A 57,671-nucleotide genomic window follows, 5' to 3' on the forward strand; every position below is an offset into this window, starting at 1 on the left:
TCGCGCCGTTTTCAGCTCCAGCCGAACCCGGATTCCCTTGCGCCCGCAAATCCTTTACCCGCTCTTTGCGTCGGTTACCAGCCTGCCCGGTATCGGGCCAAGGCTCGGGAAGCTGTTCGAAAAGCTGACCGGGCCAAGCGTCGTCGGTCTGCTCTGGCACCTGCCGACGGGCCTGGTGGAGCGCCAGCAGGAACCCGATATTCCAGACGTCGCCGACGGTGCCACGGTAACGCTGAAGGTACAGGTGACGGTGCATCTGGTGCCGCAGCGACCGCGTCAACCCTACCGCGTGTCTTGCGTGAACGATACCGGCGCTGTCGATTTGGTCTTCTTCAACCCGCGGGTCGATTACCTGAAGAACCTGCTGCCGCCAGGTGAGTGGCGCCTGGTTTCAGGACGGGTGGAGCGCTACGCCGGCGCGCTCAACATGGTTCATCCGGACTACATCCTGCCGCTTGAGCGCGCGGCTGAGATCAAGAAGATCGAGCCCACATACGGCCTCACGGCCGGTCTTACCCCCCGCTTGGTGCTGAAGGCCGTGGCCGCCGCCATCGAACGCGCGCCGGAGCCGCCGGAATGGATCGACGCCCACGTGATGAAGCGTCACCAATGGCCAAAATGGAAACCGGCTATCGAAACGATCCACCACCCAGCAAGCGGCGCGGATCTGGGGCCCGATACGCTGGCACGACAGCGTCTCGCCTATGACGAAGTCTTGGCAAGCCAAGTTGCTCTCGCGTTGGTACGCCAACACAACCGGCGCCTGGCCGGGCGGCCCTGCGTTGCGACAGGCGCCCTCACCTCAAGGGTCAAGGCCAAGCTCCCTTATGACCTCACCGCGTCGCAGCGACAAGCGATCGAGGAGATAGCGGCCGATATGGCGTCGCCGCAACGGATGCTCCGGCTGCTGCAGGGCGACGTCGGCAGCGGCAAGACCGTGGTGGCACTCTTTGCCATGCTGATCGCAGCGGAAGCCGGCGGACAAGCCGCCCTCCTCGCCCCGACGGACATTCTGGCGCGGCAGCATTTTGCCACTCTTGAGCCGATGTTGCGCGCGGCTGGCCTGCGCCTGGAGCTCTTGACGGGGCGCGACAAGGGCAAGGCACGCGAACGTATTGTCGAGGGTTTGGCCTCCGGCGAGATTCCGTTCGTGGTCGGCACACATGCGTTGGTGCAGGAGAGCGTCTCTTTCCATGACCTGCGCCTGGCGGTGGTTGATGAGCAGCATCGTTTCGGGGTGCAACAGCGCGTCGCCTTGTCGGACAAAGGCAAGGGCGTCGATTTGCTGGTCATGACGGCAACGCCGATCCCGCGGACGCTGATGCTGACCGCTTATGGCGACATCGATGTCTCCCGCCTCACGGAAAAACCGCCGGGGCGCCAGCCGATCGACACCCGCACCATCCCAATCGACCGTCTGGATGAAGTGGCTGGCGGTCTTCGCCGCGCGATCGCGCATGGCTCGCGCATTTATTGGGTCTGTCCGCTGGTCGATGAGTCCGAAGTCATCGATCTGGCCGCCGCCAGCGAACGTTATGAGATGTTGAAGAACATCTTCGGCCTGCGCGCGGGCCTGGTCCATGGTCAAATGAAGGCGGCCGACCGCGACAAGGCGATGGCGCAGTTCCAGGCGGGCGAGATCGATATCCTGGTCGCCACGACGGTCATTGAGGTTGGCGTCAATGTGCCGGAAGCGACCGTCATGGTGATCGAGCATGCCGAACGCTTCGGCCTGGCGCAGTTGCACCAGTTGCGCGGCCGTGTCGGTCGCGGTACAGGCAAATCGAGTTGCATTCTCCTCTATCAGACACCGTTGAGCGAGACGGCGAAATCGCGCCTCGCCATCATGCGCGATACCGAAGACGGCTTCCGCATTGCCGAGGAGGATCTGAAGTTGCGCGGCGCAGGTGAACTCCTCGGCACGCGCCAGAGCGGCCTGCAGGAGTTCCACATCGCCGATCTCGCCGCCCATGCCGATCTGATCCAGATTGCGCGCGACGATGCGCGCTTGGTACTCGAGATGGATCCCGAACTGGTCAGTGAACGCGGACTGGCCTTGCGCGTGTTGCTCTATCTGTTTGAAAAGGACGCGGTGGTGAAGACCATTCGCTCAGGGTGAGTTTCTCTTTTTCGGCAGGGCCTTGCCGGGTGCGACGATACCGCCCGAAACAACCAGTTTGATTCCGTCCTCGACCGACATGTCGAGATACTTCACATCCCTTTTCGGCACAAAGATGAGATAGCCGGAGGTCGGGTTCGGCGTGGTGGGCACAAAGACCGTAAGGGGCTCGTCGCCCACGGCAGCCTGCACCTCGGCCGGGGTGGTGCCCGTCACGAAGCCCAGGGTCCAGGCGCCGGGACGCGGAAATTCCACCAGGACGCAATCGCGAAAAGCTGCCGATTGGTTGGCCAACACCGTCTCGACGATCTGCTTTATGGCGCTGTAGATCGACCGAATGATGGGGAGGCGGTTGAGGATTGTTTCGATCAACTGGCGGGTCAGTCGCCCGAAGAGACCGGCGGTGATGGCACCGATGAGGGTCAGGACGATCAAGACGATGATCAAGCCGATCCCCGGGATCGAGAACGGCAGGTAGTTTTCCGGGTTGTATTCCGGGGGCACCAGCGGCAGGACGGTCTCGTCGACCCAATTGATGAACAGCCAGGCAATGTAGATTGTCAGGCTGACAGGCGCCGTGATCAGGATCCCGGCCAGGAAATAGTTGCGCAGCCGCGTCCCAAATCCCACGCCGTGTTTTTTGGGCAGCAGGTGTTCCGGCCCCTCCGGCGCGATGTTCGGGGGGGATTGAGTGTCGCTCATGATGTCCGGATACCTTCCTATGATGCTGGACTCTATCAAATAGAACTGGCCGGGTTCACGCAACTGGGGCAGAATCTGCGACAATTAATGGATGAACGACAGCACCATATGGCCGAACCGGATTGGATCGAGGGGCTGATCTGCTTCTGTGCGCGGGAGCAAATCGTCTCCCAGGTGATAGATGGCACGGAAGCGGCCTGGTCCAAACTGTGTCGCGGTCGTCCGTTCCCGGCTCGTGCCGACATCGACCCCTTGGACTTTCGCCAAGTGCTGCCCTACCTCTCGATCGTCGAATTGCACGAGCATCCGTTCCGCATCCGCTATCGGGTTCTCGGCACGGAGGTCGCGCGTTTTGCCGGCGAGGATTTCTCGGGAAAATGGCTCTCAGAAACCGGCTGGAGTCCGCTGCACCAGAAACTCAACCACATGATTTACGCACGGGCGCATGAAACGCGGAGGCCGGTCTTTGGCCTGTCGCAGGTCGATTGGCTTGATCGGAAAGACCACTTCTTTCCTTGGGGGCTCTTTCCCTTGGGTGAAGACGGCCGCGCGACGCATTGCTTGAGCGTCGACGATTTTACCAACATCGCAAGGCCCAGCGGTCTATTGCGTGAAAGCTCGCCAAAGGACGTACCCGAATGACGATGAGACTGCGTGGGCTCCTTGCAGTTGCCCTTCCGCTTATGCTGACGGCCGTCCAACCCGGTTGGGCGCAAAGCGCGGTTGATCCAGGATCGGCCGCGTTCATGCATGGCGATTATGCGACCGCGATGCAGGAATGGTGGAAAAAGGCCAAGACGGGCGATGCCGAGGCGATCAACAATATCGGCGTACTTTATAATAAAGGGCTGGGCGTCGATCGCGACCCGGCCAAGGCCGCCGAGTGGTACCAGCGCGCGGCGGATTTCGGCTATCCCAATGCGCAGTTCAATCTGGCCAACCTCTTTTATGCCGGCGAAGGCGTTGCCAAGGACGCCAAGCAGGCAGCCTATTGGTACCAGCAGGCCGCCGAGCGCGGCCATCTCGGCGCCCAATACTACCTTGGCCTCATGTACGAAGATGGCGAAGGTGTGCCGCAAGACCAGATGATGGCCCTCAAATGGATCGTCAAAGCCGCGGATGCCGGCAATGCCGCAGCACAATATGAGGTCGGCCGCATGCTGGTCACTGGCGATGGGTTGCAGCCGGATGCCAGGAAGGGCGCCGAATACGCACTAAAATCGGCCCAGGCGGGTAATTCCAAGGCAGCATTGCTGATGGCGCAGATCTACGAAGCCGGCAATGGCGCGGACAAGAACGATATCGAAGCGTATGTCTGGGCTCGCATTGCGCTCGAGCGGCTGAAGCCCGGCCAGGATTCGAAGAAAGCATCTGCGTTGGTTGACGATCTCGAGGGGCGCATGGAGCCAGGCGCCATCAAGGCGGCTGAGCGTGTCATCGCGATCCGCAATCCCAAGCCGGACGGTACCGCCCCGGCACAGTCCCCGGCCCCGCAATAGGCGTCAGGGATAAGTCGCGTTGGCGTAGATCTTTTCCAACTTGGCGATGGTCTCCGCCGTGCCCAGAGACTGGTCGCCGGCGACTGGTTTGGCGACCAGATCCACAGTCAGGACCGAAACGGCCCTGCCGGACGCCCAGCGCCGCTCGGAGCAGGGATAGCCGGCGTAAGGCCAGCCATACCCACCGTATCCATATCCATATGCATGGCGATGGCCATAGTAACCCAAGCCCGGTCCCCAGAATGGCGCCGCCATGCAATGGGGGTACGATTTGACGTCGATGTCGCTGTCGGTCTTCTCCGCAACCACGCGGAAAGCCGGCGCACCGCGCTCTGCGGCAATGCGGGCGGCGCGCAACAGGGCCAGATCGTGCACCTTGTCCTTTTCGGAAGAAATCCGCGCATCGCCCCGCGGATTGCTGCCGGACAGTTTCACCTCCGCCCCGCGATAGGTGATTTCAACCGTGTCGCCATCGACATCGCGATCGCTAAAACCGAAATTGCCGGCAACCGACAGAGGCTGCATGGCCGGGCGCGGTGGTGCAGGTGTGGTGCAGGCCGCCAGCAGCGCCAGACAAACGGTGGCAGACAAGGGGAGGATGCGATTGATCATCATGGCCGCAGTTTAACATCCTTGCCGATGGCCGGGTCCCTGCCGTCGCCAGTGTCAAAAAAATGTGATCAATCCATCAACGCCATTCGGCGTCAGGATTGGACAAAACAGCCGGGCTGAGCGCCAGGCAATACCCCTTTTCAGCCCAGACCTGCCTGCAAGCCTTACCGGCATCGGCCTGATCCAAACCAACCAACAGGGCGGAATATCGGGTGATGCCTTCCCAGGTGCGTTGGATGATCGCCGGGCGCCCTTTTTTGATGGTGCCTTTAAGTTTCGTTTTCATCGCGGCGACAGTGTTTTCGGCCATTGATTTCTTCGGAAAGGCACCGAATACGACCCCCCAGCCGGAAATGCGCGCCGTGCTGGTGATCGTCGAATTGCCTTCTTCAGCGACACGCTGGTCGCAATCCCCGCCTTTGAGGATGGTCGGCGGGGCTCCTTGCTCGTCGACCGATACTTTGATCGCCATGTCGCTCAATTTGGGTTGCCCCGTGCTCTCGGCCTTGAAGCCGGCATTGAGCAACTGCGTCATCAGCGCCGCGCGCTCGCCACGGCTGCCGGCACCCAGCACCACGCCGACGATCCGCCGGCCGTCACGCTTTGCCGACGCAACAAGGTTGTAACCCGAGCCGCAGGTGAACCCCGTCTTCATCCCGTCGGCACCCTGATAGGACGACAAAATGCCGTTCACCGTTGGCTTTGTACGGCCGGCGATGGTCACACTGCGATTGCCGAAGAAATGGTAATGCTCCGGATAGTTTTTCAGAATGTGCATCGCGAGTTCCGCCAAATCGCGGGCGGTGGTGACTTGGCCCGCATTCGGCAGGCCCGAGGCGTTCTTGAACTCGCTGCGGGTCATCCCGATGCGGTGCGCGGTATGGGTCATCATGCGGGCAAAATTCTCTTCGCTGCCGCCGATGGCTTCGGCAAGCGCCACCGCCGCATCATTCCCCGAAACGACGATCATCGCCGTAACAGCTTGTTCTACAGTAATCTTTTGTCCGACCTTGAGCCCAAACTTGGTCGGCGACTGCCCTGCGGCATTGGCGGAAACCGTGATCTTGTCGCTAAAATGGATTTGCCCTGCCTTGGCCGCCTCGAAGACCATGAAGGCTGTCATCATCTTGGTCAGCGAAGCCGGATACCACAGCGCATTGGCGCCATCGGCGCGCAGGACGGCGCCCGTGGTTACGTCGACCAGCACATTGACACTGCGTGCGGCGGCGGACCCCGCCGCAAAACCCATATTCAGAGCCAAAAAAATGGCCAGAATTGGCCAGGACAACGGCTTCAACGCCTTGCGCAACATACTTCCCTCGGCTCCGAAAATCGGGTTGGATGTTAAGACATGAGTCTGCGACGGGTGACAAGCCGTTTTAAGGATTGTCCGCTCATGCCGCGGCGCTATGGTGAGGAAATTCGAAGGCTTTTGGGGGTATCAGTGATCCGAATCACGCGCAATCTCATGGTCGGCGGCTGTTTGCGCCTTGCCATATCGGTCGGAGCGGTCGCCATGGCCGCCCTGCCCGCCTGGGCCGACTATCAGAGTGGGGTCGATGCCTATTACAAGGGCGATTTCCGGGCAGCCTACGACGCTTGGCTGCCCTTGGCCGAAGCCGGCGATGCTGTCGCCCAGAACAGCCTGGGCGCCCTCTATGACCACGGGCTCGGCGTCTCCGAGGACAATGCGGAAGCCGCGCGGTGGTACGAGATGGCGGCCCAACAGGGGCTGCCACTGGCCATGCGCAACCTTGGCAATCAGTATGCGACCGGTCATGGCGTGACCTATGACATCAACCTTGCGCAGCAGTGGTATGAAAAGGCGGCGGCACTGGGCGACCAGCAATCCGCCGCTCTGCTTGCGCATTTGCGACCGGCAACAACGCCGCCTGTGGATACCACCGCGACGGCGGCATTGCCCGCGTTCAGCGCGCCGACGACCACGGGCAATTTGGCCGAACCGATAGAGGGCAGTACAGCGGCAACGCAATCGGCCGACGCTCCCGATGCCGGCGATAGCACGCTGGTCATTCCCGATGCACCAGCTGCGGCCCCTGTCCCCGTTGCGCCGAGCAGCGATGCCCCCATCGCTCTGGACCTGGGCGGCAACACCTTGACCATGCCGGCGACATCGGAACCCGCAACACCAGCGCCAGCGCCAGCGGCGCCGGCAACCGTGGCGCAGGCAGCGCCGGCCCCGGTCCAGCAGGCATCCGTGACACCGATCCAGCCGACGGTGCCCCGTGCCGATGGCAATTGGCTGATCGGTCAATGGCAAGGTCCGTCCCTCGGCTGCCCGAAAGGCGGGGGCATCGAATTCACCGATGGTGAAACACTATCCTGGTTTGACGGGCAGGTTGCGGTGCGCCTTGCCGCCACCTACCAAGTGTCCGGCGACAACATCGTCGTCAACGCGACTGGCAGCGACGGTACGCCGCAACAATACACGTACCAGCGCAGCGGTCCCGACAAGATGATCATTGTCAACATTCCGCAATCCATGCCGAAATCGCTTCTTGGCATCGCCTATCGCCGTTGCGGCTCGGCGCCGAGTGTGACGCAGTCGGCGGCCGCCGCGCCAGCACCGGCCACGCCAGCGACGATGCCGATCATCGGCGGTGGCACTGGCGAAGCGCCGGTTCTGCCCGCCAGCACGCAGCCGGCAACACCGGCGGTACCGGATGTGGCCGCAACGACCGCCGTTCCAGCGCCTGCAGCTCCCGCCACAACTCCTGCTCCAGCGCCCGCCGCGAATGCAACGGGCACCGCCTCGCAATACTCGCTGAACGAACAGGCGAATTTGGGCAAGGGTGCCGCCGCCAGCGACGAGAAAGTGGCGTCGGGTTGGGCCGCTTTTGAACAGGGCAATTATCAGGAAGCCTTGACGATCTTCAAATCACAGGCGGAAGCTGGCAATACCAACATGCAGGTGCTGGTCGGCAACATGTATGATTACGGCCAGGGCGTTCCCCAGGACGACGTGCAGGCACTGCAATGGTATTTGATGGCTGCTTCGAAAGGCGACATCAAAGGCCAGTACCAGGCGGCGAACCTCTATTTTAGCAGCCCGACGGTGCCAAAGAACAATATCGAGGCCTATCGCTGGGCAAGCCTCGCGGCCAAGGGACCTGCCGGCGACCGCACAGCCATCTGGTCGCAGCAGATGCTCTCGGTCCTCACCGCCAACATGACCGAGGACGAGATTGACGAGGCGAAGTCTCTTGCAAAGAAGCCTTTGCAGACCAACTGACGTTCATCCCGGAGCCATTCCATGCTGCCCAATGTCGCTTTTGATGCGGCCGATCTGGCCGCCAAGGATCGCGCGCACCTCATTCACCCCTGGGTCGATCTGGGGCTGACCAAGGACGCCGATCCGCTGATCGTCTCGGCGGCGGAAGGCGCCTATGTCTACAACGTTCATGGGCAGAAGATGCTGGACGGCATCGGCGGCATGTGGTGCGTCAATGCCGGCTATGGCCGCGGCGAGATCGCGGATGCGATGGCCGAGCAAGCACGCCGCATGGCGTATTTCTCACCCTTCGGCATGATCGGCAACCCGCCCGCGATCGAATTTGCGGCGCGCCTCACGCAATACACGCCCGGTGATCTGAAGCACGTCTTCTTCACCACCGGCGGTTCGACGGCCGTCGATTCAGCTTTGCGCTTCGTGCATTTCTTCAACAACTTCCATGGCCGGAAGCAGAAGAAGCACATCATCACCCGCGAATACGCCTATCACGGCTCGACCTATCTGACGGCCTCCGTTTCAGGGAAGCCGGCCGACCGCGGCAACATGGATCTCGAGACCGGCTTCATCCATCACATCGCGCCCCCCAATCCCTATCGCCGCCCCGAGGGCATGTCTATCGAGGCCTTCTGCGATGCCAAGGTGAAGGATTTGGAGGACAAGATACTCGAACTCGGCCCGGACAAGGTTGCGGCCTTTATCGCCGAGCCCCTCCTCGCCTCAGGTGGCGTCATCGTGCCGCCGCCCGGCTACCAGCGCCGCACATGGGAAATTTGTCGCAAGTATGACGTGCTCTATATTTCCGACGAGGTCGTCACCGGTTTCGGCCGCCTCGGGCACATCTTCGCATCGAAGGAAGTCTTCGACATCGAGCCTGACATCATCACCAGCGCCAAGGGCCTGACCTCGGGCTACATTCCGTTGGGCGCCATGATCGTCTCCGATCGGCTTTATTCGACCCTGACCGACAAGGCCGGGCGCGGCCAGGTCTTCGCCAATGGCTATACCTATTCCGCGCATCCGGTTTCCTGCGCTGCCGGCATGGCCAATCTCGATATCTTCGAGCGCGAAGACATCTGCGGCCATGTCCGCAAGACCGGTCCCTACTTCCATCAGCGCCTTACAGAGCTTGCCGATATCGACATGGTCGGCGATGTGCGCGGCAGCCATTTCATGGTCTGCGTCGAATGCACCTCGGACAAGAAGAACAAGACCGTTCCGCCCGCCGAATGGAACGTCGGCAAGCGCATATTCGAGAAGTGCCAGGAGAAAGGCCTGCTGGCCCGACCGATGGGCCATCTGGTCGTCATGTCCCCGCCGCTCATCATCAATCGTGCCCAGATCGACACATCGGTCGATATCCTGCGCCAAGGCATTATCGAAGTGATGGACGATTTGAAGCGCGAAGGCCTCTGGAAGTAGCTATTTCAACCAGACTTCGGCACTGACGGATTTGCCGCCGGCGTCGATCACTGTGACGCGCTGCGCCCCCTTCCCGTCCGGATCCCATTGCGCCTGCCGCAGATAGGGCGGCGAGGTCACCGGCTTTCCGTTCACCAGCCAACGCAGCGGCAGGTTGCCGCCTTCCGCCTTCAGCACCAGTGGGACCGGTGTCTCGCTCTCGGGCAAGGGCACGGTCGACCCGTCCAACGGAAAAGCGATGCGCAGCCGATTCAGCGGCCGCTCGGCTGAACTGAGTGCCGGGCCGATATCATATCGCTTTAGATTGGCGGGGAGGCTTGTGTTGCCAACCAGCAAGGCGCCCTCGGGTGGCACCTGCGGCAACGCGCTGTCACTCGGCGGCAATTGGTCGAAGGCTTCGAACAGCAGGGGTGCCGCCGCATCGCGCCCCATGCGCCCGCCGGAGAATGAGCCATCCGGGCGACCCACCCAAATGCCGATGGTGTAATCGCGTGTGTAGCCGATTGCCCAAGCATCGCGATAGCCATAGGAGGTGCCGGTCTTGTAGGCGATGCGGCTGGCCTGGCGGCGGTTGGCACTGGCGAGCCAGCTTGCCGGTGGTGGCGTGTCTTCCAGAATGCGCGTGACGTAATAGCTGCCAAGCGGCCCGATGAGTGCTTTTGCCGCCGCTGCCGGCTGATCCCTGATGTAGCGCAACGCGCGCACCGTGCCCTGCTCGGAGAAGCCGGCATAGAGCGACACCATCTCTTCCAGCGAGACGCCGACGCCACCCAGCGCGATCGGCAGGCCCGGTCGCCCCGCCTCCTTAGGGAGGTGCAAAGGAAAGCCGGCATCCGCGAGCTTTTGGGCGAAGGGCGGCGCGCCGATAGCATCCATCAAGGTCACTGCCGGTAGATTGAGCGACAGCTGCAGCGCTTCGCGCGCCGATATCTCGCCGCGGAAAAGGTGGTCAAAGTTCTCCGGCGCCCATTCGCCGAACCGCATCGGCTGGTCGACCATGATGGTCTCTGGATGCACCACCAGTTCATCGAACGCCATGCCATAAATGAATGGCTTCAGCGCCGAGCCGGGAGAGCGGATGGCGCTGACCATGTCGATGGGCCCGAACTGGCGCCGGTCGAAATAGTTGGCCGAGCCGAGATAGGCCAGTACTCGGCGATCCTTGTTGCCGACAACCAGACCGGCGATGGTCGCCCCCGCCTCGAGCCCGACGGAGCGCCGGACCAGAAGGCGCTGTAAATTGCGCTGTAAATCGTGATCGATGGTGGTGTGGATGACGGCTTCACGCGGCATTTCCTGGCGCAGGCGCTCGGCAAGGTGCGGTGCATCGCTCAAGGCCGGCAGGCGGCGCGACGGAACCGCCTCGGCCACGGCCGCCTTGTAGCTCTGCGCGTCGATATCACCTTCGGCCAACAGGCGGGCCAGGACTTTGTCGCGCGCCCGTTTCGCCGCCTGCGGGAAGCGATCCGGGCGCAGTCTTTCCGGACTCTGCGGCAGCACGACAAGAAGGGCTGCCTCGGCCTCCGTCAGATGGCGCGGTTCCTTGCCAAAATAGCCGAGGCTCGCCGCGCGTATGCCTTCGAGATTGCCGCCATAGGGGGCAAGCGTCAGATAGATCTTGAGAACCCCCTCGCCGCCCAGCCGCCAGGTAAGCTGCAAGGCGCGCAGGGCCTCGATCGCCTTGGCCTGCACGCCGCGCGGCCGCGGCTCCAGCAGGCGCGCGGTCTGCATGGTCAGGGTCGACGCACCGGAAACGACCTCGCCAGCCACCAGGGCTTGGTAGCCCGCCCGCAGGACGGCCAGCGGATCGACACCCGGATGCCAGCCAAAGCGGCCGTCCTCGAACGTTTTCAAATAGCGCAAGAACTTTGGATCAATTTCGTCCGCCTGGGCCGGAAAGCGCCAGGCGCCATCGGCCGTTGCGAAGGCGCGCAAGACGCTGTCATCCGAGGCCAGGACCAATGTCGAATGATCCCGCAATCGCCCCATGAAGGGCGGATAGAGTGCGTCGGCCAGCAGTCCGCCCATCAACGCCAGCAGGGCAAGCCCGCCGGCGATGTGGGTGAGGATTTTCAGCCGACGGCGCCAGGGCGACATCGCTTTGCAATCAGTACGGCGCCACGGTCAGGGCGTCGCGACCGCCGCGCGCCCGGACTTCCGGTGCATACATGTCTTCGACCTGAACTGCCGGGACGGTGTAGGTGCCGGGCGTTACCGCGCGCACCATATAGGCAATGTTGAAATTGCCGCTGTCGTTGCCGACATAGACGTCCAAGGCGCCGATATACCGGTCATCCAGGAACTCGCTGTAGTTCAACGACGTCAGAGTCGGCAACCAGGAGAGATCGCCGGTTCGCCGTGTGTCGGTCAGCCGCTCGTTTTCGATCTCGAACCCCGCTGGCAGCAAATCGACCACCATGGCGCGGCGCTGCTCGTCGGCCTTGATCCTGCCGCTGATCACCGCGACCAGAACGTCGTTCTGGCGGACGTTCTTCAAATCCACCGGTTCGCCGGTCAGGGTATAGAAGACACGGTTGATCTCAAACCCGCTTTGCTCGGGCGGCAAATCGGCAATCGGCACGCCGGCCACCGTCGCCTTGGCATAGACCGGCTCCTTGCCCGTGTTGGTGAACACCGAACCCGCGCCAAGTTCTTGCGATGCCAGGTGCAGATAATAGGGCTTCGTCTGCTTGACCGCTGCCTGGGCATCGCGATCAATGCTGACTTCCGGCTGTGCTGTTGAGGTGGTCGCCTTCGCCGCCATCAGGATCCAAACCTCCTCCTGGGTGCTCAGATAGCCACGGCCGGCTTGCAGTGCCGCCAATGTATCCAGGTAGGTCGTGGGGTCGCGCCCCGGCAGCTTGGCTTCGGAAAGCAACGTGACGATGGCTGCGATATCGCGCAGGTCGGAACCGTAATCCATCAGATGCCGTCGCGCCCGATTGGCGGCAAGGAGAGCTGCGTCGAAGGCGGCATTGGCCCGGGCGACATCACCGTTCAGGGCCAGTGCCGCACCCAACTGGGCCAAGGCGAGACCGCTTGGCAACCGGTCGAGGTAATTGTCAGCAAGGTAGCGAAGGTCGCTAAGCTTTGCCTCCTTGGCCTTCGCCAGCACATAGACGGCATAGGCACGCGCAGCGAGGTTGTCTGCACTGTCGTTATTGAAGTCGGTCGCCACATAGCGCAGCCCGTCGAGGCCGTGACGGTAGGCAATATCCGAGACCTCATAGCCACGCGCCCGCGCCTGGGTCAGAAAGTCCATGGCGAAAGCAGATAACCAGTTTTCGGGCGGGCTGAAGCTGGTCCACAGGCCGAACAGGCCGTCGGGGCGCTGGCGTTCCAGGATACGGCCGATGGCGCCCTGCACTTCCTTGGGGTCGCTCTTGGCGTATTTGTTCTCCAGGCTCCAGATATCCGCCACCTCATTGGTGAACAGCAACGGGAAGGCGACGCTCGTGGTCTGCTCAAGGCAGCCATAGGGGTAGTGATAGAGATTAGCCAGCACGCTCTGCACATCGAGATTGGGATGCGGGCTGAAAGAGAGTCTCAAGTCCGACGTCTCGGGCAGGAAATCGGCCATTGCATTGGCCGAGATCTTGAGCGGGGCACCCGGCATCAGTCGCTGCGTCAGCGTCTGGCTGATCGCCGCCTGGCCAGGCCGGACCGGCAGGTTGATCTCGCGGGTGAGCGCGAAGCCGTCCGGCCCCTTCATGGTCATGGTCACATGCCCCTCGCCGACGGCGAGGCCCTGGATGCCTGTGCGCCAATCGTGGCTGGCGCCCTTGGCCAGCTCGATCTCCAAATGGGTTTCCCCAATGAGGCGCAGATTGTCGGTCGCCGTCAGGTCGACCTGATAGATGCCCGCAGCCCCCTCGACGTTCTGGATGGAGAGCGACACATTGCTGCTGTCGCCCGGGGCGAGAAAACGCGCCGCGGAGGCAAGCGCCACCACGGGATCACGCACGATCAGCGGGGCCTCGGCAGCACCCGTGTTCTGGTCGTCCCATGCGACCGCCATCAAACGCAGGCGGCCGTTGTAATCGGGGACTTCGAACTTGATCGTGGCCTTGCCTTCGGCATCAAGCTGGACGATTCCTGAGAACAGGGCGACCAGTTTGATCTCCTTCGGCGCGCCGCGCTTGGCAAGGCCTTCGCCATCACCACCACTGCGGATAGTGCCGCGCTTGCCTTCCTTGCCGTCGATCAGCTGACCGTAAAGATCGCGAATTTCGACGCCGAGGCGCCGCTTGCCGAAATAGTGGTCGATCGGATCGGGTGTCGCAAAATCAGTGAGCTGAAGGATGCCTTCATCCACCGCAGCCAGCGTGACATAGGCCGCCTTGCCAGCAAGATTGGCGACGGCGACCGGTATCTCGACCGATTGGCGCGGCTTCATCGTGTCTGGCACCGTCATCGATACCTGCAGCGTCCGCGGCTTCGGATCAATGGCGAGCCAGGTCAGGCCAATCGCACGGCCGGGACCATGCTCGTTCCCCTTGCCGGCACGATAGGCATTGACCAGCACATAGGCGCCGGCACCCCATTTCTTGTCGACGGGAATGCTGATCGTCTTGCCGTCCTTGGGCACGGAGACACTGAAGCTGTCGATGACGTGGTCGGTCGCAATCGTCACCTGCGCCTCGCCGGCAAAGGGCGCGCTGAGGCGCAGTTCCGCCTTGTCGCCAGCCTGGTAAAGGTCCTGGTCTGCAACGACCTGCATCTTGTCGGGCGTGCCGCCGGTACCGGGCGCGGACCACCAGCCGGCGTAGAAGCGAACCGAACTGGCAGTACCCGTTGCTGGATCGAACACTTCAAGGCGATAGCGGCCCCAATCCACCTGCAGACTGAGCTTGGCCGGCTGGTCAGCCGCCACGCTCACAGTCCCGGTTGAGGATTCCGCATCGCGGACGATGTAGTCATAGTCCCAGCGATTTTCGCGGTAGTACCAAACGTAATCCCAGTCCTCGCGCACCAGGCGATAGGAAAGATTCGACTGCGCCCTGGTCTTGCCGTCACGACCCACGGCAAGTACCTCGAACTCCGCTTGCGATCCCTGCTGGGTCTGGTCGTCGGCAAACAGCGGCTTGATGCCGAGATAAAGTTCTTTGTCGCGGATCGACTTGGTCAACGTCTCAATGACCGGACGACCGCCGAATTCATAGACCTCGACCCGCAAGGTCGCCGCCAGCGGCACTTGCGCGTCCGGTACCGTGTCGAAAGACATATCCAGTTCGAGATGGCCCTGATCATCGGTGGCGGTGTCGTCATAGGTGAGGCGCTCGGCCTCGACCTTTTCGTCTGCCAGGCCGAAGCGGTAACCCGGCTGGTCCGGGAACGGATTGGGGTCGGCCGCGATCACCACTTCGCTCTTCACCGGCAAGTTAGCGGCCGGCGCACCATAGAGATACTTGGCGTCAATCTGCACCGGCAGCGGCGCCGGCGGCGTCAACACGTCGGCAGCCGCCGTCAGCTTGGCTTCAATGCGCGCCGGCACGACGTCCTCGACCAGGAACTGGGTGCTGGCGAGTGCGTCCCCTTCGGGATCGAGATAGGCCTCAAGCGTCCAGGGACCGGTGCGAGCCGAACTCGGCAGGTCGACATCGACGCTGTAGCCACCGCCTGTATCCGCCACATCGACATAGCGCTTGGCTTCGATACCGTCTGGCCGCAGGAGCCGGAAGGTGAGCTTCTGGTCCTTCAGCGCAACAGCGGCCGGATCACGCGATAGTGCCATCACATGCGCCGTTTCGCCAGGTCGGTAAACACCCCGGTCGGTATAGAAAAAGATGTCGATGTCCTGCGGCATGGTGCGACCGCCGACGCCGCGGTCGGAAAGGTCAAAGGCCGGGCCGCTGATATCGAGAAAGCTGAAATCGCCGTCGCGGCGGAAGGCCATCACCGCCGTGGCCGTGCGGCCACCGGCACCCCGCAAAAGGCCCGGATCGAAATGCGCCATGCCGGCGGTATCGGTGAGGACCTTCCCCAACACCTCGTTGTTGCGGGCGATGAGGCGCAGTTCCAGCCGATGCATCGGTCGGCCGGTTTCGAGCGACCGCGCCTGAACATCAAGACCATCTGTCCCGCTGAAGGCGGTGAGGCCGACATCGGACACGACCAGCCATTGCGTCGCCTGCGGTTGCCAGCGCCATGAATAATCGTCCTGACTGTCCTCATCGGCCGCATTGTGGGCCATCAGGATGTAGATGCCTGGCTTGGTATCCGGTACGACCTCATCGATCGGAAACGCCGTGACAACCCGCTTGTTGCGGTCGTTGGCAATATCCATTTCGCCGATCCAAATCTCTTCACCGGATTTGTCGGCGATGCTTTCGCGGTCATATTCCTCGAGGTTGTTGAGGAAGCGGCCGTCATAGAGTTCGTTGACAAGGTTGCGATCGTTGATGCGCATCAGCCGTAACTTGGCCTTGTCGACATTGACCGTGATCAGGGGCACGCCCGTGCTGCCGATCTTGGGCAGCACATAAGCCTGATTGCGGAAGCCGACACTCGGCGCACGGTCGCCGACCGCAAACGCCCATTCTTCATTCTCGCTGAGCTTCTGCTCGTCAAGTGCCGGCAGGCCCTTCAGTACCGTAATCTTGTACGACTGGCCGAAGGCGAGATTGCCGACGCAGAGCTGTGAGCCGGCAACGCGATAGGTTGCCTTCACTTCCGGTTCGACGCGGACATAGTCCTCGTATTTGACAACGTCCGGCGTCGCCAGATCGCCGCGGAACTCAAGGCAGGCCTCGGGCGTCTCGCCGTCGGTATTGAGCTTGGTCGTGGTCAGCGAAAAGGCGAGCATCTGCCGGATCTGCTCCGCGCGGTTGGCTGCCTGCTCGTCATAATAATACCGCTGCGCCTGTTCGTAGGCCGCAAGCGCCAGGCGCTTTTCATCGAGATTGTCGAATTGCTTGGCCACCATGTTCATGGAGGAAGCCTGCAACTCATACTGATCGGTCTCGACAAAGGCCCGGTAGGCCGCGAGTGCCGACTTGCGCTTTTCGCCTGCACCATCCAGCAGGTTGGCCAGCGTGAACCAGCTGTCGTAGCTTTCATCGCCAAGCCCGATCGCCCGCGCCCGCAGGGCGGCAGCCTCCTTGAAACGGCGCGCATCCGCCTCGGATTTCGATTGCTGAATCAAGACGTCGATGCGGCGCGGATCCTCGCCCTTCGCTGCCGCGATGATCTCGGCGCGATAGGTCGCGGCCTCTTTCGCGATGTCGGTGAGATCGAGGGCCTTGGCGGATTGTGGGACGAGGAATTGAAGGACGAGGAAAAGAAGGAAACCGAGCCGGGTGATGGGCGCGCGCATGTCAATGTTCCCGCATGAACGAGTTTGGCTGTTGACCCTAGTCGACGTCAGATGGTCGAAGCCCCGATCCGATTTGCCCGTCCCGCAAATCCATAGCGATCAATTATAGCGTCGACGAAGCGATTTGATACATGATGATTGCGACAGGATTTGGGCGTCGGCACGCGTTTGGGCAGAATTTTCGCCGCCTTGGCGCTGTTCGATTCGATTGCTAAGGTCCGGCCGCCATGAACGATCAAACCAACCTTCCGCCGCCACGCACCTGGCTCATCCTGGGTGAACGGGCGGGCGACAATGCCCAGGTCCTTGCCCTGGGGCGCGCGCTCGGCTGGCCGACCGAAATCAAGCAGATCCGCTACGACGAGAACTGCCCGGTCGACTTCAAGGACCGCGGCGCCACGCTGACCGGCGTCGACCTGCAGCAGAGCGATGCGCTGTCGGCGCCTTGGCCTGAGGCCATTATTGCCATCGGCCGGCGGTCCGTGCCGGTCACGCGCTGGATCCGGGCCCAGGCCGGAAACCGCATTCTTCATGTTCATCTCGGGCGCCCACGGGTTGATCTCAGTCTGTTCGACCTAGTCGTCACAACCCCTCAGTACAGTTTGCCAGAGGCGGCGAATGTGATTGAAATCACCCTGCCCCTTGTTTCCGTCGATGCCGAGGCTCTCGGCCGAGCGGCGGCTGCCTGGCATGGCCGCTTTGCCACCCTGCCGCGGCCGTGGACGGCGGTCATGGTGGGCGGACCGACGCCGCAGCTGGCCTTTGGCAAGGGCGATGCCGATCGCATGATTCGCGAGCTTTCGGCCCATGTCGGAGATGGTGGCGGCGTCATTGTCACCAGTTCCCCCCGCACGCCAGACGATGTCACCGACGCGCTGAGATCCGGGCTGCCGAAGGCGCTGCCAGGCCGGCATCTTTTTCTGCCATATGAACGCCAGGGCGAGAATCCGTACCCTGCCATGCTGGCATTGGCTGACGCTTTTGTGGTTTCCGTGGATAGCGCGTCCATGGTCGCCGAAGCGGCCACCCGGCAAAAGCCGCTCTATCTCTTTCACCTTGCGAAGGTCCCTGCCAAGATCAAGCCGGGGCTGAAATCGGCCGTCTCGCGCAATTGGCGTCTGCGCCGGAAAGCCCGCCAGGATGCAGATCTGCCGGCCGATCCCTTGGACAAGCTCTATGATTTCTGGACGCGGCGCGGGAAAGCGCGGCCACGCCGGGACATCGATCAGGTCGAAACCCGCCTCCTCGATCTCGGCATTGCGTTGCCACTTGGACAGACCGCTGCGGCGGCACCCGACCATTTCACGGCGGCCTTCGATAAATTGCGCGCCGAACGCGAGGCGGCACTTGCCCGGATTCATGCTCTGTGGCGCGACTTGGCTCGTGCGAAGCAGGATTAATTACCCATCGCTTGGTGACCGGGCGCTTGAGGCGGATGCAAGCACCGTGATATGACGCCCGCATGAAATTTCCCTGGGAATCCCGATAAATGCTGGTTTGGATCGATGCCGTTCAATGTGGGCGGGTGCCGAAAATCTTTGGGCTGACACTGGTCGAGCGCCATTTGCAGGCGCTCAAGCGCTCCCTGCCACGGCCTGCCCGGATCGTGGTGGATCTTGGGGCCGACGGCCAGAAACCTCGGATCGACAGCAGCCTGGATGAAGCCTTTGCGATCGAGTGGCGACAAGTGCCGGGCGATTTCTCGGCGAGGCTGCAGCGTTTTCTGGCCGAAACCCAGGGCGAAGCGGTCTTGTTGCTGGACGGCGCCACGTTGCCGGATGCGCGCCTCCATGCCTCGCTGACGGCGCTTGCTGCTTCGGTCGCCGTCCTCGCCCCCAAGGAAGACGAGCGTGCCGCGATGATCCGTCTGGACGCCGATCGGCTGCCGGGCCTCACGATCGACGCCGCCGACCTGCCATCCTTGGCCACAAAGCTGCAGGCGGCCGGGGTTGTCCGACCCTACCAGCAGGAAGAATTCAACGGCTTCATTCGCAAACTGCGGCGCACGATCCCCTATTACATGTTTCGGGTGGAGACGGCCGACAAAGCCGCCAAGGTCGAAAAATTCATGTTCTGGTCGAACTATAAGGGGTCGACCGACTTCTTCACCCGCTACGTCTATCCGCCCTTCGTCTGGATTTCAGTGGGGCCTCTGGCGCGTGCCCGTGTGCACCCCAATGCGGTGACCATTTTCAGCATCATCCTGGCGCTGGGCGCCATCCCCATCTGGGCGGTCGGCGAAACTTGGTCCTTCTGGACGGGCTTCGCCATGGCCTATGGCATGAGCGTGCTCGATTCCGTCGATGGCAAGCTGGCGCGCCTGACGTTTACCGACTCACGCCTCGGCAACTTCCTGGATCATGGCCTCGATATGGTCCACCCGCCCTTCTGGTACCTGTCCTGGGCCTATGGCCTGGGGCTCGCCACGTTGGGTTGGGGATCGACGCTGGGCCTCGCCACGATCCTGGTCATGGCCTTCTATGTCATCGATCGCCTGATCCTGAAGGTCTATCCGAGCTTCTTCCAACGCGCCTTTCATACGCATTCGAAACTCGACGGCCGCATGCGGACCTTCATCGCGCGGCGCAATATCACACTGCCGATGTTCATCGCCGGTTATGTGTTGGGCTATGCCGTCGAAGCCTTCTACCTCATCGTTGCCTGGCAAATTTTGACAGCCGCCTATCATGGCGTGCGCACGTTCTGGATCCTCGTCATCGATCGCGCGCATCTCAAGAACCGGCGCCCGACCGACGTTGCCGCAGCCCTCAAGCAGGTCGACTGAAAACAAAAAAGCGCCGCCCGAAAGGGCGGCGCTGTCATTCAGTCCGGGTGTTGGCTGGTCAGTACTTGTCGTCCTGAACGGCGGCACTGATTTCCTTGGAATACCACATCTGTTGCAGGCGGTTGAGCTGCTTGGGCTCGAACGCCTTGAACGGCAGCTCGGCGATGAAGTTGATGTAGCGGCGCGGAATGTCGGTGATACCGCGCGGGCTGACCCCATGGATCGCCAAGGGCGAGTTGACGAAGCAGGCATAGGAATTGGGCGCATAGGTGAGCGTCTTTACCAGCTCTACATCGCGATCCAGCGAGCGGTGCTTGATAAAACGCGGTTCGCGTCGCCAGCGATAGATGTCGAAATCGCCGCCGCTGACCTGGTCGCGCGAGTCGCGAAAATAGAACAGCGCCGAGAAGATCTTGTCGCAGAGATCGACATGGGGTGTCTTGACGCTCGTGACCTGGCGCACAGGCGTGTTCATGACGAACTGGCAATCGAGCCGGATGTCCGCCTCGCCGGCAAATCCGCGCGGCACCACACGCCAATCTTCGAAACGCCGGCCGATCTTTTCCTCGAGATCGGGAAACTCCGAGCGTAGGTGATTGCCGAACAGACGCGTCACGTGGCGCCAATAGTCACCCGATGTGTGGTACTCGAAGAACTCCCGCCACAGGGGTGAAAAGCGACGATCGCCCAGCACCTGCTTGACCGTGAGCCGAACCGCGACGTTGCTGCCCGCCTCGGCACGGCCGTTGAGGATCGTGTCGAGACCAGGGAACTCGGCCTCCAGCTGCTGATAGACATCGCTGGGCACGGCATTCTGACGCGCGTAATGCGCATAAGGCTGCGTTACGACTTCTTCAGGTCGCACGCTTTCCAGCATGTGCGGCGCGCGTTGTTCGACCGTGGCTGCCAACATCGACTTTATCTCCACTCCTGCCCTCAAAGCGGCGCTGTGCACGCTTGGGGAAATTTCATCGGAACGGTTGCAGTGTCACCCGATTTGCAATTTCCGACAATTCGACAACCCGCCGCAGCGACGTTACGTCGCCTCAGGCCGCCAGCTTGCGGCACAGGTCGAGCGCATCGTGGCGCACGTGATTGAGTGCCATCTCCCGCTCCACCATCGCCACGTCGACAATGCCCTTGTCGAGCATCTCGTTCAGCAAGCCGAAGAACAGCCGTTCCTGATTCGGATCTGGGTGGGGCTGGTAGAACCCATCTTTGACCGCCCGCGGTCGTGAAGCGCCGATCCCCCGCTTGATCGCCTTGACGATGTTGCCGGCAAACGACTTCTTCGGTTTTTCCCGGATCGAGAAGTCGATCGGCAAGCCGGTCTTCCAGGGCTGCGTCCGCCGATAGGTCGTGTGCAGGATCTTGGTGGCTGGGGTCAGATGGTCGAAGTCATTCCACTCCGGCTCAAGGATACCGACTGTCGAATCCGCCTCGTATTCCAGCTTGATCCATTTCAGGTAATCCTTCTTGAACTCGAAGAGTTCGCCAAAGGTCCGCTCGGCGTCCCAATGCGTCAGCTTGGCATTTTCGAGCAGCATGACGCTGGAAGCGCGATAGGGCGGCATCTCCTTCAACGCCGGCCGCATGCAGCACATCAGGGCCGCGCCCTTCATGTCTCGCGTAAAGAGTTCCATGATGTCGCCGACCGCAAAGCAGTCCGGATCGATAACGATCGCCCGCCCCTGATATCCCATGTCCTTGGGCGGGGTGAAACGCACCGGGGTGAAGGATTGCAGATCCGCATCCGTCCAGACTCGGTGCTCCAGGCCCCGCAAAAATTTCTGGCCGATCCGGTTATGGAGCCAGGGATAGTCCTTGAAATGCATGACCTGGACGTCAAACGCGTCCGGCTGCCTGCTATTGCGCTTGGCGGCATAGCCGGCGACCAAGGCCCCCAGGTATTGTTCGTCGTTGGACTGGATAAAGAGCTTGTATTGCACCAGACACTCCCAGTTGGCGGCCTAAAGGGGCCTGTCCTGCCATGGCGCGGATGATAGTCGGCGCCCCAGCCATCGGCAACCGAACCACTTGATAATGCGCCGATTTGCCGCAAAGTCTGCAGGGTTATTCACATTGGCCGCACCCCCATGGAATTGACACCTCCAGACGGATGTATCACAACCGGTATACCCGCCGTAATGGTCGGTAAGTCATTCTAAAGGCACAGCCATTGCCAGCTCCAGAGCATCGCGACCTCAGTCATACCCTAGAGGCAAAGCAGACGCCCTCCGCTTTGACCAATGCGTTCCGGGTGATCCGGAAGCATGGATTGTGGCGCCAGGTCCCCGTGATGATCGGGGTCATGGCGGCAAGCGTCCTCGAGGGGCTGTCGGTCGCCAGCCTCTTCCCGATTCTCGCCATCGTCTCGGGAGACCCGACCGAAAAGCCCAACAAGGCCGAGCGCTTCATTCTGAGCGCGCTTGATCTGCTTCATATCCCGGCGACGCTGGGGGCGCTTGTATTGCTGCTGGGGGCCATCGCTGTCCTCAAGGCCATCATTTCGCTCAATGTCAGCCGGTACGTCGGGTTCCTGGTCGCCGAGATCGCCACCGAGATGCGCTCGCGCATGATCGACGCGATGCTGGCCGCAAGATGGTCGTATTATACGGTCAATCCGATTGGCCGCTTCGCCAGCGCCATCACCAACGAGGCAAACTGGGGCTCAGCCATCTATCGGACCTCGTTGAACCTGATCATTGCGACGATCCAGGCCACGATCTTTGCCGTCATCGTGTTCCTGGTCGACTGGAAGATCGCCATTGTCGGATCGCTGATGGCAGTGGTCGTCGGGATTACAATGCGCCTGCTCATCCGCCGCTCCCGCGCATTCGCCCGGCGCATGCTGATAACGAGCCGTACCATTGTTTCTGATCTCAACGATGTTGTTGTCAGTTTCAAACCGATGAAGGCGATGCACCGCCACGAAGCCCTCATCCAGGAGCTTCGGAACGAGACGAAGTCGTTGCGCGAGTCGCTGCGTGAGTTGGTCCTGCTGGAGCAGCTTGCCGGCCAGCTGCCGGATCTGTTGATCATCATGATGCTCGCCGGGGTCGCCTATGTCGCCGTCGGGCTGCTGCACCTCGACCTCGCCAGCATCCTCGTCTCCGGCTTGCTCATCCTGGGCCTGACGCGCTCGGTCGCCAAAGTGCACCGCTCTGCCCGTGAATCCGCCCATGCCGAAGTCGGCTATTGGTCTTTCATGGATACGCTTCGCGAGACAGAAGCGGCCGCCGAAGCCTTCAAGGGCCGCGGCACACCGAGCCTCAAGAGCGTCTGCCGCCTAGAGAACGTGACCTTCTCCTATGGCCGGGCGCCCGTGCTGCGCAATGTCTCGATCGAGCTTGCCGCCGGCACGATCACGACCTTGGTCGGTGAGTCAGGATCCGGCAAAACGACCATCGCCGATTTGATCCTGGGGCTGTTCGAGCCGGAACAGGGCCGCGTGACGCTCGACGGCGTGCCGTTGAAGGAAATCGATATCGGCCGCTGGCGCAGCCAGGTCGGCTATGTGCCGCAGGAGATCCTGCTGTTCAACGACACGATCCTGGGCAACGTCACCCTGGGCGACCCGACCATCACCGAGGCCGATGCGATCCGTGCCCTAGAAACGGCGGGCGCCATGCGTTTCGTTGCCGAACTGCCCCATGGCCTGTTCACGACAGTGGGAGATCGCGGCGTGCTGCTTTCCGGCGGGCAACGGCAACGCATCGCCTTGGCGCGCGCCTTGGTGACAGAGCCGGCGCTCCTCATTCTTGACGAAGCGACCAGCGCCCTCGACCCGGAAACCGAAGCTGAAATCTGCGCCGCGGTTGGTCGTCAGCGCGGCCGACTGACCGTTCTTGCCATCACGCATCAGCCGGCCTGGGTCGAGCTGGCAGACCGCGTCTATCGCATCGACCAGGGCAACGTTATGCAAGACAGTGGCGGTGACGTGACGAACGCACCGGCACAATCGCCTCAGTTAACGCCGGCTGGGGCCGTCGTCACTTTTCCATCCCGGATTTCATAGACGCGGTCAGCCGCGCGGACCCAAAGTGCCTGGTGCGTGATCGCAAGGATCGTCCGGCTGCCGGTCAATGCGCGGGCAGCACGGCTGATTTCCTTGGCCGTCTTCTTGTCGAGCGCGCTGGTCGCCTCATCAAGAATGAGCAGCTTCGGATCGCCGATCAACGCGCGCGCAATCGCCAAACGCTGCCGCTGTCCACCCGATAGCAGACTGCCGCGGACACCAATGGTGAAGTCCATCTCGCCCGGCAGTTTCGAGACAAAGCCCCAGGCATCTGCGGCCTTCAATGCCGCTTCGACCTGCCCACGAGATACGGTCGGATCGCCCAGGGTGATGTTGTTGATGATGGTGTCGTTGAAAAGGATGCTGTCCTGCGGAATGTAGCCGAGCTGACGACGCCACCCGGCCATATCGATTTCCTGCAGCGGCAGCCCATTGATCTTTACCGTGCCATCCGTCGCCTGGTGCAAACCGGCGACGAGATCAGCGATCGTCGTTTTCCCGGCACCGGACGGCCCGATGATCGTGGTCAACTCTCCTGCGGCCAAGGTCACATTGGCCCCACGCATAACCTGCTTGCCAGGATATGCAAAACCGACATCGCTGAACTCGATCGTCGCCGGCAGTGACGGCATTTTGCCGGAAGACAGATGCTCGCGATTGGCCCGCACCTCCTGCAGCAGATGCTGCAGGTGCCAGAATGACGGTCGCTCCAGAACGACCCGCTGATAATTGGAGCGGACGGTGCCGATGGAATCGGCAACGCGCTTGAGCAGAAGGGTCGAGCCCAGCATGACACGCAGATCCATGCCCAGCACTGAGTGGCCGATAAACAGGCCACCGAGGATGAGAATGGTGAACAGCGGCTCCTGCACCGCACGAACGGCACTGGTGCTGTATGTCTCAGCTTGGGTTGCCCTGCGAAGGCGTTCGACATGGACTGCAAAGGTGTGGCCAATGAAGCTGTGCCGGTTCATCGCCTTGAGCGCCTTCACATTCGTCAGCGCATCAGTGACGGCGTGCAGCAGCGCGAGATTGTGTTTGGACTTTCCCCGTCCGGCCTTCTTCGCCATCCGCATATAGCGACCAACGCCCAACCACAGCACCGCGACAACGGCAACGGCGCCCAAAAAGAATGGCCATGACACAAACAGCGCCATGCCCATGAGCACGAGCGTTTGAATGAGCCCCGACAGGCACAGGGCCGAGGCCTTGAAAGCCACGGAGGCGCGATCAGCGTCGGAATTCACCGCGGCGGTATAGCGCGCCACTGGCTGCGCAACGAAGTAGCTCCACTTGGCATGAACCATCGCGTCGATCAGCTGCAGGCGCACGCTGGTACCGAAATTCGCCACGCTACGGCCGACAAAGACCGAGCCAGCCGTGCCAAAGACGAACGACAATGTTGCTGCGCCGACAATAATCAGCAGCAGAACTTCGATCGTCAGCGGCAAATTGAGTTCTGCCAGCCCCCAACGCACATACTCATCGATCGCATGGGACTTCATATGGGTTTCGCCGCCGAGGAGGCCGACGATCGGCCACAGCGTCGCAATGCCGACGATTTCAACCAGGCCAGAGACCATCAGCGCAAAGACGATCAGCAACTGTTGGCGCCAGCCGGTGTGGAAGAAAATCTTGAATACGTCGCGCACGGATTAGCTCGTTGCTGCCTTGATTGCTTCGCCCAGGATATCGCGGCCATTACTGCGCCCGTTCTTCACGAAGCGCCTCGCCCAGGCTTTGTCGACATGCGTAATCCTTGCCGAAACGCTTGGCAACTCAAGTATTTGCGCCGCCGCCATGCGATGGGTTCCGCGCCTGACATGGACCACTTCGCCGTCAGCGGCGATACCGAGGCAGATGTCATCATCGCCGCTGTAGCGATAGCCATCCCGCTTCATCGACGTATAGAGATCCAGATAATCGCGGCAGTAAGCCACAATTTCCGCCTCGGAGTTGAACACGCGGCCGCGCCCTTCGACCGGCCGTCCAGCCACCCAGCTCGCCTTAAGCCACTGGTAAAGCCTCGTTTTTGTGAACTCGTCACCGAAACGGGCAATGTCGGACATGTCCATGTAGGTGTAGAGGTCATTGATGGGATCGGACGGCAGGGTGCCAAGGCCATCGATCAGAAACCGGTCCTTGATCGGCCTGACCGCCTTGGCACTCAGCTTGCGCCTGATCTTCATGGCCGGAACCTGCACATGGAGTTCGCCCCCCAGGGCCGCTTCAGCGACCCTCGCCTTTTCCCATGCCGGGTTGTCGATCGACGGCCAGATGTGCAGGGAAAGGGACGCGAGGCCCCGACTGATCTCCCCTCCCCATTTTCCCATGCCGGTTCAGTACCCCCACAGATGCTGCAGGCCAACGGCCCCATTCGGGGAAAGACCGAGGACATGCGCTGTGAGATCCGCGTCAGCCGACTTCACCTGAAGGGCTGCGATCCCGCCTGCGCCAACATGCTGGCGCAGGGTCGGCAATACATCGTCCATCCAGACGATCTCCGAACCGAAGGCCGGCAGCGTCAAGAAGTAGCTCAGCCGCTCACCAGCATGGTTGATCGCCGCCAACTCCACTTTGGCCGGCATGTCGTAATTGAGATTGCCGCTGGCATTGGCCACATAGACGCCCGTCCGGAATCCGTCCCTGGTCCGGACACGGCCGATCAAGTTCGTCCGCCCCATGATGCCGATCGACGGGTGCAGCCAATGCGGCAAGGTTGGAATATCCGCGCCGACATTGCGCCAGGATGACTGGAACTCGGTGAAATCCTGGTCGCCGGTCAGGCGATGGCGCACCGCCATGTCCGAGGTCGTGACCAGCCGTTGCGGCGCCAGACCGATCTTGAGATGGTCGGGGCAGACCAGTGCCGTCACCGCCTCAGATTTGCGCGGATGCGCCCAATTGGCCATGACGTCGTCTAGATAGGCCGGACCGACAAAGTCCTTGTGATAGCGCATATCTCCGATATAGCCGCCGGTGCGATCATAGAAACGCAGCCAGTAGTCGTCGAACGGCGGGTTCGACGCATCGAAGTTGAACCCGAAGGCCAGCGCGTCGTTGACGGACGTGACCGGCAGGCAGCACGGATGGATCATGAAGCCCGCATTGATTGCCGTTTCGACAATGCGCTTTTCTTCCGGCGTGAAAAGGATGTCATCGCGGTTGTCGACGCCGACGCGGCAAAGATGGTTGGCAGCGATTGAACCGATCTTGCCCGGCTGCTGGGAGAAACCCTGATCCAGCGCGTACCAAAACGACGTCCCGTAACCGGCATAGGAGGCGGCAAAATAACTGCGTTCCTTGGACGTGCCTGCGGGTCGCTTGAAATGCACTTCTTCAACCGGTCGCGTGCGCGATCGCTTCAGCGCCGATTTGTTGGCACCGACGCCGATTTTCACTTCGTCATCAGCACCCATGTCGAGATCGTAGTTCGGCACGGTCATGACCACTTCGCCGCTGCGCACCACGGAATCGATCAGGCGGAATGGCTGCACCTTGTTCGGGTTCTTGAAGAACTGGTGGGAGCCGTGGATGATCGTGAAACTGTCTTTCCAGAACACATCACCACAGATGCGGAAGCGATAGTGGCGCCCGCGCGTCAGGAACGGGTGCGCCACGAAAACCTTCATGCAAACCGCTCCCTTGCGGTTCGGCATCAGCGCCTTGAGATTGAGGTTGACGGACTCGCTTGGTCCGAGAACGAGGTAGCTGCGCCGCGTTTCACCCTCGGCAATGATCTCGAAGCGAAATTGCAGCGGATCCTTGATGCCGAAGAATTCTTCGAAATGATTGAATGCCAGGGCATCGACGTCTTCGATTTCCAAGGGAACCGCAGCCGTCCCGGCGCAGAATTCCCAGTTCTGCCCGACCCAATGCACCGGCGTCTTCGGCGCGTGCGCATGAGCAAGGCGCAGGCTGTAACGAAACTTGGTACCGACGTCGGCGCCACCCGTCACGACGGCATCACATGCCTTGATTGTCGCTGCATTGACGGGCTTGGCGCCCTTGGGCTGATCGCCAACGATGTCGGTCGAGATCCAGAACGCCTCGATCCCAGCTGCCGCGGCCTTGAATGCCTCGTAGAAGGCGTGGTCACCGTGAACCGCCACGCGCCGAGCGCCATCGGCCCGCAACAGGTTCAGGACATCGGCAACGGACTGGCTCACCTTAGTCTTGGTGTCCGGCGCCGCAACCGGGGCGGTACCTGCCTTGAATTTTTTCTTCTTTCCCTTCGGCTTGGGAAGCAGCCAATCAAACAGCGCGGTAGCGCCCGATTTCTGCTCTTTGCCGGCCGAACCTTGCGTCGCCGACAACTCAATATCCGAGGTCTTCATTAGGTAACTTCCCTAAAACTGACGCGCTCAATCCATGGTCTACATCGCGCGCCCAATGCGCAATGCCTTGTCCGAGGTCCGGACTTTTGCTATGGACCGCGAAATCCTAGTGGTCGCAACCCGTTCGCGCAATTCGCTGATCTGCGACCTAAGGTCCCACGAAACTTAGATTTATTCCAAGTCCGAGCCAGAAAAAAACAGCCCAGACCAGATGACCTTGCAAGCGACACCGACCACGAATTCCAGTCTGAAGCATCGCCGCAGCAGTTTCGACACGCTGTGGGAAGCCTTGGATTATGCCGCTGGCGGCGCCACGGGGTTGAATTTCTACACGGCCAAGGGCGACCTTGCCACTGTGCTGAGCTATGCCGAACTGCGCGACCGGGCGCGGGACATGGCGCAGCGACTCGCCGGCCTGGGCTTGGAGCGCGGCTCACGCATTGTGCTCATCGCGGACACCGATCCCGATTTCGTGGTTGCCTTCTTCGCCACGCAATATGCGGGATTGTTGCCCGTACCCGTTGCCATTCCGACCAGCCTCGGCGGCCGCGAGGCCTATGTCGCCCAATTGCGCCAGCAATTGTCGGGCTGCGATGCGAGCGTGGCACTGGGTCCGCCCTCATTGATGGGCTTTCTCACCGAGGCTGCCGAAGGCCTGCCGCATCTGCGCCTGGTCGGGACATTGGCTGATCTTGCAGCTATGCCGGCCAACACAGGCACACCGCGCCCGTTTGCTGCCGATGAGCCGAGCTATCTGCAGTTTTCTTCCGGATCGACGCGCTTCCCGAAGGGGATCGAGATTCATCAGCGGGTTTTGATGGCCAATGCCTATGCCATCACCCACCATGGCCTCAACATCGTCGAAAGTGATCGCTGCACATCCTGGCTGCCCTTTTATCACGACATGGGCCTGGTGGGGTTCCTGCTGGTGCCGGCGACGGGCCAGGTTTCCGTCGATTACGTCGCCACGCGCGACTTTGCGCGCCGCCCGCTGACGTGGCTGAAGCTCATTTCAGAGAACCACAGCACGCTTTCCTATTCACCGACCTTCGGTTACGAGCTCTGCGTCAAGCGCATGCGCGGCGAGAGTGACTTTGCCGGTAACCTCTCGTCTTGGCGTGGCGCCGGCATCGGCGGCGACATGGTGCAGGACGGCATCCTCCGCCGCTTCAGCGAGACCTTCTCGCCATTCGGCTTCCAGCATAAGGCGTTCGTGCCGAGCTACGGCATGGCAGAAACGACGCTGGCCATGAGCTTTGCGCCGCTCGACCGTGAATACCGCGTCGACCATATCGATCGCGCCGGCCTGGAAAATCAGGAAGCCAACCCCGTGGCCCCGGGCAAGTCCGCCCGCAGCCTGGTCGCCTGCGGGCCGGCCTTGGCACAGCATCGCTTCGAGGTGCGTGACGAGACGGGCAGCGCCTTGCCCGAACGCCGCATCGGCCGCATCTTCTTCCAGGGTCCCAGTGTCATGGCGGGCTATTTCCGCCAGCCGGAACTGACGGCCGAGGCGTTGAGCGCCGATGGCTGGCTGGATACCGGCGATCTTGGCTATCTCATCGACGGCGAGATCGTCATTACGGGCCGCGCCAAGGATCTCATCATCATCAACGGCCGCAACATCTGGCCGCAGGATCTCGAATGGACGGCGGAATCTCTGCCGGATCTGCGCCGGGGCGATGCCGCCGCCTTCTCCGTGCTGGGCGAGAACGATGAAGAGCAGGTCGTTGTCCTGATCCAGTGCCGCATCAGCGACCTTGCCGCCCGCACCAAGCTGAAACAGGACATTGCCGGCCTGCTGCAGCGCTCGATGGGTGTGGAGGCGCGCGTTGAATTGGTGCCGCCCAAAGGCCTGCCGCAGACTTCGTCCGGAAAACTCTCGCGCGCCAAGGCCAAGGCCAATTACCTCCAAGGTCTCTACGCGGACGCCGACCTTGGCATCAGCGCCTAATTCGCTGGCGATGGCGCGCTGATGGCAGGGTTGGTTGTCGTCACCGGCGCCACCGGCTTCGTCGGCGCGGCGATCCTACGCCACCTGGCGCATCAGGGCTGGCGCATCCGCATCCTGACCCGGCGCATGCCGCAGGACGCGCTGATGCCGGACCATCCGATCGAGGTCGTCCTCGGCGACATGGGCGACCGCGCCAGCCTGGAACAATTGGTCCGTGGTGCCGATGCCATCGTGCATTGTGCCGGCCTGACCAAGGCGCTGACACCCATCGAATTCTTCGACGTCAACGAGGGCGGCACGGTCCGGCTGCTGGAAGCGGCCCAAAAGGCAGCGCCCCAGGCGCGCCTAGTCCATATCTCGTCATTGGCAGCGCGCGAGCCTGGGCTTTCGCCCTATGCCGCCAGCAAACGGGCGGGCGAAGACAAGCTGCCGGCGCTCGCTGGCGCCCGCGACTGGGTCGCGTTGCGACCGCCCGCAGTCTATGGCCCCGGCGATGTGGCGCTCCTGCCGCTCTTCAAGGCCGCGAAACTTGGCCTCCTCGCCTACCCAGCCAGCCCTGGCAGCCGTGCCTCGACACTGCACGTGGCCGACCTGGCTTCGGCGGTCGCCACGCTACTCTCGACCGAGGTCTGGTCCGAGCGCGTGATCGAACTCGATGACGAGCACCCCAACGGCCACGACTGGGCTGAAATTAACCATGCTCTTGGCGAATGCTTCGGAAATCGCCTCTGGGCCGTGCGCCTCCCCCGTCCCTGGATGACCGGCATCGCCGGTGCGGTGACCGTCGTATCGCGGTTGAGCGGAACCCCTCAAATCCTGTCTCTCGACAAGATTTCAGAGCTTTACCACCCCGATTGGGCCTCCTCCGGCGTGAGACTGAGCACACTCCTTCCTTGGCGGCCCACCTTTGCCTTGCGCGAGGGTTTCGCGGACACGCTCAAATGGTACCGCGCCGAGGCTCTTCTTTAAGACGAGATTCGTGGCCTAATCAGCTGGAATCGCTGACTTGTTACATTCGGTAACAATTCGTCATTTAACTTTAGCCGCGAAATTTACGACAACCTCATCAGGCACACCGGCGTGAGTCGGTTTCCTGCCTAAACGGTTCCCAACGTTAACAGATTCGACAACAAGAACAGATTGGTCCGGCATCGTGACGGCGAGTGCAGCGCAGCTTTCAAATTTTACTCTCGAGGTTGTCGTGGCGGATATCGCCACCGCGCTGGTGCCGTTCAAGAAGTCCGATATCGAGATCACCGCGGCGACGGATATCGCCCGTGACCTCAACATGGATTCGCTGGCGGTCATGGATTTGCTGATGGAACTCGAAGACAAATTCGACGTCTCCATCCCGCTCAACATGGTGCCAGAGATTGCCACGGTCGGGCAGCTTGCCCAGACCGTGATTGATTCGAAGAAGGGGGCGTAAGATGGGGTTGATGGATCGTTTCAAGGCGCAGCGCGAGTTGCATGCCGCCGTCAAGACCTGCGGTGCCGATCCGTTCGGCGTGAAGATGGACAAGATCGTCTCCTCGACCGAGGCGATGATCGAAGGCCGCCGCACAATCCTCTGCGGTTCCAACAACTATCTCGGCTTCACCTTCGACGCCGACTGCATCGAGGCCGCCAAGAAGGCGCTTGAGACGAGTGGTACGGGTACCACCGGCTCGCGCATTGCCAACGGTTCGTACAACGACCATAAGGCGCTTGAGGCCGATCTCGCCGACTTCTACGGCAAGAAGCATTGCATGGTTTTCACCACCGGCTATCAGGCCAATCTCGGCGCCATCTCGACGCTCGCCGGTCCGGATGATTTTCTGATCATCGACGCCGACAGCCATGCCAGCATCTATGACGCCTGCAAGCTGGGTTCGGCGACCGTGATCCGCTTCAAGCACAACGACCCGACCGATCTCGACAAGCGCCTCGCGCGCCTCGCCGATCAGCCCGGCAACAAGATCGTCGTTGTTGAAGGCATCTATTCGATGCTGGGCGACCACGCGCCGCTGAAGGAATTCGTCGCCGTCACCAAGAAGCACAATGCCTATATCCTGGTCGATGAGGCTCATTCGATGGGCGTCCTCGGCAAGACCGGCCAAGGCTTGGTCGAGCATGACGATGTGCTGGAAGAAGTCGACTTCATCACCGGTACCTTCTCGAAGAGCATGGGCGCTGTGGGTGGCTTCCTGGTTTCGAACATGGACGATTTCGACGTCCTGCGCGTTGCCTGCCGCCCCTACATGTTCACGGCTTCGCTGCCGCCCGCCACGATCGCCTCGGTGCGGACGTCGCTGGCAAAGCTTCGCGCCAACCCGGGTCTGATGGAAAAGCTGTGGCAGAACGTCGACACGCTTTATCACGGCGCTCAGAATGCCGGCTTCACCGTCGGCAAGCAGAAGGGGCCGGTGGTCGCCATTCACCTCACCGATCCGGCTCTCGCCGCCCGCGCCTGGCGCGCGCTCCTGCTGAATGGTGTCTACGTCAATTTGGCTTTGCCGCCGGCGACACCGTCGGGCACTGCCCTGCTCCGCTGCTCGGTTTCCGCCGCGCACAGCACCGAGCAGCTTGAGCGTGTCGTGTCGATCCTGGCCAATGTCGGCCGCGATCTGGGCCTGCTGAAGTCGCCCGCCCACGCGGTGGCCGCTGAATAAGTTTCTCGAGTAGGTAACCTAAGACCTGTCTCATAGGGCCGATGCGAAAGCATCGGCCCTTTTCTCGTCAGCGGCCATCTAGGCCGCGCCACACATCTTCCTCTGTCCAGCCGAGTGCCACCATATCGTCAGCGCGGAACTTGGCATCGCCTGCACAAAAGAATTCGTCCAGCTGCGGCGGCTTCACCGGGCTGCCGGCCAGCATCGCGTGGATCTGGCCGCGATGATGGATCTGGTGTTCGAAGAGATGCAGCAGAACCCGATCGGCACGGTCGAACTGTACATGTGATGCGCGGTGCATCCGAATCTCTGCGGCGAGCTTTTCGTCGTCGAGCCCGCTGCACAGCGCGATCAGCCGGCGATCGACGCCCCGTTGCGCAGCATCAAAGTCCCCGAAGTTAGGAAACGGTATCTCATTCTCCCACGCCTTCGGTCCCAGCGTGCCGCCTTCCAAGGCATCGACATAAAACCAGTCGACGACAAGGATATGGTTATAGGTGGCAACGATCGACGGGAAGAAACTGGTACGCTCGGCGGTGAACTCGGCTGCCGAAAGCCCTTTGCACGCCTGCAGGAGGCGATGATTGGCCCAGGCATTGTTCCGCGCCATGGCCAAAAAATAGAGAGCTGCCCCAGTCGCCATGCCTTCCTCCAATCCCGCTTGCACTATCGAAACGCGCCCCGGCGATAAAGCTTCCACGCCAGGGCCGGTGCCGCCAGCAAGGGATGGCGCCGCTGCCAATCGCTGACCGGCACGACGACGCCGGAATGACGCCGCACTTTCCACAACACATAGTCGACGGCACCGTCGAAGGTGAAGGCAGCCTTGATCAGGCGCAAGTAATTGAGCGTCTTTCCCAACAAACGACGCCCCTGCCAATTTGCCATCGCCGCTTCGCGCGAGATGCCGTTTGCCGCCCCTTCCGCCAACAGGAGGTTACCGATCGCGCGATACCGCTCTTCGTCGGCAGCAACGATCGCCAGCGCGCGGTCACTCTTCTCAGAGCGCAGCTCGGCCGCATAGGTGGCCTTGAAGCCCTCGCGCCAGACCGTCAACGGCTCCCCCGCCGCAGATCCTTCAAGAAGCGGCGCTGCATTCCGGAACATCGTGCGGCATGCTTGCATCAAGGCGGTCGTCAGTGCCGCATCCGTGCCCGCATCGCGACACCAGATGAGGCGCGTGGGCTGGCAGAATCGCGCCCAGATCGAGACATTCTGCGCGGTCGGGGCACAAGCATCGGCAAATTGCCGCAATGATATGACGGCGTATTTCGCTCTCAGTTGCAGACCTTGCCACGGCAATTCGACGTAGAAGACATTTGGCGGCAGAAGGTCGTTGGCAAGAGCCAGCAGCCGCTTGTCATATGCCGCCCGGTAATCGTCGACGATGACGTAGAAGTCGAGCAGCGCATCACCCAGCAACTGGTCTGGCTGCCGCAGGCACGAACCATAGAACAGGACCGCAATCGCCGCCGTGCCGTGCCGCGCCCGGCAATGCTCCGCCATGGCGCGCGCAGCCGCGGCAACCGGTGTGTGCAATTCGGCGCCGATCAGCGCAGCGAGTGCAGTCGGTGCCATGTGGCGCGCAGCCCCTTCTAGCTCAGAACCGGTGGAAACGCATGACCGGCCCGGCCGAGATCACGATGTGGCCGTCCGCCGGTGGTTGGAAACATTCGCCATCAATCATCAGCGGGCTCTTGATATCAAGCTCCAGCTTTTCCATGCGCCGGCTAAGATAGCCGGCCTCCGTCATCCAGGCCTTCGGCTTGCCGCGCAGGACCGAAAGTGCCGCGGCGGCAAAGCGACGTGGCGGCGAGTCAATCGTCGTCAACTGCAGGCGTCCCGGCCCCTCGCCCCAGAAAGGAGCCACACCCGGCAGGACCGAATTGAGCGTCGAACCGAGGAACATGAAGCAATCGCGACGCTCAGGTTTTCCGTCGATGGTGAGGCCCAGGCTCTCGCCGTGAAAGCCGGAGCGCGGACCGGGTCCGAACATCAGAATTTTCAAAATCGACCAGGCGATTCCAAGCTTGGCAGCAAAGACTTGTTTTGCGCCCAGCGAATGAATATCGCGGCGTACAAGCTGGGTGCCCTGATAGAAACCGACCCCACCGACCAGGAAACCACGTTCAATGACCCGCCCGTCGCCGAAATCGACCGACAGCACGGGGCGTTCCAGAACGTCACCCTCGCGGCCCGCCTCGACCTGCGCGACCAGTCGCTGAAGCCCCTCGGCAGGCAAACCTGGTTGCCCGACTTCATGGGCGATCACATTGGTCATCCCGGCCGAAAGCAGGCTGAGGCACGGTTGCTTGGCAAATGGGCTGTTGTTGAGCAGCGCGGATACGGTTGCAAGAACCGTCCCGTCGCCGCCGCTGATGACCAGATGGGTGACCCCAGCCGCCGCCATCTCAGCAAGGCAACCCGGCAATTCGTTGATGTGGTGGAATGAGTGGTGCTTGACCTGCGGGTGCTCCGCCAGCAACTGGTGGATTTCACGCATCGACACCTTGTTGCGCTTGCTGTGGGCGTTGCTGATGACACCAATTCGTACCATCTCGTCACACGGCCTCGGTCAGCCACGACTGCAGCCTCTGGCCGCGCGCCCTGGCAACGAAGGCCTGGCAAATGCGCAGGCAATGGAAGACAAACGAAAGAATGGTCCACCAGGCGACGACCTCGAATCCCAATGCCGGCGCCCCCAGGATGACCGCGATGCTCAAAATGATGAGGTTTGGGTTACGTCGCGCTGTTATCTGGCGAAAGGCGGAATCAAGCGGCCGCCAGATGTGCATCTCAATGCCGAACTGCCAGATGAAAAGCCCCTCCTGGCCGCGTCCCAGAATATAGCCGGCGATGATGACCCAGAAAGTCCAGGGAGCAACGGCCGCCGCCCCACCCAGGCCTTCATACCAGGCCCAATACCAGAAAGGCGGATGGACCAGATCGGTACCGTGGTCGAACACGTTGCCCCATTTGCTTGAGGTCAACGTGACGCGCGCCAGCTTGCCATCGACCGTGTCGAGAAAGCACATCGCCCAGGCCGCAATGAGTCCTGTGCCAAACGCACCGATCCAAAAGGCCCAGGTGGCCAACAGCACGCAGATGAAACTCACCAGCGTGACCATATTGGGCGAAATGCCATAGCGTGCGCAGAAACGCGTCACATAAAGCGCAGGCACCGGCCAGACATGCTTGGTCACGACGTCGGTGACACCCTTGTACGATTCGAGATACATGCGGCGTTCGATATCGCGCGCGGTCATCTCATCGAGGGCAAAGATATAGGGCGCCCCTTTGCGGCGGAGCGCCTTGTTGTAGTTGCTGGCCAGTCCCGCAGCGTCGAGACACGGCAAACCGGCAGGAAGATCCTGGCGGCGACCGCTTTCAACAGCTGTCCTTGCCTGACCGAGTTGGGCACTGTCGGCGCAATGCACGGCCACGGGCCGACCGCGACCGTCAATCAATGCCCGACCCGGCTGCTGGACAAGGGCCTTCACCAGGGCCTCGTCCAGAATGACGTCGGACCGAAAAACCAGCGGAGTTGAGTAGCCCCCCACCCGCGCCAGGGCGCGCTCCAGACGCGCTTTCGGCGTCAGCCCCCAGACGATCTCATTCGACTCGTGGACGAAGATTGGTAGCAATCCTCTATCCGATTGAACTATCATGATATTTTATCGTCTTTAGCGCCTGTGAGAGGCTTTGTTAGCGCCGATTGGGTAACGCCGTCTAGCCAAATCCGACGCTTCGACACATTGCTGTTAGAAGCTTGACCAGACGAGATAATCGGCCCAGATAAGGCACCCGGAAAGGGCGGCCGGCCGACCAGCATATCCTGCAAGGAATACCCTGTGACTGCCTATACCTTGGCACATTTCAGCGACCCCCATTTGGGTCCCCTGCCCGCCGCCGGGTGGCGTGAGTTGGCCAACAAGCGGCTTTCAGGATTCTTTTCCTGGACCCGCAACCGCGTGGATATCCACAAGCCGGAAGTCTTGAGACTGCTGGTCGAGGATTTGAAGCGTCACGCGCCCGACCATATCGCGATCACTGGGGATCTGGTGAACATCTCGCTTCCGGCGGAATTCCGTGCCGCAGCGCGTTGGCTGCAAAGCGTCGGGACCGCGGACAAGGTCACGGTCATCCCCGGCAATCACGATGCCTACATCGATATGCCCTGGTCGGAATCACTGGCCCAATGGGCGCCCTACATGGCTGGCGAACGTGACGGCGTCGACCATGCATCCGAGCCTCAATCCAGCAGCGATTTCCCCTTCGTCCGACACCTTGGCGAAATCGCCCTGATCGGGACATCGACGGCGGTGCCGATGCCACCCTTCATTGCCGCAGGCCGCCTGGGATCAGCGCAATTGGATCGCCTGCGCCGGCAATTGCTGGCCCTTGGACAGCGCGGCCTCTTTCGCGTTGTTCTCATCCATCATCCGCCCTTTGGCGGCGGCGCCTATAAGCGCAAATCGTTGTTGGACGCCAAGGATTTTCAGGCGGTCATCGCAGAAGCCGGTGCAGAACTGGTGCTGCATGGCCACACCCACGTTTCCGGACTAGGCAGGATCCACACGGCGAAGGGACCAATTCCTGTCATCGGCGTGCCGTCCGCCTCGGCCGTCGCCGCAGGCCACAAAGACGCCTCTCGCTATCACCTCTACCGAGTCAGCAGGCAGGCCGATTCCTGGCGGCTCGACGTCGACATCCGTGGCCTCAACGCGGCCCAGAATGCCTTCGCGGCGCAAGGCAGTATGTCAATGGCGATTCCCTTGTTAGTATCGCCCAATGTCCCGGTAGCCGGAGCGGCCGCCTGATGTATACCCGCGCCGCGATTTGGCTTGAGGCAGCAGCGTTTTCATGAAGTTTCTGCGCATCGACATTTATATTTTGAAACGGGTCGCATTGCCCCTGCTGGCGACCGTTGGGATCGCCATGGCGGCCCTGCTCCTCGAGCGCCTGATCCGCTTGCTCGACCTTTTCGCCAACCGCGGCGGACCGCTCAACATCGTTCTCAAGATGCTGGCCAATCTGGTACCGCATTATCTCGGCATAGCCGTTCCAGCAGCCCTTTTTGTTGGCGTGCTCTATGCCAGCATGCGCCTCTCCTCGGACAGCGAACTCGACGCCATGCGCGCGAGCGGCCTCTCGCTTCGGCGCTTGCTGATGCCGATTCTGGCCCTTTCAGTCGTGCTGGCGATCGTCAGTGCCTATCTCATCGGCTTTCTGCAGCCCTATACCCGGTTTGCCTATCGCGCTCTGGTTCACCTGGTCGTCGAAACGGCTTGGGACTCAGCCATCGAGCGCGGTGCCTTTTTCAGCGGGTTTGGTGGCAAGACGATCCTGATCGGCGACATTTCCGAAGGCGGCAGCAAGCTCTCGCAGATATTCGTCAAGGAAGTGGACGAGAACGGCCAGGATCTGGTTACCACGGCAGAAAGCGGTCAGCTGGAGCGCAATGCAGACCTCTCTCTCGTCCTCACCTTGCACAATGGCGTCCGCACCGAAACCACGCCAGGTACGAATCAATCCAAGGCCGTGGTCTTTACCGAACTCGAACTGCCGATGGACACCGTGGCCCCCGAGCCTTTTAGAAATCGCGGCGAGCGGGAAAGCGAGCTCGATTTCTTCGAGCTCATTCACGCCTATTTCAATACCCCGACCGGCCTTCACATCGAAGACATCAAGGGCGAATTGAACAGCCGGCTGGTGAGAACATTATCGATCATCTTCCTGCCGCTGCTGGCTATGCCAATCGGTGTTTCTTCCCGCCGCACCTCCAAGGGCGTCCGCATGCTGGTCGGTATCCTGTTCCTGGTCGCATATTTCCAGATTCTGCAGTTCGGCCGGGATGCCGTCGGCAGCGGCATAACCGGGTCTGCCATTGCGTTGTGGCTGCCATTCGTGGTCTTCGGCTGTGTCAGCACGTGGCTGTTCTATCTCGCCAATTCCCGCCCAGGCGCCGATCCCCTGGCGCATGTCTTTGAATCGATTTCCGACGGCTCCGGCTGGATCTGGAATCGCGTGCAAAGGATCATGCCGCGTCGTTCGCAAGGGGCGGCGGAATGAACACGTTTGCCCGCTACGTCCTCAAGAGCTTTCTGTGGCAGTTTCTCCTGCTTCTGACGGGCTTCACAGCTTTGCTGCAGCTGTTTGATCTACTCAACAACAGCGCCGACATCCTTGAAGACCATATGGGCCAGATGAGTGCCGTGTTCGAATATGCGGCGCTGCGCTTGCCGGAGATCATGTCGTTCCTCGTTCCCTTTGCCGTCCTCATGGCCGCCCTCGTGACCCTCGGCAAGATGGAGCGGGACAACGAGATCATGGCCTACAAGGCTGCGGGCGCGCCCTATTTCACGGTGCTATGGGCCTTCCTGCCAGCCGTTGGAATCGTGGCGATCCTCCATTTCTTCCTGGCGGATCGCATTGTGCCGCTGTCGATTCAAGCGCTGATACAACAGGACCTGTCGGTCGAACGCACCAAGTCGAAGAACGAGGCGAAGGACGAGCCCCTCTTCGTGCAGGAAGGTAAGTCGGTCGTGGAGGCTGGCGCCGTCGGCCAGGACGGTACCGTGCTCAGTCACCTGCGCATTTACGAGCGCGCCGACAGTGGCAAGATCATTCGGCAGGTCTTCGCCAACGATGCCCGCTATGACGCCGCCGCCGGTCTGTGGCATCTAAGTGATGTCTGGACGACAGTGGTTCCCGAAGGTGACGCGGCGCAAACCAAGCACACCCAGAACTGGGATTGGCAGACGCAGCTGACACCGGCCGAATTTTCGGACCTGGTCGAAAAGCCTCAGGCGATGACCCTGGGGAAGATCTGGGGTTTCATCTCGTCCACACAAGTCGGGGTGCGGCCGACTTATTTCTACGAAACCTGGCTGCAAAAACGCATCGCGCTGCCGGTCAGTTCGATCCTGATGATCCTCCTCGCCGCACCTGTCGCCCATTCCCTGCATCGGCGCGAACGCGGCCTCGCCATGGGCATGACGGTCGGTTTCGGTCTGGGTTTCCTCTATTTCCTCACCGACGGCCTCGTCCTGTCGCTGGGTGAATCTGGTGCCGTTCCGCCGTTCCTGGCGGCATGGCTGCCGATCCTTTTGTTCGCCGCCATTGGCGGCGCCTGGCTCATCAAGCAAGAAGGCTATTGAGCCATGAAATTGTGGATCGACGCCGGGCGCAGCAGCGCCGAGCGCGTCTTTGGCATGGACCTGATCGAGCGCCATCTCAAAGCTGTGCGGCATCAAAAGATCGACCTCAGCGAAGTCATCATCGATGTGGGCGCCGGACCAGTTCCGGACTGGGTCGCCGAGCCACGCCTGGCATGCCCCGTGCGCGTTGTTACTGGCGAGGGTACCTGCGGTGACCGCCTGCGCGCCGCGTTGGCGGCAAACGAACCGCTGCTGGCAACCGACGCCGCGAGCCTCGCGGATGGCCGGCTCTACCGCTATCTGGCCGACCGGTCTGGCAGTTGCGCCGTACGCGCCAACAAAGCGACCATCGCGCGGATCGAACCGGTGGACGCATCGCGCATCCTCGTGGCGCCGACCCTTGATGCGGTCACAGCCCCCCTCACCGAAATCCGGCAAGACGACTTCCCCGCCTTCGTTGCCAAGTTGCGCCGCTCTCTGCCCTTTTACTTGTTCTCGGTGACCAATGCCGCCGAGCGGAACAGCGTCGAGAGGTTCCTATTCTGGTCGAACTACAAGGGCTCGACCGATTTCTTCACGAAGTACGTTTATCCGCCGCTGGTCTGGGCCATGGTGCCACCCTTGGCGCGGGCGCGTATCCATCCCAACACGGTTACCATCGTCAGCATCATCCTCACCGTCCTCGCCGTACCGCTCTTTGCGACCGGCCATTTCTGGTGGGGGTTTGCCTGCGCCTATGGCATGAGCGTACTGGATTCAGTCGACGGCAAGCTGGCGCGGCTGACCTTCACGGATTCGGCCATCGGCAACGTTCTCGACCATGGCCTCGATATCGTTCATCCGCCGTTCTGGTATTTCGGCTGGGCCATCGGGCTGCTGGGCGGGTGGGCCGCCGCCGATTTGAGCCAGCCACTTTGGCAGGCAGCCTGGGTCATGCTCGCGCTCTACATCCTCGACCGGCTCATTCTCGCGGTCTACCGCGCCAAGTTTAAGCGCGGCCTGCACACCCACGCCGCCATGGACGCCATTGTCCGGACCTTCATTTCCCGCCGAAACATCAATTTGCCGCTTTTTACTGTGGCTTATGCGGTGGGATGGGGGCTCGAGGCGTTCTATTTCATCGTTCTGTGGCAGGCGCTTACCTGCCTTTACCATGGCGGCAGAACGATCTGGATCCTCGCAACCTTCCACCCGGCACCGGCCGAACCGGTTTGATGCCGCGGCCAAGGCGCGCACGGCCATCGTTTGCTTGCCCTAAAACCTTGATCCAACTAGATTACCGCCCAGCTACACCCCAGCCAAAATTGATGAGCGAGTCGACCGCCATGCTTCGTTTCGGCTTCTGGAAGAACCGGACCCATAATCTTGATCGCATGAATCTCGCGGACCTCGTGCGCGCTTTTGCAACCTATCCCTCCGTCCATGCCTATCTCGGCGTGGCTGCAGTGAGCTTCTATTTCGTGTGGCACTGGTACGAAAGCCCGCTGCCGTTGTTGGCCGCCATCGGCCTCACAATTCTGATCTATCCGCTGGTCTGGTACGTGCTTCACCGCTGGGTGCTCCACAGCCAGTTTCTCTACAAATCGCCGCTGACCGCCAAGGTGTGGAAGCGGATCCATTTCGACCATCACCAGGATCCGCATAACCTCGTTGTATTGTTCGGCGCGCTCTACACGACGCTGCCGACAATCGCCCTCGTTACCATGCCGATCGGCTACGCCGTCGGCGGCCTTGCCGGTGCCGCAATGGCTTTTGCCAGTGGCTTGCTCACCACCTGCTTCTACGAGTTCTGCCACTGCGTGCAGCATCTCAACACAACGCCAAAGAATCCCTTCTTGAAGCGCATCAAGCAGCAGCATTTGTGGCACCACTTCCACAATGAGCAGGGCAATTACGGCATTACCAATTTCTTTTGGGACAAACTCGGCAAGACCTACTACGCCAAGGCGAGCGCGATGCCGCGGAGCCCAACAGTCCACAACATCGGCTACACCGCCGAAATGGCAGAGCGCTATCCCTGGGTGGCGCAGTTATCGAACGACACCCGCGGCGACAACAATCCGCGCCGCTTCCGCAGCGGGTCGACGAACAACCCGGCGGAATAACGCGTTCCAGAATCATAGATGAAAGCGACAGACCATGGCTGCGATCGAGGTCGTTCCGGTCACCGATAAGGCTGGGCTGAAGGCGTTCATCGCACTGCCAAAACGGCTCTATTCCGGCAGCAAAGGCTATGTCGCGCCGCTCGACATGGAGCGGGCTGAGGTCCTTTCGCCGACCAAGAACCCCTATTTCACCCATGCCAAGGCGCAGCTGTTTATCGCCAAGCGCGACGGCAAGGTTGTCGGCCGCGTGTCGGCGCAAATCTGCCAATTGGAACAGAAGCTGCGCCCCGGTACCGGCCATTTCGGCTGGATCGATGCCGAGGATGACCCGGCGATCTACCAGGCACTCGTCGACGCTGCAGCGGCCTGGCTGCGCCAACAGGGTTCGACCCGCATGGTCGGTCCCTTGAGCTTCTGCACCAATGAAGAGACCGGCCTATTGGTGGACGGTTTCGACAGCCTGCCCATGTTGATGATGCCCTATCACGCACCTTACGCAGGGCGGCATGTTGAGGCCGCTGGTTTTGCCAAGCTCAAGGACGTCGTCGCCTACGATCTCGACAAGACCGCCTACAAGCCGGTCGGCTCGTCGCGGATGCTGGAAAAGCTGCAGGCGGACGGCACTATCCGCATGCGTGGCCTCGATATGAAGAACTACACCCGCGATCTCGGCATTATCCTCGACATCTTCAACGATGCCTGGGCCGATAATTGGGGCATGATCCCCTTCACGGCGGACGAGATCGCTGCAGCGGCCAAATCGATGAAGCCGCTCATCGACCCCAATCTGGTCGTCATCGCCGAAGTTAAAGGCGAAGCCGCCGGCATGTTGGTTTGTCTCCCCAACCTCATGGAGGCGATCCGCGATTTCGACGGCAGCCTGTTGCCGTTCAATGTCCTCAAACTGCTGTGGCGCCTGAAGGCTAACAAGCTGAAGACCAGCCGCATTCCCTTGATGGGCATTCGCCGCAAGCACCACGGCTCCGTGCTGGGAGCCACTTTGCTGCCGCTGATGTTCGATCGCCTGAAAGCGCCGTTCCTGAAGCGTGGCCTTGAACGCGTCGAAATGTCCTGGATTCTCGAAGACAATATGCCGATGCGCCGCGTCATCGAAGGTGTCGGTGGCAAGGTCTACAAGACCTACCGCATCTACGAGAAATCATTGGCCTGAACGGCCATGTCGCCAGCGCCCTTCAACGCCCTGATCCTGGCCGGCAATCGTCGCGAAGGCGACAGCGTCGCCGTGCTGGCTGGCGTCACCCACAAGGCGTTGGCACCGATCAACGGCGTGCCGATGCTGCTGCGCCTCTATCGCACCTTGCGTTCCGTCGAGGGCGTCGCCGACATCCATGTCTGCATCGATGACGGCGCCCTGCTGGATACGGTGCCGGAACTGGCGGCCGCGCGCGCCAGCGGCGCCATTAAGGTGGTGGCACCCGAAGCCAGCCCCGCAGCCAGCCTCGGTGCCGCACTCGACATCATTGGCTTGCAGCATCCGCTCCTCACAACCACTGCCGACCATCCGCTTTTGACGGCGGCCATGGTCTCCCACATGCTGAAAAATGCGCCGGCCGATGCGGAACTGGCGGTCGGTCTCGCCGAGGCGGAGACGGTGACGGCGGTCTATCCCGAAGCCATTCGGACATTCTATCGCTTCAAAGGCCGACGCTTCAGCGGCTGCAACCTGTTTCTCGCGCGCGACAGCAATGCCCGCAAGGTCGCCAGCTATTGGCAGCGCATGGAGCGGCATCGGAAGAAACCCTGGCGGCTGGTCCTGGAAGTGGGGCCATTGGCGCTGCTGCGGATGGCCGTTGGTCGGCTCAGCCTAGACGATGCCTTTCAGCATGTCTCGCGCTTGACTGGCGCCCGCATTCGTCCGGTCCTGATGCCCTTCGCCGAGGCGCCGATCGATGTCGACAAGCCCGCCGATTTCGAACTGGTCACCGAAATTCTCCGCCGCCGCGAAGGCGCCGCCTAACCCTGGCATCCGCCGTCACTGGCACAGGGAATTCGCCCTGCCTGCCCCCTTGGCTTCCGCCGCGCCGGCAGACTAGGATTGTCGCAAATGGACCTGTGAAATCAGGCCTGCCGAATCGATGGAGAGGCGACATGCAGTACACCGCAAATACGCTCGAAAACCACTGGATGCCCTTCACGTCGAACCGCGACTTCAAGGCCGAGCCGCGCCTGATGGTCAAGGCCCAGGGCATGCATTACTGGAACCACAAGGGCGAGAAGCTGATCGACGCTTCGTCGGGCCTGTTCTGCTGCGCTGCCGGCCATGGCCGCACGGAGATCATCGACGCCGTCCATGCCTCGATGAAGGAGATCGACTACACGCCGCATTTCCAGGTCGGGCATCCCTCCTCCTTCGAACTGGCGCAGAAAGTCGCCAAGATTACCCCGGGTGACCTAGACTACGTCTTCTTTTGCAATTCCGGCTCAGAAGCGGTCGAAACGGCGATCAAGATCGCGCTCGCCTATCACGTCGCCAAAGGTGAAGGGCAGCGCACCCGGTTTGTCAGCCGCGAGCGCGCCTATCATGGCGTCAATATCGGCGGCGTTTCACTCTCAGGCATGGTCCGCAATCGCGAGACGTTCGGCGCCGTCATGCCGGGTGTCGCACACCTGCGGCACACCTGGCAGCCGGAGGCACGTTTCACCCGCGGCCAGCCTGAAAATGGCGCCGATCTCGCCAATGACCTGCAGCGCTTCATCGACCTCTATGGCCCGAAGTCCATCGCTGCCTGTTTCGTCGAGCCGATTGCGGGGTCGACCGGCGTTCTCATTCCGCCCAAAGGCTATCTCGAGCGCCTGCGCGAGATCTGCGACAAGAACGGCATCCTGCTGGTGTTCGATGAGGTCATCTGCGGCTTCGGTCGCACCGGCAAGGCCTTCGCGGCACAAAGCTTCGGCGTGACGCCTGACATCATCACCATGGCCAAGGCGCTTACCAATGGTGCGTTGCCAATGGGTGCGGTGGCGGTCAGCGAGAAGATCTATCACACCGTCACCAGTTCGGCGCTGGACGGCGCGGTCGAGTTCTTCCACGGATACACCTATTCGGCCCACCCCGCAGCCTGTGCCGCCGGCATCGCCGCCCTCGACGTCTACGAGAAGGAAGGCCTGTTCGAGCGCGCGGCCGAAATGTCGCCCTACTTCCTCGATCGCATGTACTCGCTGCAGAGTGTCAAGGCCGTTACCGACATTCGCGGCTACGGCATGCTGTGCGGCATCGATCTGGCACCGGCAGCGCGCCCCGGTCTGCGCGGCTTCGATGCGACCAAGCGGCTGTTTGCTAAGGGCCTGCATATCAAGTTCACGGGCGATGCCGGCATTTGCGCCCCGGCACTGGTCGCCACAAAGGCCGATATCGATGAAATTTGGCGTATCTTCAAGGAAGTCTTCAGCGAATACTGATGCCCATCACACCAGCTAGGTCACAGATCACCCAATGACCAAGCCACGCTTTCTGGCCGAGAAGATCGACGCGCCCGCACCTCGTGCCGGCGAACAGGTCATTGATTATTCGATACCTGCCGATGACGAGGTGAAGACAACCACATGTTACATGTGCGCCTGCCGCTGTGGCATCAAGGTGCACCTCAAGGACGGCCAGATTCGCTATATCGAGGGCAACCGCGACCATCCGGTGAACAAGGGCGTGCTGTGCGCCAAGGGCTCGGCCGGCATCATGACCCAGCAGTCGCCAGCCAAGCTCACCAAGCCGCTGAAACGTGTGGGTGAACGTGGCGCCGGCGAATTTGTCGAGATCGAATGGGAGGAAGCTCTTGCCATTGCGACCGACAGGCTGGCGAAGATTCGGGCGACCGATCCCAAGAGGCTCGCCTTCTTCACGGGGCGCGATCAGAGCCAGGCGCTCACCGGCTGGTGGGCGTCGAAATTCGGCACGCCGAATTTTGCCGCCCATGGCGGTTTCTGTTCGGTCAACATGGCGGCGGCCGGCCTCTATTCCCTGGGTGGCGCCTTCTGGGAATTCGGTGAGCCGGATTGGGAGCGCACGAAGTATTTCCTCATGTTCGGCGTGGCCGAAGACCATGACAGCAATCCGATCAAAATCGGCCTTGGACAGCTGAAAAGCCGGCCCTCCGACAACCCGGCCAAATTCGTCTCGGTCAATCCGATCCGCACGGGCTATTCCGCAATCGCCGATGAATGGCTCGGCATCAAGCCCGGTACCGACGGCCTCTTCGTTCTGTCGCTCATTCATGAGCTGCTCCGGAACGACAAAATCGACCTCGATTTCCTGGTGCGCTACACGAACGCGCCGTGGCTGGTCATCAACGCGCCGGACACGGAAGAACACGGCCTTATCTATCGCAACCAGGAAGGCGATCCGCTTTGCCTGGATCGCAATACCGGCACATTTGTCGACGCGATGCAGCCCGGTATTCGTCCACATCTGGTTGGCCCCGTCAGCTTGCCCGATGGGCGCCCTGCCCGCACGGTCCTCGACCTGCTGGTCTCGCGCTATCTCGATGATGCCTATGCGCCGGATCGCGTCGCACCGCAGATCGGCATCCCGGCCGAGACCATCCGGCGCATTGCCGCCGAACTGGCGGACGTTGCCTTCGAACAGACAATCGAAATCAAGACGCCTTGGACCGATTGGGCCGGCCGCCGCCATGAGAGCTTCATCGGCCGGCCGGTTTCCATGCACGCGATGCGCGGCGTCTCGGCGCATTCCAATGGCTTTCAGACGTGTCGCGCCATCCATGTCTTGCAGATGCTGCTGGGCAGCATCGACTGCCCCGGTGGCTGGCGCTACAAGCCGCCCTTCCCCAAGGTACCTGGATCCGGCCCCACGCCCTCGCCCATGGTCGGCCCCAACCAGCCGCTCACCGGCATGCCGCTCGGCTTCCCCCAGGGGCCAAAGGATCTGCTGGTCGACACCCTCGGCCAACCGCTCCGCATCGACAAGGCCTATTCCTGGGAGGCGCCTCTGGCCCTCCACGGGTTGATGCACATGGTCATTCACAATGCCTGGAAGGGCGATCCCTACACGATCGATACGCTCTTCCTCTATATGGCCAACATGGCCTGGAACTCGTCGATGAACACGGCGGGTACCATGGACATGTTGAAGGACAAGAACCCGGCGACGGGCGAGTACCGCATCCCCTTCATCATCTACAGCGATGCGTATTATTCCGAGACGGTCGCCTTCGCCGATCTGGTCCTCCCTGACACCACCTATCTTGAGCGCTGGGACTGCATTTCGCTGCTCGATCGCCCGATCAGCCACGCCGACGCGGCCGGGGACGCCATTCGGCAACCGATCATCAAGCCAGATCGCGACGTGCGGGCATTCCAGGACGTCTTACTCGACTTGGGCACAAGGCTGAAATTGCCTGGCATGGTGAGCGAGGATGGCAGCGCGCTCTATCCGGGGGGCTTGCGCGACTACATCCTGAAGCATGAACGCAAGCCCGGTATCGGCATGTTGAGTGGCTTCCGCGGCGACGGCACGGAGGAAGGGCGCGGGAAGCCGAACCCCGACCAGCTCGATCGCTACATTGCCAATGGCTGCTTCCACAAGATGGTCATCCCGGAGAATGCGCGCTTCAACCGCTTTGGCAATCTCGATTACCTGAAATGGGCGACCGCGCGCGGCCTGATCGACAATCCGGACCCGATGGTCCTGCAGCTCTATTCCGAGCCGATGCGGCGTTTCCAGCTCGCCGCCGAAGGCTTCGGCGACCGGCAGCCGGCCAATGAGCATGATGCCGCCCGCATTCGCGCCTTCGCCGATCCGCTGCCGATCTGGTACCCGCCCTTTGGCGAAGCTGAAACGGATGACGGTTTCCCGCTGCACGCGCTGACGCAGCGGCCGATGCATATGTACCATTCCTGGGGTACGCAGAATGTGTGGCTGCGCCAGTTGCAGGCACGCAACCCGCTCTTCGTGCATCACACAACGGCGGCTGAGCTCGATTTGACGGATGGCGATTGGGTCTGGATCGAAAGCGCCCATGGCAAGGTGAAGGCCGAAGTCAAACTAATGGATGGCGTGCACCCGGGCACGGTCTGGACCTGGAACGCCATCGGCAAGCGCAAGGGCGCCTGGAATCTTGTGCCGCAAGCACCGGAGGCTAAATCCGGCTTCCTGCTCAACCATGTCATCAGTGAGTTGCTGCCACCGCGCGAGGACGGTTATCGATATACGAATTCGGACCCGATCACCGGCCAGGCGGCCTGGTTCGATCTCAAGATCAAGCTGAGGAAATGTTCGGTCGAAGAATTCGGTATGACGGAGCCGAGCTTTGCGGCGCAGCCGCAACGCGGCCCGACCCCGGAACGGACCGTTCGCTATGGCGCCCCTCTTAAGAAGGGGGCTGCGGAATGACCTCCCTCCCCGCTGAACCGGCCACACGACGCCTGGGGCTGGTCATCGATCTCGATATCTGTGTCGGGTGCCATGCCTGCGCCGTCAACTGCAAGGAATGGAACGCCGGCGGCCACATGGCGCCGTTGACCGATTTCGATGCGTTTGGGGAAAAGCCGAGCGGCGTCTGGTTCAACCGTATCCACACCTTCGAAGCCGGCGAAGGTGCCGACGGCCGCACGGTGCATTTCCCAAAATCCTGTCTGCATTGCGAGAAGCCGGATTGCGTGACGGTCTGCCCGACCGGCGCTTCCTTCAAGCGCGCGGAAGACGGCATCGTGCTGGTGAACGAGGATTTCTGCATCGGCTGCAAGCTTTGCTCCTGGGCCTGTCCCTATGGCGCGCGCGAGTTCGACGAAGACGTCGGGGTGATGAAGAAGTGCACGCTCTGCATCGATCGCATCTATAACGAAACGCTCGACGCCGTGGAGCGCGTCCCCGTTTGCGTCTCCACCTGTCCGGTCGGTGCCCGGCATTTCGGCGATCTCGGCGATCCCGCCTCCAGCGTCTCCCAATTGGTGGCAGAGCGCGAGGGCTACGACCTGATGCCCGAGATGGGCTATCGCCCCACCAACAAGTATCTGCCGCCGCGGCCGCGAAAGGTCGGCACCGCGGCGTCTGCGGGGACGTCCTGCGCCACCACGCCGGCAACGGAACAGTCTGATCTCTCGACCCATCCCTTCCTGCGCTGGGTCGACCGGCTGCTGACGCGCTGAGGCCGCATGTATCCAGCCTATTCCGTCATCTTCTTCACCAGCGCTTCCGGCGCTGGCTACGCGTTGCTGGCTCTCCTCAACCTGCTGGCGTTGTTTGGCCTCCTGCCGGCTGAAAGATGGCTGGGCCTCACCGGCTTCCTTGTCGGACTGATTGCCGTTACCGCCGGCCTCCTCTCCTCCACCTATCATCTCGGCCGCCCAGAGCGCGCCTGGCGGGCCTTTTCGCAATGGCGCTCGTCCTGGCTGTCGCGCGAGGGCGTCCTCGCCGTGGTGACCTTTGCCCCGGCCGGCATCACGGCCTTGGGCTGGGTCTTTTGGGAGCAGATCTGGTGGTTCCCGGCGATTATCTTGATCGCCTGCACGGTGGCCACGATCTGTGCGACGGCCATGATCTATGCCAGCTTGAAGACGATCCGGCGCTGGAACAATGGCTGGACCTTGCCCGGCTATCTCGGCATGGGCCTGGCCAGCGGCAGCCTGTGGCTCTGCCTGCTATGCGCCTTGTTCGGACTCGAAACGCGCCTCCCCAGCCTGCTTGCCATCGCCATGGTCGCCATTGCTGCCGGGATCAAGCTCGGCTACTGGCGTTTCGTCGATGGCGATATCGGGGCATCTACGGCGGGATCTGCAACCGGCCTCGGTCGGTTCGGCAAGGTGCGACTCTTTGCGGCTCCGCATACGGAGGAGAACTATCTCCTCAAGGAAATGGGCTTCAAGGTTGCCCGCAAGCATGCGCAAAAGCTGCGGCGGATTGCATCGCGTGGCGCCTTCGCCGTTCCGCTGATCGCGGTCCTGCTGGCCTTGGCTGTTCCGACTGCCGGTCCGTGGCTGATGGTCGTCGCCGTGTTGGCGAATGCGATCGGCACCGTCACCGAACGTTGGCTTTTCTTTGCCGAAGCGCGCCATGTCGTGACGCTCTATTACGGAGCCGACGCCGCCTAGAGCAGTGCGCTGGGGTCAGCGATCACTTGGTTGCGGCCGTTCTGCTTGGCCCGGTAGAGCGCCGCATCGGCGATTTTCAACAGTTCCTCGCCGGGAATGACCTTGGTCGTCGCGGCAAGTCCGATCGACACGGTCACCGACAATTCGCTGTTCGGCGCCCCATCCACCTTCATCGGCGTATCCGAGACTCGCCGGCAGAGACGCTCGGCGACCTTGAGTGCCGATTGGCCATCCGTGTCAGGCAGCAGGCAGACGAATTCCTCGCCGCCGGTACGCGCCACCATGTCGAAGTTGCGCATCGCGGCAGTTGCCCGCTGAGCAAACTGCTTCAGCACCTCGTCGCCGGCGGCATGGCCATAGCTGTCATTCACGTTCTTGAAGCGATCGAGATCGCAGACCAGAACACTCAGCGCCTTGCCACTGTCCTTCACCCGGTCCATCAGGCCTTCAAGATGACGCATCGCATAGCGCCGGTTGTAAAGCCCGGTGAGGCTATCCGTCAGCGCCAGCGACAGGCTGCGCTCGTAATTGGCGCGCAGGCGGTCCTGGTAGCGGCGCCGCCGCACCTGGATGCGCACGCGCGCCAACAACTCGTTGGGATCGATCGGCTTCATCAGATAATCGCTGGCGCCGATATCGAGGCCCTTGATGAGCCGCGGCATGTCGAATTCCTCGACGATGAGGAGGATCGGAACCTGCCGCGTTTCTTCCTGCGATCTGAGATGCGAGCACAGGCGCAGGCCATCTTCGCCACCCACCTGGATATTGGTGATGATGAGGTCGAAGCGTTTGCTCGCCGCCAGTTCCTGTGCCTTGGCGAGGCTGTCGGTCACTTCGACATTGTCCTCGTCCTTGGCGAGTACCTGGACCACGCGCTGGGCGGCCGGCGCAAAGCTCTCGACCAGGAGGACCGAGGCCTTCCGATCTTCATTCACCTCGGGCTCATTGGAACCCAGCAGATCGAACTGGCCGGACGTCTGCTCGCGCATACGCCATTCGTCCATGATCATCTTGAGACGAACAAGCGAGCGGACACGGGCAAAGAGCGCCAGATCATTGACCGGCTTGGTCAGGAAGTCGTCGGCCCCGGCCTCCAACCCGCGCACCCGGTCGCTGGGGTCGCTGAGGGCCGTCACCATCACGACGGGCAGGAAATGCGTCTTCGGGTTGGCGCGAATGCGCGCGCAGACCTCAAAGCCATCCATTTCCGGCATCATGACGTCGAGCAGGACGATATCAGGTATTTGCTTGTCGATGAGTTCGAGCGCTTCTTTGCCGCTCGCGGCACTGACAACTTCGAAATATTCGGCTGCCAACTTTGCTTCAAGCAAGCGGACATTCGCCGGAATGTCGTCGACGACCAGAATGCGAGCGGACATTTAATCAGCCAGCCGCGTTATTGCAGGAAACGATCGACGGTCTCCAGAAACTGGACGACGGAAATCGGCTTGGCGATATAGGCCTCGCACCCACCCTCGCGGATCTTCTCCTCATCACCCTTCATGGCGAAGGCCGTGACGGCGATGATCGGAATCGCGCGCAGGTTGTCGTCTTCCTTGATCCACTTGGTGACTTCCAGGCCCGAGACCTCGGGCAATTGGATATCCATCAGAATCAGGTCGGGCTTGTGCTGGCGCGCCAGTTTCAATGCGTCCATGCCATCCTTGGTCTGCAGGATGTTGTAACCCTGCGCCTGGATGAGATCGTGGAAAAGCTTCATATTGAGTTCGTTGTCCTCGACGATCAGGATCGTCTTCGACGCCGCCTTCTTGCGCTTTTCTTCGGACGTTAGCTGGTCTGCCATAAAACCTCCCACCGGCCCAGACACCGGCACCCCCACACCGACTCCATTAAGTCGGCATAAATGTCACTCGACCCTATTCCCGCCGACTTTTCAATGCCATATTAGTAAATCTTCGACGAAAATTCCAAGGTGAATCCGATCGTCGTTAAGAATTGCGGCACGTCCTGGGAGCGCGGCAGTGTCCGGCCTTTGTCGCGAATGCGAAACATTTTTTCCCACCCCCCACATTCCTGAGGGGGGTGCTGCAGGCCACAAATCCGGCCAGGACGCCGCAACGCCCCGCGCGCGCTGCCCCCGCTGCCGCTCGCCGCGTGTCATCGTTCACGCCGAGCTGGAACAACTGAGCATCGGCCATGTCGATTGCGATGCCTTCTACGCGGCGGTTGAAAAGCGGGACCGGCCCGACTTGCGCGATCGGCCCGTGATCATTGGCGGCGGCCATCGCGGTGTCGTTTCGACGGCCTGCTATATCGCCCGCCTGAGTGGCGTCCGGTCGGCCATGCCTATGTTCACAGCCCGGAAATTATGCCCCGATGCGGTCGTTCTGCCGCCCGACATGGGAAAATACCGCCGCGTGGCCGGGGAGATCCGGCAATTGATGAATGCGCTGACACCGTTGGTCGAGCCGGTTTCGATCGACGAGGCCTTTCTGGACCTCTCCGGAACAGCCGCTCTGCACAAGATGAGCCCGGCCCAATCCCTCAACCACCTGACCCGCCAGATCGAGACACAGATCGGGGTCACCGTGTCGGTGGGTCTCAGCCACAACAAGTTCCTGGCAAAGCTGGCATCGGACCTCGACAAGCCGCGCGGGTTTTCGCTGATCGGACAGGCCGAAACGGCCTCGTTCCTGGCATCCCGCTCCGTCGGCATGATCTGGGGCGTGGGCAAGGTCATGCGCGAGCAGCTGGCGGGCGACGGCATCACCACCATGGGCCAGGTCCAGCAGATGGCGCTCGAGGACCTGGCCCGCCGCTATGGCCAGATGGGCAGTCATATATGGCACCTGGCGCGCGGCCTTGACCGCCGTCGTGTCGAGCCGGACAGCGCCACCAAGAGCATCTCGGCGGAGACGACCTTCGACATCGACATCGCTGACGCCGAAGCCTTGTCGGCCGAGTTGTGGCCGCTTTGCGAAAAGGTCGCATATCGCCTGAAATCAGCGGGCCTCGCCGGGCAGGTCGTCCATCTTAAGCTGAAGACCGCTGGCTTCCGCCTGATCACACGGCAAACCCGGCTGTCGGCACCGTCGCAGCTTGCCGAAACGCTCTATCGCGCCGGACAAGCCCTGTTGCAAAAGGAAGCGACCGGCGATTGGTACCGACTGATCGGGATCGGCATGGACGCCTTGCAGGACGCGCAGGATGCCGATCCGATCGACCTTGGCGACCCGGATGCCCTGCGCCGCCGCAAGGTCGAGGAAGCCATGGACAGCGTCCGCGCCAAGCTGGGGCAGGATGCCATCATCAAGGGCCGCAGCTTGAAGCCGACCAAGTAGAGCGGCTCAGCAGCTTTCCGGCGCCAGCGGCGTCAGTTCGTCTATGATCGCATGAACCTTGAGATCGCCGAGGGTAAAGGTCAGGCTGCCGACGACGCCGTTGCTGAAAAGGCGCATGCTCTGTTCCGTGTCGGGCACGCCCTCGGCCGAGTTGCCGATGTAAAAGGCCAGTGCCGCGGGAAAGGACCGCATGCCGTCGAGCTCGCGAAAGGCTTTGCCGGGCGATTTCCAGTTCAGGCTGCCCTGGCCCAGCGCCGTCCCGACCTCGACCGCCGCATTGCCGATCGACCCGTCAAACAAGTTGGCAAGCACATAGGCTTCGCCTGCCGCATCGCCCTTGATCAGCGCCTCCGTATGCTGCACCGGGAAGAGCGTCCCTTCGGGCAGCGTGAACTCAGCCTGCTGTGGCAAATCCGCGACAACTTTTGCCGGACCGCTGGCGGTTTCGCGCCGCGCCTCTCCGCGCCGGCGCGCTGTTTCCTGATCGTCCGACAGTTCGCGCGTGAAATAGCGATAGCGCGTGCCGTCCTTGGCCTCCCAGCTGACCTGGCTCCAGCCAAGGCGATGAATCTGCCCGTCCTCCCCAGCCAGGGCGATCTCGGCTTTCAGATCCATGGCCCAGCCGTCGCAGACGTCCTTGATCTCGAAAGTCATCAGACCACTGCCACCGGTCATGGAACTGCCTGTCCCGAGATCTAGGGAATAGACCACCCTGTGGGGCAACAGATCGGCCTGGGCCGGCAATGCCACAACAAGGGCGATCGCCCAGACCAACCCAAACCCAGACAATTTGCGCCGGATCGACAAAATCTTCGCCCTTTCCTGTCGTTCAGGAGGCAGTTAAAGCCGTTCCTGACAAGTATGGCATGTGCTTGTTTTGCATGATAGACGGCACCAAACAACGCCTTAACGGTCCTGGATGATCCGCCGTATGGGCCTAACCTGAGATTTTAGGGGAAACTGATGACCGCCCGGCCCAAACTGCTGATCACACGCCGCCTGCCCGATGCCGTGACCAAGCGCGTATCCGCCCATTACGAGGTCGAGCTCAATGCCGACGACCATGTCATGTCGGCGGACGAGCTGCTGACGCGCGCCCAGGGCAAGGACGCGCTGCTGGTCACGCCGGTCGACAAGATCACGCCGGAACTGGTGGAAAAGCTGCCGGCCTCGATCAAGATGATTGCCACCTTCTCGGTCGGCTTCGAGCATATCAACGTGCCGGCCCTGAAGGCCAAGGGCATCAAGGCGTCGAACACCCCGGACGTCTTGACCGATGCGACGGCCGACATTGCGCTCCTCCTCCTGCTCGGTGCCGCGCGTCGCGCTTATGAGGGTGAGCGCGCCGTGCGCGAGGGCACCTGGAAGTCCTGGTCGACCGTCTACATGCTGGGCGTTCATGCCACGGGCAAGCGCCTGGGCATCTTCGGCATGGGCCGCATCGGCCAGGCCGTCGCCAAGCGCGCCCGCGCCTTCGACATGACCATCCACTACTACAACCGCAGCCGCCTGGCCCCTGAGCTCGAGCAGGGCGCCATCTATCACAAGACGGCCGAAGACATGCTGCCGCATTGCGACTTCCTGTCCATCAACGCCCCGGGCGGGCCTGAAACGCAGCATTGGCTCAATGCCGACCGGATCGCGAAGATGCCGGACGGCGCCATCGTCGTGAACACCGCCCGCGGTGGCCTGGTCGACGATACGGCGCTCATCGCTGCGCTGAAATCCGGCAAGCTGTTCGCGGCTGGTTTGGATGTGTTCGAGAACGAGCCCAACCTCAACCCGGCCTATCGCGAATTGTCGAACGTCTTCCTGCTGCCGCATCTTGGCAGCGCCACGATCGACACGCGCAATGCCATGGGCTTCAAGGCACTCGACAACCTCGACGCCTTCTTCGCCGGCCGGGCCCTTATCGACCCGATCGCCTGACGCGCATTCTATCTCGGTGACAAAACGCCCTGCATTAAGCAGGGCGTTTTTATTTGCGCGACATCAAACGATGGCGACGGCCAGGCCAAAGGCGCGGCCGACGGCATCCAGGCGGCGCTGAATGGCTTCGCCGAACAAGGCGCCCCCGTCTTCGGGCAAATGCAATTCCAGCCGGTCGTTGCGCTTTTCGATCGAGGTCAGATTCAGCATATGCTCGGTACCGGCGGAAAGCGCATAGGCGAGCCGCAGCGCATTGCCGACCCGCCCGGCAAATGCCTTGTCGCCCTCTTCCAATAAGCCCGTATAGGGCTGCGTATAAGACGCATCCTGGCTGCCGCCATAGCGCGCGGCGATAATCAGCGCCAGGACGATGCGCTCGGGATGTGTGATACCCGCAACTGGCAGACGCAAGACACGCAAGAAGGCATGTTCGGCGCGGTAGTCCGGATGCTCGCGCCAGGCGATGTCCGACAGCAGGCACGCCGCCTCCCGCAACCGGGCGCGTGCCTTGCCTTCCGAGCGGAACAAGGGCGCCAGCCAATCATCAAGGAGATCACTGACCGATCCGAACCGGCCATCAGAACCGCCCATCTCGGCACAACCGACGAGCAGCGGATCACCCTGCTGGGCGCCGGCGTCCAGCGTGCTGAACAGATAACCCTCGCGCAATCCATAGGCCGAATAGAGCACGCATTCGGGCTTCACGGCCTTGATCAGGCGTTCCAGCACAAGCGCACCATAGGGCAGCGTTTCGAGCCGCCGCCGCGACATGCCGACGATGTTGGCAAGCGACTTCTTGCCGAGATGCGCCAGCACATTGGCCAGTTCTTCGCTTTGGCGCCGCGTCATCCGGTACTCGTGAATGACATGCAGCGGATAATCGATCTGCTCCATGTGGATGCGGGCCAACGAGCGCCAAGCGCCACCGACTGGATAAAGCGTCTTGCCTTTGACTTCGGACAACCAGCCGAGCTTTTCCAATTGCCGGTCGATCAGGCGCTGTGCTTCATCGATATTGCCGTTGGTTGCCTCGACCAGGCGCAGTGGCCCCAAGGGCAACGTCACCTGCTCGCGAATCTTGCCTTGCTCCAGGCGCACCAATTCCAGGCTGCCGCCACCAAGGTCGCCCATCAGGCCATCGGCGTCAGGAATGCCTGCCAGCACGCCCATGGCCGACAGCTTGGCTTCATCCTCGCCACTGACGATCTGGACTTTCCGGCCCGTCTCCTTCTCGATCTGCTGTGCAAATGACTTCCCGTCCTTCGCATCCCGCACCGCGGCCGTCGCCAGCAACACGACCGAATCGACGCCCATGGCTTCGGCCATGTTGACGAAGCGGCGGATGTTGACGATCGCTGCCTGCGTGCCATCGGGATTGAGCAACCCGTGGCGCTCAAGGCCCTTGCCCAATCCCGGCTGCGCCTTCTCATTGAAGACGGGCACCGGGCAACGCGAACGCTTATCAAAAACAACCAGACGCAGCGAGTTGGAGCCGATATCGATAACAGCAACACGCCCGGACTTGGTCGCCCGGGCGGTTGCGGTTGCCTTACGGAGAGATGCTGTCACTTATCGGCCTTCGGCAAATCCAGTTTCGAAATTTTCTTCTGCTTCTTCAGCGCCGACCCCCGGCCAGAGAGGCTTGGGTTGGTCATGAAATAGGTATGCGCGCTGAACCCGACAACGCCATCGGCCGGCGCAAGCCGATGATAGACGCCCTCGGAATCGAGCTCCCAGCTTTGCAGATTGTCCTTCAGATTCGCCATCATGATCTGATCGAGGATCTGTTGGTGCACCGTCGGGTTCTCGATCGGCACCATGATTTCCAATCGTCGATCCATGTTGCGCGGCATCCAGTCTGCTGACGAGATGAAGAGCTTGGCGTGGCGCGACGGCAGGGCATGCCCATTACCAAAACACATGATGCGCGAATGTTCCAGGAACCGCCCGATGATGCTCTTGACCCGGATATTCTCGGATAGACCTTTGACGCCGGGCCGCAGGCAGCAGATGCCGCGGATGATGAGCATCACCTTGACGCCCGCCTGGCTTGCCCGATAGAGGGCGTCGATGAGGCCGCCATCGACGAGCGAATTGAGCTTTACCCAGATGACACCGGTCCGCCCCGCCTTGGCATGTTCGATCTCGTCATCGATCAATTTCAGAATCGTCGTGCGCAGCGTTGTCGGCGCAAAGGCGACTTTCTCGGTCGATTGCGGCCGCGCGTAGCCGGTCATGTAGTTGAACAGCCGCGCGGCATCGTGGCAAAGCCCCGGATCGCTGGTGAAGAAGCTGAGGTCGGTATAGATCTTTGCCGTGATCGGATGATAGTTGCCGGTGCCGAAATGCACATAGGTCTTCAGCGTATTGCCTTCACGCCGCATGACCATCGACACCTTGGCATGCGTTTTCAACGCGACAAAACCATAGACGACCTGCACGCCGGCACG

44 protein-coding genes (1 of these 44 cut by a window edge) are annotated in these 57,671 nt (G+C 61.6%); 25 read left to right on the forward strand and 19 right to left on the reverse strand.

Annotated features, from left to right (window positions below; translation table 11 throughout):
• Window positions 1-37: 37 nt before the first annotated feature.
• Complete coding sequence (gene recG, locus SMD31_RS20185; protein ID WP_320502739.1) at window positions 38-2,119, forward strand: ATP-dependent DNA helicase RecG; 2,082 nt, start codon at window positions 38-40, stop codon at window positions 2,117-2,119.
• On the opposite strand, the gene SMD31_RS20190 is transcribed toward recG, so the two are convergent.
• The gene (locus tag SMD31_RS20190; RefSeq protein ID WP_320502740.1) at window positions 2,111-2,884 is read right to left on the reverse strand and encodes a DUF502 domain-containing protein; all 774 of its coding nucleotides are present in this window, start codon (window positions 2,882-2,884) and stop codon (window positions 2,111-2,113) included. The genes recG and SMD31_RS20190 overlap by 9 nt on opposite strands.
• A 45-nt stretch (window positions 2,885-2,929) precedes the next feature.
• Here SMD31_RS20190 and SMD31_RS20195 point away from each other — a divergent pair, with 45 nt between their 5' ends.
• Both SMD31_RS20195 and SMD31_RS20200 read left to right on the forward strand, forming a co-directional pair.
• Window positions 2,930-3,463 carry a PAS domain-containing protein gene (locus SMD31_RS20195; protein ID WP_320502741.1) on the forward strand — a complete coding sequence of 178 codons (534 nt, stop codon included), beginning with the start codon at window positions 2,930-2,932 and terminating at the stop codon, window positions 3,461-3,463.
• Between the two features lie 104 nt (window positions 3,464-3,567).
• Window positions 3,568-4,320 (forward strand): tetratricopeptide repeat protein, encoded by a 753-nt coding sequence (locus SMD31_RS20200; RefSeq protein ID WP_320502742.1) that lies wholly within the window; start codon window positions 3,568-3,570, stop codon window positions 4,318-4,320.
• 3 nt (window positions 4,321-4,323) lie between these two features.
• On the opposite strand, the gene SMD31_RS20205 is transcribed toward SMD31_RS20200, so the two are convergent.
• Window positions 4,324-4,935, reverse strand: a complete 612-nt coding sequence (locus SMD31_RS20205) for a hypothetical protein (protein WP_320502743.1) — start codon at window positions 4,933-4,935, stop codon at window positions 4,324-4,326.
• Between the two features lie 73 nt (window positions 4,936-5,008).
• Complete coding sequence (locus SMD31_RS20210) at window positions 5,009-6,244, reverse strand: D-alanyl-D-alanine carboxypeptidase family protein (RefSeq protein ID WP_320502744.1); 1,236 nt, start codon at window positions 6,242-6,244, stop codon at window positions 5,009-5,011.
• Window positions 6,245-6,376: 132 nt separating this feature from the next.
• On the opposite strand from SMD31_RS20210, the gene SMD31_RS20215 reads away from it, so the two are divergent.
• Both SMD31_RS20215 and SMD31_RS20220 read left to right on the forward strand, forming a co-directional pair.
• Window positions 6,377-8,185, forward strand: coding sequence for a tetratricopeptide repeat protein (locus tag SMD31_RS20215; RefSeq protein WP_320502745.1), 1,809 nt, complete (start codon window positions 6,377-6,379; stop codon window positions 8,183-8,185).
• A gap of 21 nt (window positions 8,186-8,206) precedes the next feature.
• A complete protein-coding gene (locus SMD31_RS20220) occupies window positions 8,207-9,604 on the forward strand; it encodes an aminotransferase (RefSeq protein ID WP_320502746.1) in 1,398 nt (465 codons plus the stop codon).
• On the opposite strand, the gene pbpC is transcribed toward SMD31_RS20220, so the two are convergent.
• Together pbpC and SMD31_RS20230 are read right to left on the reverse strand one after the other, a co-directional pair.
• Window positions 9,605-11,701 carry a penicillin-binding protein 1C gene (gene pbpC, locus SMD31_RS20225; protein ID WP_320502747.1) on the reverse strand — a complete coding sequence of 699 codons (2,097 nt, stop codon included), beginning with the start codon at window positions 11,699-11,701 and terminating at the stop codon, window positions 9,605-9,607.
• Between the two features lie 10 nt (window positions 11,702-11,711).
• Window positions 11,712-16,919, reverse strand: a complete 5,208-nt coding sequence (locus tag SMD31_RS20230) for an alpha-2-macroglobulin family protein (protein WP_320502748.1) — start codon at window positions 16,917-16,919, stop codon at window positions 11,712-11,714.
• Window positions 16,920-17,146: 227 nt separating this feature from the next.
• Here SMD31_RS20230 and SMD31_RS20235 point away from each other — a divergent pair, with 227 nt between their 5' ends.
• Window positions 17,147-18,319, forward strand: a complete 1,173-nt coding sequence (locus tag SMD31_RS20235) for a mitochondrial fission ELM1 family protein (protein ID WP_320502749.1) — start codon at window positions 17,147-17,149, stop codon at window positions 18,317-18,319.
• An 89-nt stretch (window positions 18,320-18,408) separates the two neighbouring features.
• A complete protein-coding gene (locus tag SMD31_RS20240; RefSeq protein WP_320502750.1) occupies window positions 18,409-19,704 on the forward strand; it encodes a CDP-alcohol phosphatidyltransferase family protein in 1,296 nt (431 codons plus the stop codon).
• 58 nt (window positions 19,705-19,762) lie between these two features.
• Here the strand turns inward: SMD31_RS20240 and SMD31_RS20245 are convergent, their stop codons facing one another.
• On the reverse strand, window positions 19,763-20,617 hold the full coding sequence (locus SMD31_RS20245) for a hypothetical protein (RefSeq protein WP_320502751.1): 855 nt from the start codon (window positions 20,615-20,617) through the stop codon (window positions 19,763-19,765).
• A 133-nt stretch (window positions 20,618-20,750) separates the two neighbouring features.
• Entirely contained in the window at window positions 20,751-21,653 is a 903-nt protein-coding gene (locus tag SMD31_RS20250; RefSeq protein WP_320502752.1) for a glycosyltransferase family protein, read from the reverse strand.
• 362 nt (window positions 21,654-22,015) lie between these two features.
• Between SMD31_RS20250 and SMD31_RS20255 the strand changes: the two genes are divergently transcribed.
• On the forward strand, window positions 22,016-23,722 hold the full coding sequence (locus tag SMD31_RS20255) for an ABC transporter ATP-binding protein (RefSeq protein WP_320502753.1): 1,707 nt from the start codon (window positions 22,016-22,018) through the stop codon (window positions 23,720-23,722).
• On the opposite strand, the gene SMD31_RS20260 is transcribed toward SMD31_RS20255, so the two are convergent.
• The 3 genes from SMD31_RS20260 to SMD31_RS20270 form a co-directional block, all read right to left on the reverse strand.
• Complete coding sequence (locus tag SMD31_RS20260) at window positions 23,671-25,374, reverse strand: ABC transporter ATP-binding protein (RefSeq protein ID WP_320502754.1); 1,704 nt, start codon at window positions 25,372-25,374, stop codon at window positions 23,671-23,673. The two genes, SMD31_RS20255 and SMD31_RS20260, sit on opposite strands and share 52 nt — an antisense overlap.
• A gap of 3 nt (window positions 25,375-25,377) precedes the next feature.
• Window positions 25,378-25,911, reverse strand: a complete 534-nt coding sequence (locus tag SMD31_RS20265) for a hypothetical protein (protein WP_320502755.1) — start codon at window positions 25,909-25,911, stop codon at window positions 25,378-25,380.
• A gap of 150 nt (window positions 25,912-26,061) precedes the next feature.
• Window positions 26,062-28,059 (reverse strand): hypothetical protein, encoded by a 1,998-nt coding sequence (locus SMD31_RS20270; protein ID WP_320502756.1) that lies wholly within the window; start codon window positions 28,057-28,059, stop codon window positions 26,062-26,064.
• Between the two features lie 211 nt (window positions 28,060-28,270).
• Here SMD31_RS20270 and SMD31_RS20275 point away from each other — a divergent pair, with 211 nt between their 5' ends.
• From SMD31_RS20275 to spt, 4 genes are all read left to right on the forward strand, one after another.
• The gene (locus tag SMD31_RS20275) at window positions 28,271-30,010 is read left to right on the forward strand and encodes a fatty acyl-AMP ligase (protein ID WP_320502757.1); all 1,740 of its coding nucleotides are present in this window, start codon (window positions 28,271-28,273) and stop codon (window positions 30,008-30,010) included.
• Between the two features lie 21 nt (window positions 30,011-30,031).
• Complete coding sequence (locus tag SMD31_RS20280; protein WP_320502758.1) at window positions 30,032-30,979, forward strand: NAD-dependent epimerase/dehydratase family protein; 948 nt, start codon at window positions 30,032-30,034, stop codon at window positions 30,977-30,979.
• Window positions 30,980-31,211: 232 nt separating this feature from the next.
• Window positions 31,212-31,439: an acyl carrier protein gene (locus SMD31_RS20285; RefSeq protein WP_320502759.1), complete on the forward strand. Its 228-nt coding sequence runs from the start codon at window positions 31,212-31,214 to the stop codon at window positions 31,437-31,439.
• A gap of 1 nt (window position 31,440) precedes the next feature.
• Entirely contained in the window at window positions 31,441-32,661 is a 1,221-nt protein-coding gene (gene spt, locus SMD31_RS20290) for a serine palmitoyltransferase (RefSeq protein WP_320502760.1), read from the forward strand.
• Between the two features lie 67 nt (window positions 32,662-32,728).
• Here spt and SMD31_RS20295 read toward each other — a convergent pair whose 3' ends face one another.
• From SMD31_RS20295 to SMD31_RS20310, 4 genes are read right to left on the reverse strand one after another with little or no spacing between them, the layout of a single operon-like run.
• Entirely contained in the window at window positions 32,729-33,316 is a 588-nt protein-coding gene (locus SMD31_RS20295) for a DinB family protein (protein ID WP_320502761.1), read from the reverse strand.
• A gap of 11 nt (window positions 33,317-33,327) precedes the next feature.
• Entirely contained in the window at window positions 33,328-34,239 is a 912-nt protein-coding gene (locus SMD31_RS20300; protein ID WP_320502762.1) for a hypothetical protein, read from the reverse strand.
• Window positions 34,240-34,261: 22 nt separating this feature from the next.
• Window positions 34,262-35,218 (reverse strand): diacylglycerol/lipid kinase family protein, encoded by a 957-nt coding sequence (locus SMD31_RS20305; RefSeq protein ID WP_320502763.1) that lies wholly within the window; start codon window positions 35,216-35,218, stop codon window positions 34,262-34,264.
• Between the two features lie 4 nt (window positions 35,219-35,222).
• The gene (locus SMD31_RS20310) at window positions 35,223-36,329 is read right to left on the reverse strand and encodes a CDP-alcohol phosphatidyltransferase family protein (RefSeq protein WP_320502764.1); all 1,107 of its coding nucleotides are present in this window, start codon (window positions 36,327-36,329) and stop codon (window positions 35,223-35,225) included.
• Between the two features lie 183 nt (window positions 36,330-36,512).
• On the opposite strand from SMD31_RS20310, the gene SMD31_RS20315 reads away from it, so the two are divergent.
• The 11 genes from SMD31_RS20315 to SMD31_RS20365 all read left to right on the forward strand — a co-directional run bounded on the left by SMD31_RS20315 (window position 36,513) and on the right by SMD31_RS20365 (window position 49,990).
• Window positions 36,513-37,481: a metallophosphoesterase family protein gene (locus SMD31_RS20315; RefSeq protein ID WP_320502765.1), complete on the forward strand. Its 969-nt coding sequence runs from the start codon at window positions 36,513-36,515 to the stop codon at window positions 37,479-37,481.
• Between the two features lie 43 nt (window positions 37,482-37,524).
• Window positions 37,525-38,733 carry an LPS export ABC transporter permease LptF gene (gene lptF / locus SMD31_RS20320; RefSeq protein ID WP_320502766.1) on the forward strand — a complete coding sequence of 403 codons (1,209 nt, stop codon included), beginning with the start codon at window positions 37,525-37,527 and terminating at the stop codon, window positions 38,731-38,733.
• Window positions 38,730-39,821: an LPS export ABC transporter permease LptG gene (gene lptG / locus SMD31_RS20325; RefSeq protein WP_320502767.1), complete on the forward strand. Its 1,092-nt coding sequence runs from the start codon at window positions 38,730-38,732 to the stop codon at window positions 39,819-39,821. The genes lptF and lptG overlap by 4 nt, the downstream gene beginning before the upstream one ends.
• A gap of 3 nt (window positions 39,822-39,824) precedes the next feature.
• On the forward strand, window positions 39,825-41,036 hold the full coding sequence (locus SMD31_RS20330; protein ID WP_320502768.1) for a CDP-alcohol phosphatidyltransferase family protein: 1,212 nt from the start codon (window positions 39,825-39,827) through the stop codon (window positions 41,034-41,036).
• 110 nt (window positions 41,037-41,146) lie between these two features.
• Window positions 41,147-41,926 carry a sterol desaturase family protein gene (locus SMD31_RS20335; protein ID WP_320502769.1) on the forward strand — a complete coding sequence of 260 codons (780 nt, stop codon included), beginning with the start codon at window positions 41,147-41,149 and terminating at the stop codon, window positions 41,924-41,926.
• A gap of 34 nt (window positions 41,927-41,960) precedes the next feature.
• Window positions 41,961-43,097: a dATP pyrophosphohydrolase gene (locus tag SMD31_RS20340; protein WP_320502770.1), complete on the forward strand. Its 1,137-nt coding sequence runs from the start codon at window positions 41,961-41,963 to the stop codon at window positions 43,095-43,097.
• A gap of 6 nt (window positions 43,098-43,103) precedes the next feature.
• Window positions 43,104-43,904 (forward strand): nucleotidyltransferase family protein, encoded by an 801-nt coding sequence (locus SMD31_RS20345; protein ID WP_320502771.1) that lies wholly within the window; start codon window positions 43,104-43,106, stop codon window positions 43,902-43,904.
• A 131-nt stretch (window positions 43,905-44,035) separates the two neighbouring features.
• Window positions 44,036-45,346: an aminotransferase class III-fold pyridoxal phosphate-dependent enzyme gene (locus SMD31_RS20350; protein ID WP_320502772.1), complete on the forward strand. Its 1,311-nt coding sequence runs from the start codon at window positions 44,036-44,038 to the stop codon at window positions 45,344-45,346.
• Window positions 45,347-45,380: 34 nt separating this feature from the next.
• Window positions 45,381-48,293 carry a molybdopterin oxidoreductase family protein gene (locus tag SMD31_RS20355; protein WP_320502773.1) on the forward strand — a complete coding sequence of 971 codons (2,913 nt, stop codon included), beginning with the start codon at window positions 45,381-45,383 and terminating at the stop codon, window positions 48,291-48,293.
• Complete coding sequence (locus SMD31_RS20360; RefSeq protein WP_320502774.1) at window positions 48,290-49,048, forward strand: 4Fe-4S dicluster domain-containing protein; 759 nt, start codon at window positions 48,290-48,292, stop codon at window positions 49,046-49,048. The genes SMD31_RS20355 and SMD31_RS20360 overlap by 4 nt, the downstream gene beginning before the upstream one ends.
• A gap of 6 nt (window positions 49,049-49,054) precedes the next feature.
• Window positions 49,055-49,990 carry a dimethyl sulfoxide reductase anchor subunit family protein gene (locus SMD31_RS20365; protein ID WP_320502775.1) on the forward strand — a complete coding sequence of 312 codons (936 nt, stop codon included), beginning with the start codon at window positions 49,055-49,057 and terminating at the stop codon, window positions 49,988-49,990.
• Here SMD31_RS20365 and SMD31_RS20370 read toward each other — a convergent pair.
• Together SMD31_RS20370 and SMD31_RS20375 are read right to left on the reverse strand one after the other, a co-directional pair.
• Complete coding sequence (locus tag SMD31_RS20370) at window positions 49,987-51,369, reverse strand: PleD family two-component system response regulator (protein ID WP_320502776.1); 1,383 nt, start codon at window positions 51,367-51,369, stop codon at window positions 49,987-49,989. The two genes, SMD31_RS20365 and SMD31_RS20370, sit on opposite strands and share 4 nt — an antisense overlap.
• A 17-nt stretch (window positions 51,370-51,386) precedes the next feature.
• On the reverse strand, window positions 51,387-51,794 hold the full coding sequence (locus SMD31_RS20375) for a response regulator (protein WP_320502777.1): 408 nt from the start codon (window positions 51,792-51,794) through the stop codon (window positions 51,387-51,389).
• 178 nt (window positions 51,795-51,972) lie between these two features.
• Here SMD31_RS20375 and SMD31_RS20380 point away from each other — a divergent pair, with 178 nt between their 5' ends.
• Window positions 51,973-53,292 carry a DNA polymerase IV gene (locus SMD31_RS20380; protein WP_320502778.1) on the forward strand — a complete coding sequence of 440 codons (1,320 nt, stop codon included), beginning with the start codon at window positions 51,973-51,975 and terminating at the stop codon, window positions 53,290-53,292.
• 6 nt (window positions 53,293-53,298) lie between these two features.
• Here the strand turns inward: SMD31_RS20380 and SMD31_RS20385 are convergent, their stop codons facing one another.
• Window positions 53,299-54,042: an EipB family protein gene (locus SMD31_RS20385; protein WP_320502883.1), complete on the reverse strand. Its 744-nt coding sequence runs from the start codon at window positions 54,040-54,042 to the stop codon at window positions 53,299-53,301.
• A 213-nt stretch (window positions 54,043-54,255) separates the two neighbouring features.
• Between SMD31_RS20385 and SMD31_RS20390 the strand changes: the two genes are divergently transcribed.
• Window positions 54,256-55,221, forward strand: coding sequence for a 2-hydroxyacid dehydrogenase (locus SMD31_RS20390; RefSeq protein ID WP_320502779.1), 966 nt, complete (start codon window positions 54,256-54,258; stop codon window positions 55,219-55,221).
• Window positions 55,222-55,284: 63 nt separating this feature from the next.
• Here the strand turns inward: SMD31_RS20390 and SMD31_RS20395 are convergent, their stop codons facing one another.
• Window positions 55,285-56,790 carry a Ppx/GppA family phosphatase gene (locus SMD31_RS20395; protein ID WP_320502780.1) on the reverse strand — a complete coding sequence of 502 codons (1,506 nt, stop codon included), beginning with the start codon at window positions 56,788-56,790 and terminating at the stop codon, window positions 55,285-55,287.
• Window positions 56,787-57,671, reverse strand: partial view of an RNA degradosome polyphosphate kinase gene (locus SMD31_RS20400; RefSeq protein ID WP_320502781.1) — the final stretch only. The gene runs 1,278 nt beyond the window's last position; the window shows 885 of its 2,163 coding nt (coding positions 1,279-2,163); its start codon lies off the right edge, out of view; its stop codon occupies window positions 56,787-56,789. The genes SMD31_RS20395 and SMD31_RS20400 overlap by 4 nt, the downstream gene beginning before the upstream one ends.

Source organism: Dongia rigui (genome assembly GCF_034044635.1).
GTDB classification, from domain to species: Bacteria; Pseudomonadota; Alphaproteobacteria; order Dongiales; family Dongiaceae; genus Dongia; species Dongia rigui.

Excerpts from the sequence above, each read along its gene's own strand:
- SMD31_RS20195 (WP_320502741.1), top strand. The coding sequence starts at position 2,930 with ATGGCCGAACCGGATTGGATCGAGGGGCTGATCTGCTTCTGTGCGCGG.
- SMD31_RS20200 (WP_320502742.1), top strand. The coding sequence starts at position 3,568 with ATGCATGGCGATTATGCGACCGCGATGCAGGAATGGTGGAAAAAGGCC.
- SMD31_RS20205 (WP_320502743.1), bottom strand. The coding sequence starts at position 4,935 with ATGATGATCAATCGCATCCTCCCCTTGTCTGCCACCGTTTGTCTGGCG.
- SMD31_RS20210 (WP_320502744.1), bottom strand. The coding sequence starts at position 6,244 with ATGTTGCGCAAGGCGTTGAAGCCGTTGTCCTGGCCAATTCTGGCCATT.
- SMD31_RS20220 (WP_320502746.1), top strand. The coding sequence starts at position 8,207 with ATGCTGCCCAATGTCGCTTTTGATGCGGCCGATCTGGCCGCCAAGGAT.
- pbpC (WP_320502747.1), bottom strand. The coding sequence starts at position 11,701 with ATGTCGCCCTGGCGCCGTCGGCTGAAAATCCTCACCCACATCGCCGGC.
- SMD31_RS20230 (WP_320502748.1), bottom strand. The coding sequence starts at position 16,919 with ATGCGCGCGCCCATCACCCGGCTCGGTTTCCTTCTTTTCCTCGTCCTT.
- SMD31_RS20235 (WP_320502749.1), top strand. The coding sequence starts at position 17,147 with ATGAACGATCAAACCAACCTTCCGCCGCCACGCACCTGGCTCATCCTG.
- SMD31_RS20240 (WP_320502750.1), top strand. The coding sequence starts at position 18,409 with ATGCTGGTTTGGATCGATGCCGTTCAATGTGGGCGGGTGCCGAAAATC.
- SMD31_RS20245 (WP_320502751.1), bottom strand. The coding sequence starts at position 20,617 with ATGTTGGCAGCCACGGTCGAACAACGCGCGCCGCACATGCTGGAAAGC.
- SMD31_RS20255 (WP_320502753.1), top strand. The coding sequence starts at position 22,016 with ATGGCGGCAAGCGTCCTCGAGGGGCTGTCGGTCGCCAGCCTCTTCCCG.
- SMD31_RS20265 (WP_320502755.1), bottom strand. The coding sequence starts at position 25,911 with ATGAAGATCAGGCGCAAGCTGAGTGCCAAGGCGGTCAGGCCGATCAAG.
- SMD31_RS20270 (WP_320502756.1), bottom strand. The coding sequence starts at position 28,059 with ATGAAGACCTCGGATATTGAGTTGTCGGCGACGCAAGGTTCGGCCGGC.
- SMD31_RS20275 (WP_320502757.1), top strand. The coding sequence starts at position 28,271 with ATGACCTTGCAAGCGACACCGACCACGAATTCCAGTCTGAAGCATCGC.
- SMD31_RS20280 (WP_320502758.1), top strand. The coding sequence starts at position 30,032 with ATGGCAGGGTTGGTTGTCGTCACCGGCGCCACCGGCTTCGTCGGCGCG.
- spt (WP_320502760.1), top strand. The coding sequence starts at position 31,441 with ATGGGGTTGATGGATCGTTTCAAGGCGCAGCGCGAGTTGCATGCCGCC.
- SMD31_RS20300 (WP_320502762.1), bottom strand. The coding sequence starts at position 34,239 with ATGGCACCGACTGCACTCGCTGCGCTGATCGGCGCCGAATTGCACACA.
- SMD31_RS20305 (WP_320502763.1), bottom strand. The coding sequence starts at position 35,218 with ATGGTACGAATTGGTGTCATCAGCAACGCCCACAGCAAGCGCAACAAG.
- SMD31_RS20310 (WP_320502764.1), bottom strand. The coding sequence starts at position 36,329 with ATGATAGTTCAATCGGATAGAGGATTGCTACCAATCTTCGTCCACGAG.
- lptF (WP_320502766.1), top strand. The coding sequence starts at position 37,525 with ATGAAGTTTCTGCGCATCGACATTTATATTTTGAAACGGGTCGCATTG.
- lptG (WP_320502767.1), top strand. The coding sequence starts at position 38,730 with ATGAACACGTTTGCCCGCTACGTCCTCAAGAGCTTTCTGTGGCAGTTT.
- SMD31_RS20330 (WP_320502768.1), top strand. The coding sequence starts at position 39,825 with ATGAAATTGTGGATCGACGCCGGGCGCAGCAGCGCCGAGCGCGTCTTT.
- SMD31_RS20335 (WP_320502769.1), top strand. The coding sequence starts at position 41,147 with ATGCTTCGTTTCGGCTTCTGGAAGAACCGGACCCATAATCTTGATCGC.
- SMD31_RS20340 (WP_320502770.1), top strand. The coding sequence starts at position 41,961 with ATGGCTGCGATCGAGGTCGTTCCGGTCACCGATAAGGCTGGGCTGAAG.
- SMD31_RS20345 (WP_320502771.1), top strand. The coding sequence starts at position 43,104 with ATGTCGCCAGCGCCCTTCAACGCCCTGATCCTGGCCGGCAATCGTCGC.
- SMD31_RS20350 (WP_320502772.1), top strand. The coding sequence starts at position 44,036 with ATGCAGTACACCGCAAATACGCTCGAAAACCACTGGATGCCCTTCACG.
- SMD31_RS20355 (WP_320502773.1), top strand. The coding sequence starts at position 45,381 with ATGACCAAGCCACGCTTTCTGGCCGAGAAGATCGACGCGCCCGCACCT.
- SMD31_RS20360 (WP_320502774.1), top strand. The coding sequence starts at position 48,290 with ATGACCTCCCTCCCCGCTGAACCGGCCACACGACGCCTGGGGCTGGTC.
- SMD31_RS20365 (WP_320502775.1), top strand. The coding sequence starts at position 49,055 with ATGTATCCAGCCTATTCCGTCATCTTCTTCACCAGCGCTTCCGGCGCT.
- SMD31_RS20370 (WP_320502776.1), bottom strand. The coding sequence starts at position 51,369 with ATGTCCGCTCGCATTCTGGTCGTCGACGACATTCCGGCGAATGTCCGC.
- SMD31_RS20375 (WP_320502777.1), bottom strand. The coding sequence starts at position 51,794 with ATGGCAGACCAGCTAACGTCCGAAGAAAAGCGCAAGAAGGCGGCGTCG.
- SMD31_RS20390 (WP_320502779.1), top strand. The coding sequence starts at position 54,256 with ATGACCGCCCGGCCCAAACTGCTGATCACACGCCGCCTGCCCGATGCC.